Raw genomic sequence first — 56747 nt, forward strand, 5'->3', positions numbered from 1 at the left:
CTAATCTAGCGATGCGCCAGTGCGAGTACATGACCGTCAAATGATAAATGCGTCATTCGCGGACGCGCGGCGCAATGAGTTTTAATGGAAAGAGTTGAGATGAGAATTCTGATTGTTGAAGACGAGGCGAAAACGGGGGTGTATCTGCAAAAGGGCCTCAATGAAGCGGGTTTCGTTACCGACTGGGTGCGCAACGCCGGATGAACACGGCAAGCTGGGCTGCTCATGCGGCCGTGGTCGCCGTGCTGATGATCCTGCATTTATGAACCCGCATAGATGTTGCAGAAACTGACTGGCCCCACGCAGTGCGGGTTGCCGTGCGGCATCGGAAGCCCGTGAGGCGCAATTGACGATTGCTGCGATCCGTCAGGCACGCCGCCGTAGCTACTCTGCGAGGGTTGTGCCTTGACCTTGTGTTCAAAGCCTGGATGAATCGCTGGATAGGACGTATCTGTGATGTAGCCGAGCCCATTGGCCTGCGCTTCGATGAGTTGCTGCTTCACTTCAGCACGTGTCAGACCTTGAGCTTGAACCGCCGGGGAAAGGAGTAGCGCCGAGGTGAGGATTAGCGTGGTGATCGATTTCATGGTTGACTCCGATTGACTGAGGAATAGGCATGCATCTGCCCGATGCACTTCCCGATTGAACGATGGGGCGCTTGCACGCAGGGTGCTGCGAGGCGCAAACGAGCTGTCTTGCTGATTACTCGTAGTGGCGCTCGAACGCGGCAAAACGCGCCTTATTGCGTTCGACCGTGCGTTGGCTCGGCGGATAATCCGTGTCGTTCGTGGGGATGAGACCATCCCTCTGCGCCTGAAGGAGTTCCTGGCGGACTTCAGCGCGCGTCTTGCCGTGGGACCTGGGATTGACGTTCGGTGCCGCACCCGACGAAGCGATCGTGTGCAGGGTACCTGCGTGCCCTTGGGGTTGCTGGATGGGCTGGTGCTGTGAAGATGTTCCCGCCACGTCCGCATAAGCCAACGGAGCAAGGAAGGCCGTGAGCAGGCCAGCACCAAGCACGTTTCGAACTTTCATTTGAGCCTCCTTTAAGGTCGGTGTCGTGGTTGACTCCGAGTGACTTCAGTTTGGCTCGCAGATGAATCTCCAACGTGATCCAACAATGATGTTTTTGTCACAAAGGTGACATGTAGCTTTTCGTGTTCCCTCGCGCGATGCAGACATTCTCGAGCGGCCGCACAATGGGCATGTACGTCCGCGAACCTGTCACCTCGAATCGATACGCGTGATTTCCCCAAGTCAGATTGGATGCACGACGAGAAGCGCCTCAGCGCTTCTCATACTCACATCGCACTCACCATGGCAGTGAGTAGGTCTTCGTATTGGTAAAGCTCTTCATGGCTTCCTGCACACCTTCCTTGTAGCCAAGTCCCGAGTCCTTCACGCCGCCGAACGGTGTGAGTTCGAGCCGATACCCCGGCACTTCACGCACATTCACGCTGCCCACTTCCAGTTCGGTGATAAACCGCGTGATGTAGTCGAGGCGGTTTGTACAGACCGACGATGACAACGCGTAGTCCGTGCAGTTCGACATGCGAATCGCTTCGTCGATGTTGGCAAAGCGCATGATCGGCGACACCGGTCCGAACGTCTCGTACTTGACGAGCGGCGTGTCGGGCGTGACGCGGTCGACAACCGTCGGCGAGTAGAGCGCGCCGTCGCGGACGTTGCCCACAAGCAGACGGGCGCCGCGTGACAAGGCGTCGTTGACCTGGCGTTCGCAGAACTGCGCGGCCGCTTCGTCGATGACCGTTCCCATATCGACTGAACCATCCGCCGGATTGCCGTATTGCCAGGCGAGTGTCTTTTCCACGACGAGATCGGTGAAGCGGTCGGCGACCGACTCGTGTACGAGCATGCGCTTGATGGCGGTGCAGCGCTGGCCCGAGTTCTTATATGAGCCCGACACGGCGAGCGAACTGGCTTCGTCGAGATCGGCGTCCTCCATCACGATGATCGGGTCGTTGCCGCCTAGTTCGAGCACGGCGCGGCGGTAGCCCATCCGCGAGGCGATCGATTTGCCGATCGAAACGCCGCCGGTGAACGTGATGAGATCGATGGCGGGGTTCGTGATCAGCTCGTCGGCGATCACGCTCGGGTCGCCCGTTAACACCTGAAGCATCTGCACCGGCAAGCCCGCTTCATGAAGAATGTCCGCAAGCAGATAGCATGACAGCGGCACTTTCTCCGACGGTTTCACGACGATGCGATTGTTCGTGGCAATCGACGGCACGATCTTGTGCGCGACCTGATTCATCGGATGGTTGAACGGCGTAATCGCGGAGATCACGCCCAGCAGCGGATCGCGTTGCGTGTAGACGCGCCGTTTCTTTCCGTGAGGCGTGAGGTCACACGAGAAAATCTGGCCATCGTCTTTCAGTACTTCGCCTGCGCCGAACACCAGCACGTCCGCGACGCGGCCCGCTTCGTAGATCGAATCCTTCTTGCACAAGCCGGCTTCCGCCGTGATGAGGGCGGCGATTTCTTCGGTGCGTGCCCGCACGGCATCGGCTGCGCGACGCAGGATCGCGGCGCGCTCATAGCGGGTCAGCGCCGGACGATACGCACGCGCGAATTCGAACGCGCGGCGCACGTCCTCGAGCGTCGCTTTCGGCACCGTGCCGACGAGCGAGCCATCGTAAGGGTTGCGCACTTCGATCACTTCGTCGCGAAAGATCTTTTCGCCGCCGATGCGCAGCGCTTCATGACGCACCTGCCATTGAGCCTTCATTTCAGCAACAGCATTCATTTCTGATCCCCGGTCATTGAAGATGGTTGAGCGCGATATCGATGATGTCGAAGTTGCGCAGCCGTGCCCGCTCGCCGACCGACTTCGCGACGGGCTGGTTGAACAGGAGCGGCACGATCTGTTCAGCAAGACCACCATGTGAGCGCAGTGGCACGTCGAGGCCGGACAGATCGTGCTTGATGCGTCGCGTGCCGAGCACCACGTCTTGCGTTGAAATCACGATGAGGTCGCCCATGCGCGCAGGCGGAAGTTCGAAGCGCGCGCAGCCTTCAGCGCCCGTCAGCACCAGTTCGATGCCGGGCTCCGCTGCGAGCCGGCGGCGCATCGCTTCGAGGTCCGCTGAAGCGGGAAGATAGACCGTCGCGAACGATCCGAGCGCCCCGTGATGCACGACGTAGGGGTCCGTGATCGGCAGGATCACGCGGGCAGCGTCCTCGCCGAGCCACTCGTCGAAGCGCTCCTGCAGATAGATCACGTTGGGCTCGCCGTCGTCGTTGTGCTTCGCATTCATCCCGTGATCGGCGGTGACCGCGACGATCGCACCCAGCTCGTCGAGCCGCTGCAGATAGCCGTCCATCATCTGATAGAACGCGTTCGCGCCGGGGGTGCCGGGGGCGCACTTGTGCTGCACGTAGTCGGTGGTCGACAGGTACATCAGGTCGATGTCGCGAGTTTCGAGCAGGCGCACGCCGGCCGCGAACACGAACTCGGACAGCTCCGCGCTATAGACGCTCGGCACCGGCTGGCCGACCAGCTCGATCAGGTTGTCGATACCGTTCTCCTCGAGCGTCGCTTCGTCGGCTTTCTCCGCCGAGAAGCAGATGCCCTTCAGACCTTTGCCAAGCAGCCGGCGTAGTTTGTCTTTTGCCGTGACCACTGCAACGTTCGCCCCCTGTTCGGCGAAACCGGCGAGCACGGTAGGGGCGACCAGGTACTTCGGATCGTTCATCAGCACTTCGGTGCCGCTGTCGCGATCGAAAAAGTAGTTGCCGCTGATGCCATGCACAGCGGGCGGCACGCCCGTCACGATCGACAGATTGTTCGGGTTCGTGAAGCTCGGCACGACGCAGTCGCCCTTGAGCGAAGTGCCGGGACGCAGCAGCTTGCCAATAAAGGGCGCAACCCCTGCGGCGGCCGCCATCTCCAGATATTCATACGCGCAGCCATCCACGCAGACCACGACAACGGGTCTGCGCATCCAGTTGTAGCTGCGGCCGTTCACTTCAATGGAAACCGGTGTTTCGCTCATGACATGTCCTCTGGGCTAGGGTGAATCGGGTGATGGCAATGTGGCGTTGTGTGGCAAAGTGAGGCAATACTTGACATTAAAATTGATGCTTTGTAGATTGTCAACAACAGACAACAAATCACACGTTGTCGAAGGCAGTCGTCAGCGGTTGCTTAAGAAGGTCGCAACACGCAGTGGTCCCGTAGCACCGGTCGTTTTCGTCGCTGGCCGCGACGCCACTTTCTCAAGGGGTCTGGAAATGAAGGAACAGTCGGGGTTTCAAGGTTGCAAAGGTCGTCTGAACAGGGCGCTGCGTTGTCTGGTGGCCGCCACCGTCGCGCTCGGCGCCGTCCAGGTCGCTTACGCGAAGACGCAGTTGCTCGTCTATACGGCGCTCGAAGACGAAGCGATGAAGCCGTACAAGGACGCGTTCGAAAACGCCAATCCGGATATCGAAATCCGCTGGGTGCGCGATTCGACTGGTGCGGTCACCGCCAAGCTGCTCGCTGAAAAGAACAATCCGCGTGCCGACGTGGTGCTCGGGCTCGCGGCATCGAGCCTGACGCTGCTCGATCTGCAGGGCATGCTGATGCCCTATTCGCCGAAAGGCTTCGACAGTCTGACGCGCAAGTACAGCGACGCGAACACGCCACCGCACTGGGTCGGCATGGACGTGTGGGGCGCGACGGTCTGCTACAACCGCGTCGAAGCAGAGAAGCGCCATCTGCCTAAGCCGACTTCATGGGAAGACCTGACCAAGCCGGTCTACAAGGGCATGATCGTGATGCCGAGTCCGGTGTCGTCCGGCACCGGCTACCTCGATGTCACGTCATGGCTGCAAACCTTCGGCAAGGACAAGGGCTGGCAGTACATGGACGCGCTGGACAAGAACGTCGCGCAATACGTGCACTCGGGCTCGAAGCCCTGCACGCTGGCGGGCACCGGCGAATTTCCGATCGGTATCTCGTTCGAATTCCGCGGACACGAGTTGCAGGCGCAAGGCGCCCCCATCGACCTGATCTTCCCGAAAGAAGGGCTGGGCTGGGACATGGAAGCGACCGGCATCATGAAGACCACCAAGCAGCCGGAAGCTGCCAAAAAACTCGCGGACTTTATGGCCAGCAAGGAGGCCAATGAAATCACCGCGCAATGGTGGGCGATTGTTGCGTACCCCGGCGTCGCGAAGAAACTGTCGGGCATCCCCGACAACTATTCGGAACTGCTCGTGAAGAACGATTTCACATGGTCGGCCAAGAACCGCGACGCAATTCTCGAAGACTGGCAAAAGCGCTACGGCAACAAGGAGCAAAAGTAAGGCCGGGTTCAGCCAGGTCTTGACGAGCGCCGGGGCGCGCGCTGCGTGCCCCCGAACGATGCGGTGACGCCGCGCACGGCAGTGCGTCGCCGCCGCGCAGACATGCAAGCGGAAGCGGAGGAGCAGATGACAGCGTATTTGAGCGTAGAGCGGGTCTATAAGCGGTTCAACGACACGCCGGTCCTGGAGGACATCAATCTTGGCGTGAAGAAGGGCGAGATGCTCTGCTTCCTCGGCCCGTCGGGCTGTGGCAAGACCACTTTGCTGCGCATCATTGCCGGACTGGAAACCCAGAGCGCCGGCCAGATCACGCAGGACGGCCGCGATATTTCGCGGCTGCCGCCTCAGCTTCGCGATTACGGCATCGTGTTTCAGTCCTACGCCCTGTTTCCGAATCTGACCATCTTCGACAACGTGGCCTATGGTCTTGTGAATCGCAAGATGAAGCGTGCAGCGATCGCCGATCGGGTGAACGAACTGCTCGCACTGGTTGGCTTGCCGGATGCGCAGAAGAAGCATCCGAACCAGTTGTCGGGAGGCCAGCAGCAGCGCATCGCGCTGGCGCGTGCGCTTGCCACTTCGCCGGGCCTGCTTTTGCTCGACGAGCCGCTCTCGGCGCTGGATGCGCGCGTGCGTGTGCGGTTGCGCCAGGAAATCCGCCAGTTGCAGCAGCGCCTTGGCGTGACCACGATCATGGTGACGCACGATCAGGAAGAAGCGCTGTCGATGGCCGACCGGATTGTGGTGATGAATCAGGGTGTGATCGAGCAGATCGGGACGCCACACGAAATCTATCGCGAGCCGGCCTCGCCGTTCGTTGCTGATTTCATTGGCAAGGTCAATCTGATTCCGGCGGAGGTGGCGCGCGACGGCAGTCTCAAGGCGGGTTCCATTGCGCTGCGCTATGGATGCGGATCGGAGCGTGCGGTGCTGGGCTCGAAAGTGTCGGCGTTCGTGCGTCCGGAAGACATTCACCTCAGCGCGCCGGGCAGCGAGGCGGACAACCTGCTGCCCGCCTCGGTCGAAAAGCTGGAATTCCTCGGCGCGTTCTGCCGGGTCAGCTTCAAGGTGGATGGGCTCGGCGAGCAGGAGATCGTCGCCGACCTGTCGTTTCATGAAATGCATCGGGCTCGCCTGCAGCCGGGGTCGCGCTTCAATCTGGCCATCAACCGCGAACACGTATGCGTCTTCTCCGCCGCGAAGGAGCGACTTCAATGAGCGCCGTCCTGATCGAGCGCCGCAGCGGCGCGGAAAGTCACGCCGAGGTGCGGCAGAAGAGCCATTGGCATGACCGGATCGCGCAGTTGGCTCTCGTGCTGATGTCCGCGTTTCTCGGCATGTTTCTGTTGTTGCCGCTGGCGTTGGTCATCGGCAAATGCTTCGTCGATGCGGATGGCCACTTCGTTGGACTCGCCAATTTCAGCGGCTATCTGGTGGATTCCGGCGTGTGGACCTCGACGCTGCATTCGGTCACGGTCGCCTGCCTGGTGACGGCGATCGTGATACCGATGGCGTTCACGTTCGCGTACGCGTTGACCCGCTCGTGTATGCCGATGAAGAACGCCGTCCGCACCGTCGCGCTGCTTCCGCTGCTCGCGCCGACGCTGCTGTCCGCGGTATCGTTCATTTACTGGTTCTGCAACTCGGGCCTCCTGAAACCGTTGCTTCACGGTCATTCGATCTATGGGCTGCCGGGCATTGTCTGCAGTCTGGTGTACGCCGCGTTTCCGCATGTATTGATGATTCTCGTGACGGCGTTGTCGCTGTCCGACGGGCGCTTATACGAAGCGGCCGAAGCGATGGGCACACGCCGTGCGCGCAAATTCTTCACGATCACGCTGCCGGGCGCGAAGTATGGTCTGATCAGCGCGACGATGGTGTCGTTCACGATCTGCATCAACGACTTCGGTGTACCGGTTGTGATCGGCGGACCTTATTCGGTGCTCTCCACGGATATCTATAAGCTGATCATCGGCTTGCAGGACTTCAATCGGAGTGCCGTGGTCAGCCTGCTGCTGCTCTGTCCGGCGCTCGTTGCGTTCGCCGTCGACTTCTTCATTCGCCGCAAGCAGCAATCGCAACTTGGCGCGCGTTCGACGCCCTACCAGCCGAAGCCGGCGCGTGGATTCGATATGGCGATGCTCGGGTACTGCGCAATCATCTGCATGCTGCTGCTGGCGGTGGTCGGTATTTCGGTGTTCGCTTCGTTCGTGAAGTTCTGGCCGTATCAGATGAGCCTCGGCTTGCAGCACTACAAGATGGGACTGATCGGCGCCGGGATTTTCGACGCATACAAGAACAGCCTGAAAATGGCGGCGTGCGTGGCGATCGGCGGCACCATCATCGTGTTCGGCGGCGCGTATCTTGTCGAGAAGACGCGCGGGCCGCGCTGGTTACGCGGCTTTATCAATCTGTGCGCGATCCTGCCGATGGGCGTGCCGGGTCTCGTGCTCGGCATCAGCTACATCTTTCTCTTCAACTCACCCGTCAACCCTTTGAACGGCCTCTACGGCACGCTCGCACTGCTCGCGATCGTTACGGTAGTGCACTACTACTCGTCAAGCCACCTGACCGCGGTCACCGCGCTTCGTCAGATCGACAACGAGTTCGAAGCGGTCTCGGCCTCGCTGAAAGTACCTTTCTACAAGACGTTTTTGCGCGTCACCGTGCCTGTTTGCCTGCCGTCGATTCTGCAGATCGCGCGTTATCTGTTCGTCAACGGCATGACGACGGTGTCAGCGGTCGCCTTTCTCTATTCACCCGACACACAGCCCGCCTCCGTCGCCATTCTCAATCTCGACGACGCTGGACAAATCGGACCGGCCGCCGCGATGGCCACGCTGGTGCTCGTGACGGCTGCGTTCGCCTGTGTGCTGTTTGCCTGCGTATCGCACGGCGTATTGCGCAGAACCCAGGCATGGCGCACGTCGCGCCGTGGCTGAAACGCGTCTTCATCAAGATCTTTAAGGAGCTACTGTGACTCTGCCCGCCCAGCCCATTCTGCTCACCCCCGGACCGCTCACGACCTCCGAGCGCACGCGTCAGGCGATGCTGCGCGACTGGGGATCGTGGGACGGTGACTTCAACCAGATCACCGCCCGTGTCCGCCAGCAGACGCTGCGCATCGTGCATGGAGAAGGCACGCACGAATGCGTGCCGTTGCAAGGCAGCGGCACGTTCTCGGTAGAAGCCGCGATCGGCACGCTGGTGCCGCGTGACGGACATGTACTGATACCGAACAACGGCGCGTATTGCCAACGTATCGCGAAGATTTGCCGGGCGCTCGGCCGTCGTCACCAGACCCTCGACTATCCCGAAGACACGCAGGTCAACGCGGCGGATGTCGATCGTGCGCTAGCGGCCGATCCGGGCATCACGCACGTCGCGCTCGTGCATTGCGAAACCGGTGCTGGGGTGCTCAATCCACTGCATGAAATTGCCATGGTCGTCGCGAAGCACGGCCGCAGTCTGATCATCGACGCAATGAGCTCATTTGGCGCAATTGACATCGACGCGCGCCAAACGCCATTCGACGCCGTTGTGGCTGCCTCCGGGAAATGTCTGGAAGGCGTACCCGGCATGGGCTTCGTGATCATTCGCCGCAGCACGCTGGAGCGATGCGAGGGCAACAGCCCGTCACTCGCCATGGATCTGTACGACCAGTGGGCCTACATGAACCGCACGACGCAGTGGCGCTTCACGCCACCCACCCACGTCGTCGCGGCACTCGATCAGGCGATCGCGCAATATGTGGAGGAGGGCGGTCTCGAAGCGCGTGGTGCGCGCTATGCAAACAATTGCCGGACGCTGATCGAAGGCATGGCCGCGCTCGGTTTTCGCACCTTTCTCGACCCGTCGATTCAGGCGCCGATCATCGTCACGTTCCATGCGCCTGACGACCCCAACTACGACTTCAAGACGTTCTATCAGGAAGTCAAAAAGCGCGGCTACATCCTGTATCCGGGCAAGCTGACCCAGCTGGAAACATTTCGCGTCGGCTGCATCGGCCACTTTGGCGAATCAGGCATCCCCGGTGCAGTCGCCGCGATCGCCGATACGTTAAAGGCAATGGGAATCACGCAGGTATCGGCGAAAGCCATAGCCTGAGCATGCCCACGCGCGAAGGCTTCTTTCCGTTGGAGCGGGAAGAAGTCTTTCTTTTCGCCGCGTGGGGTTAAACCGTTTTATCAATGTGAGCAATTCATGCGTCCGTTCTGGATTGAACAAGCACTCTTCGCCGATGGTTCACTGGCGCCCGCACTGCAAGGCGCGACGACGGCCGATGTCTGCATCGTCGGTGGTGGCTTCACCGGTTTGTGGACCGCCATCCAGGCAAAGCAGAAGAAACCCGAACTCGACATCGTGATCATCGAGAGCGACCTGTGCGGCGCGGGCGCAAGCGGCCGCAACGGTGGTTGCCTGCTGACCTGGTCGACGAAGTTCTTCACGCTGCGGCGTTTGTTCGGCGAGGCTGAAGCGATCCGGTTGGTGAAAGCGTCCGAAGCCGCTGTTGGGCGGATTCGCGACTTCTGCGTCGAGCACCATGTCGATGCCGAGCTTCGGCTCGACGGCACGCTCTACACCGCGACATCGCGCGCGCAAATCGGCCTGCTCGACCCGGTGATCGCCGCGCTGAGCGAGCATGGCATTAATTCATATCAACATCTCGCGCCGGACGAAGTGGCGAGCCGTTCCGGTTCGGCGCGCAATCTCGGCGGCGTGTATTCGCCGGTCGCGGCAACGGTTCATCCCGGCAAGCTCGTGCGTGGTTTGCGGCGTGTCGCGCTTGAAATGGGCATTCGTATTTACGAACGCACGCCGATGCTCGAGTTCACTTCAGGCGAGTGCGTGAGCGTGCGCACGCCGGCTGGCAGCGTCACGGCGCCCAAACTGGTGCTCGCGATCAATGCATGGATGGCGAGCCGCTTCCGGCAGTTCGAACGCGCGCTTGCAGTCGTCTCCAGCGACATGATCGTCACTGAGAAATGCCCAGAGTTGCTGCAACAAATCGGTTTGAAAGATGGCGTGTCGGTGCTCGACTCACGCATCTTCGTTTACTACTATCGCAGTACGGCGGACGGCCGGCTGATGCTCGGCAAGGGCGGCAATACCTTCGCCTGGCGCGGCCGGATTGCACCGGTGTTCGATCAACGCTCGCCGTATGAAGCCAATCTGACGCGCAGCCTGCACGATTTCTTTCCGGCGTTGCGCGACGTGCCGGTGACGGCGAGCTGGAACGGTCCGTCGGATCGGTCGGTGACGGGCTTTCCGTTTTTCGGCAGGCTCGACGACGCACCGAACGTGCTCTATGGATTTGGCTATTCCGGTAACGGTGTTGGGCCGACCTATATGGGCGGCCAGATCCTGTCTTCGCTATTGCTCGAACTCGACAACGAATGGACGCGCAGTCCTTTGACGAAGGGGCCATTGGGTTATTTCCCGCCCGAACCGATCCGGTTCGTGGGCTCGATTACCGTGCGTGACGCGATTCGGCGCAAGGAGCGTGCGGAAGACGAAGATAGGCAGCCCTGGCTGGTCGACCGATTGCTCAGCAAGCTCGCCAATGCTGCGGGGAAGTCGGATAAAGCCTAGCGTGATGGCGGCCCCGGAGCGCTGAGCGCGGGGCCGCGTGCGCAGCCGTCAGATTTTGTTTCAGTTACCGCCCGTATTGCTTGCGGACGCGGCCCAGTGTTCGTGGGCGCGCCGCATTCTCGCGAGGCCATGCGCGACATGTTCGCGCACGAGCGCGACGGCGCTCTCCGCATCGCCCTTGGCGAGTGCGTTGACGATTTTTTCGTGTTCCGCAACCGACGTTGCCAGTGCGCTTTTCTCCGACTCGATTGCGGCCTGTCGGAGTAAGCCGAGTTGGCGGACGAGATGCCGATAGGTTTCGATCAGGTGCTGGTTGCCGACACCCGTCACCATCGCATCGTGCAACTGGACGTTCAATGCCGTGTAGCGCGTGAGATCGTGATCCTTCTTGGCGGCTTTCATCGACGTGATGATGCCTTTGAGCGTTGCAAGCGTTTCGGGTGTCATCCGATTGGCGAGTGCGCGGACGACCGATTCGTCCAGCATCGCGCGGACTTCATAAATTTCTTCGGCCTCGCGCAGCGACAGTGCACGCACCGTGACACCGCGATTCTTCTCCGTTTTCAGCAAACCCGCTTGTTCCAACGCACGGAACGCCTCTCGCAGTGGCCCGCGAGACACATTCAACCGCGTCGAGACTTCGACTTCGTTCAATTTCTCTCCCGGGGCGAATTCCCCCGAGACGATGCTGCGCTCGAGCATTTCCTGCACTAGCGTCGCAAGGGAATGCCGCTGCAGCAGTTCGATGGCGCTAGACGTGGTTGACGTGGTCATGATCGGCGATTAGAACAAAGGATGGGATAAGAGACCGTCTGCTTCTTCGAACATAGCGCGGCTAGTTGTCTATTGTCAACAATCGTCAACACCCGGAGAAATCCATGTCCACTCTCACAGCCGATAACGGCATCGTCACGGTGCCTACGCAACGCACGGTCGAACACGCCGCCGACAAACTCGCATCGCTGATCGAAGCGAAAAACATTGTCTTGTTCGCCCGCATCGATTTCGCGGCGGATGCGCAACGCGCGGGGCTTGCGATGCAACCGTCGCAGTTGCTTGTGTTCGGCAATCCGCGGGCTGGGACGCCGCTGATGCAAGCCGTGCCGATGGCGGCACTCGATCTGCCGCTCAAGGTGCTGGTGTGGCAGGACGCCGACGGCGGGGTGTGGCTCTCGTATAACGCAACGAGCTATCTACAAGCTCGGCATGGCGCGCCTGCCGAGTTGATGAAATCTATCGACGGCATCGGCGCGCTCGTGCAGGCAGCGGCCGCCGACTGAGCCGATCGAGAGGTCAAGCGCCTGTCGGCGACCGTGCAGCGAGGCAATTCCCGCTTGCGGCGCTTGACCTGCCCATTCGCTGCGAGATTCTGCTATCCGATCTGCTCGGACGTGCATGTCGCGTTTCAAAGCGGTCACGCCCGTCGGATCGACTGCGTCATTCGGCGCCGCGAACGATGCGCAGATCGCGCTCGACGCCGTCGCCCAAGGCTTCAAGCGCCTTCTTGTAGGCATCGCTTTCGTATGCGGCAACGGCCTGCTCGTAGGTCGGAAACTCGATTACGACAGTCCGTTCCTTCAAGCCTTGCTCACGAACCTCGTCGGCTAACCCACGCACGACGAATTTGCCGCCGGCGGCTGTCACAGCCGGCAGCGCCAACTGTGCGTACGCTGCCAGCTTCGACGGATCCTTCGTCGCACGGTATGCGGTTACCCAATATCCCTTGCTCATGTGAATCTCCTTGTTTTGCGGCGGAAAGTGATGGTTGCGTTGCAAGCAACGACGACCGGATTATGTCACTTCGAGAAATCTCGCGTTCATTTCGCGAGCGTGCGCGTCGGTTTCCGCCTATTCCATCAAGGCGCGATCAGGTATCAGTCGCCGGTATCGGAACCGGTGCGAAGTCGATGGCGTGGGACATCAGGAATCACGGCGACCATGTGTCCTTCGTGCAAGGCGCGGACGGTCGCGGTAAAAGTCTGGCGGTCCACAGCGGGTCGGATTCGGTCGTGATCGATAGCGACCACATCTCGATCAAGGATGGTTCGGACAACGTTGTGATCGTCGGGCGGCATGGCTCGGGCATCGGCGCGATGATTTACGGATTTGCGATACTGGTCGCCGGCACCGTCGGCTTGTGGCTGTGTTTGTGGTTGACGCGCATCACATGGCGCGGCTTGGTCCGCTACGTTCAGCGGCAACTCGATCTGATTACGGCTCGGCTCGACGAAGGGCAATCCGCCTGAACCACGGCGCAGGCTGACTGACGTCTCTATCCTCATGCGATGAAAAGGAAGCGGTCGTGAACATGCACTATTCAGGCGGTACGGCAGTCCAGGCACACCCGCAACATGCTTCCGGGCTGCGCTATCCAGACAGTCGTTTTGTCGGCGCGCAAAGCGTTCGCGGTTGGCTCGCGGAAGGGTTTCGTATCGCGCGTGCGAATCCGGTGCTGTGGCTCGTGGCGATCCTCGGTTGTGCGGATTTCGTGACGCCGCTGGTCTGTGCACTGATCGTTCTGTCGATGTACGGCAGCTATCGCGACATATTCATGGAGCGATAAGCGGCAGGCTGTTTCGGCGCAAAGCCAGCCAGTAGGACCTTCCCGCACGATACCCCCGGGTCAACCCGAATTGCCACGTGCACGCCTCACGCCTATCTTTCTACATCATACGTATGACATAGAGAGAAAATCGTGGCGACTTTGCACAGGCAGGTCCTGAATCAGATGGGCGAGCAGATTTGTTCAGGCAAATTCATGCCCGGCGACATTCTGCCCGCCGAGCCGGTGCTTGCCGAGCAGATGCAGGTGAGCCGCATCACCATCCGCGAGACGATGAAGTCGCTCTCCGCGAAGGGCATGCTGCAGGTGCGCCGCCGCTACGGCACAGTTGTGCTGCCGCGTGCGCAGTGGCAATTGTTCGACCCGGACGTGATCATGTGGCGCGCGCGGGCGGGCGCCGCCGAGCCAGGCCTCATCGAAGATCTGATGGAGCTGCGCCTGATCATCGAGCCGAACGCGGCCAGGCTCGCCGCGAAACGCGCGACTGATGAAGACCGCATCGCGGTCCGGCGCGCTTTCAAGGCAATGGAGCGCGCGGTCGCCGGCCACGCCGAGTACGTTCCCGCCGACCTCGCGTTTCACGGCGCGATCCTTACCGCCTGCCATAACCAGTTTGTCCAGCAGATGCAGAACGCGCTGTCGGCGATCCTGCGCACCAGTTTCGAACTCAGCTCTGAAATCGCAGGCGGGCCGGCCCGTTCGTTGCCGATGCACGAGGCACTGTGCGTCGCGATAGAGAAGGGCGACCCCGAGGCGGCTGAAGAGGCGGTGCTGACGCTCATCAAGCGCGCCGAGCAGGACTTCGAGGACCGCGCCGCGCTGAACCGGACCGCTAACGACCAACCTGCTTAGTAATTGCCGTAACCCATTTCATCGCGACCGTCGTCAGGATCGCGAGGGGCGCACTCGCGCCTCGTTTCTGAACATCGAGAGGATAAACGCATGACACAGCTATTCGATCTGAGCGGACGCACGGCGCTCGTTACCGGTTCGGCGCGCGGCATCGGCTTCGCGCTTGCCGAAGGACTGGCCGCCGCCGGCGCGAATGTCATTCTGAACGGCACGCGCGCCGACACGGTCGCCGAAGCGGCCGCCCGTCTGCGCGACAAGGGTTTCAACGCGCAAGGCCGCGCCTTCGATGTGACCGACGAGAGCGCTGTAGTCGAAGCATTCACGCAATGGGACAAGGACGGCGTGCAAGTCGATATCGTAATCAACAACGCCGGCATCCAGTTTCGCAAGCCACTCGTCGAACTCGAACTCAGCGACTGGCAGCGCGTGATCGACACCAATCTGACGAGCGCCTTCATCGTCGCGAAGCAGGCCGCACGCCGCATGATCGCGCGCGGCACGGGCGGCAAGATCATCAACATCGGCTCGCTCACGAGCGAAGCCGGACGCGCAACAGTCGGCGCCTATACGGCGGCGAAGGGCGGCATCAAGATGCTGACCCGCGCCATGAGCGCCGAGTGGGCGGCCTCGAACATTCAGGCGAACGCGATCGGGCCGGGCTACATCCTGACCGACATGAACAAGCCGCTAATCGAGAACGCCGCTTTCGACGCATGGGTCAAGAGCAGCAATCCTTCGCAACGCTGGGGCAAGCCGGAAGAACTCGTCGGCACGGCGGTGTATCTGGCTTCGCCGGCGTCGAGCTATGTGAACGGCCAGATCATCTACGTCGACGGCGGCTGGCTGGCCGTTCTTTAAATGCAGGTCCGCGCGAGTAGAGCAAAACAAACCGCCACTCGCGCCAGATAGTTCGTATGCCGTACAGATCCGGAGACATCATGGAAAGCGTCAAACCCGTGGCAACCCAAAGATGGTGGTATCTGATGCCCATCATCTTCATCACGTATAGCCTCGCTTATCTCGACCGCGCGAACTACGGCTTCGCCGCCGCGGCGGGAATCGACAGGGATCTCGGTATCTCGCACGGGACTTCGTCGCTGATCGGCTCGTTGTTCTTTCTGGGTTACTGCCTGTTTCAGGTGCCCGGTGCGATCTACGCCCAACGCAACAGCGTGAAGAAGCTGATTTTCTTCAGCCTGATTCTATGGGGATTGTGCGCGGCGGCGACCGGCATGGTCAGCAATATTCCGATGCTGATGGTGCTGCGCTTCGTGCTCGGCGTGGTGGAGGCCGCCGTGATGCCGTCGATGCTGATGTATATCAGCCGCTGGTTCACGCGCAGCGAACGCTCGCGCGCTAATACGTTCCTGATTCTCGGCAACCCGGTCACGGTGCTGTGGATGTCGGTGGTGTCCGGTTATCTGGTGCATAGCTTCGGCTGGCGCGAGATGTTCATTCTCGAAGGCATGCCCGCGCTCGCATGGGCGGTGGTCTGGTGGTTCACCGTGAAGGATCGCCCGGCCGACGCGCCCTGGATGAGCGACGCTGAAAAGACCGAACTCGAAGCGCGTCTGACGGCCGAGCAGGCCCACATCGCGCCGGTACGCAATTACAAGGCGGCGTTCTGTTCGTCGATCGTGGTCAAGTTCTGCTCGATTCACGCGTTATGGAGCATCGGCGTGTATGGTTTCATCATGTGGCTGCCGTCAATTCTCAAGGGCGCTTCGACGATCGATATCGTTTCGGTAGGCTGGCTCGCGGCCGTTCCGTATCTCGCTGCGATCATCCTGATGCTGCTCGCGTCGTGGCTCTCGGACAGGACGCGCAATCGCAAGTTGTTCGTGTGGCCGCTGCTGCTCGTCGGGACCATTGCGTTCGTCGCTTCTTATCTGGTCGGCGGCTCGCATTTCTGGATCTCGTTCGCGCTGTTGGTGGTTGCGGGCGCAACGATGTACGCGCCGTATGGCCCGTTCTTTGCGCTGGTGCCGGAACTGATTCCGAGCAACGTGCTGGGTGGCGCGATCGGGCTCATCAACGCGTGCGGTGCCTTGGGTGCGTTCGCCGGATCGTGGGTGGTAGGTTATCTGAACGGCGCGACTGGCAGCCCGGCGGCTTCATACATCTTCATGGCGACCGGCCTGCTGGCCTCGGTGATCCTGATGATGACCGTGCCCGCGAATGCTGACGAGCATGCCAAGCGTAGCGCTGCTCTCTCGTTGCATCGCACGTAACGCACGGGGATAGGCCCGCATCACTGCGGGTTTCCCGACCCGTTGGCATCACGTTTTGACGAGGCAAGGTTCTACCCGGCTTCGTTTGATTGATTCGATTTTGGCAGACAGAACATGGCAACGCTGATTACCGATGTAAAGGTCATCCTGACCGCGCCGGAAGGCATCAACCTGATCGTCGTGAAGATCGAGACCAACCAGGCTGGTTTATATGGTCTCGGATGCGCGACGTTCGCCTATCGGCACGTGGCGGTGAAGTGCCTTATCGAGGAATATTTGCGGCCGCTGCTGATCGGCCGTGACGCCGAGGCGATCGAGGAACTGTGGCAATTGATGCATCAGAACGCGTACTGGCGTAATGGGCCGATCGAGAACAACGCGATTTCAGGTGTGGATATGGCGCTGTGGGACATCAAGGGCAAGATGGCGAACATGCCGCTCTATCAGTTGTTTGGCGGCAAGTGCCGCGAAGGCGTGCCGATTTATCGCCATGCGGACGGCCGCGATCTGAACGAGTTGTGCGAGAACATTCAGAAGTATCGCGAGCAGGGCGTCACGCACATTCGCTGCCAAAGCGGCGGGTATGGCGGGGGTGGCTTCGGCAAGGCGCCCGCGAGCGCGCCCGAAGGCGCTGCGGATGGCGTGTATCTGGACAGCAGGAAGTACATGCGGGAGACACTCAAACTGTTCGACGGCATTCGCAGCAAGATCGGTTTCGACGTCGCGTTGTGCCATGACGTGCATGAACGCCTGAAGCCGGTGGAAGCGATCCGCTTTGCGTGCGAACTGGAACAGTACGAACTGTTCTTTCTCGAAGACGCGATTGCGCTCGAGGAGGGCGAATGGATGCGTCAGCTACGCGCCAAAACAACCACGCCGTTGGCACAGGGCGAACTGTTCAACAACCCGTACGAATGGCGGTTTCTGATCACCGAGCGCCTGATCGACTTCATCCGCGTTCATCTCAGCCAGATCGGCGGCATCACCGCGGGCCGCAAGTTGCAGATATTTGCCGAGCAGTTCGGAGTGAGGACCGCATGGCACGGCCCGGGCGATATGTCGCCGCTGGCGCATGCAGCGAACATTCATATCGATCTCGCCGCGCGCAATTTCGGCGTGCAGGAATGGTCGGGAACCGAGCCGCCGAATTTCGTGATTCAGGAACTCAAGGGGCCGCGAGAAGCCCTGCTGGATGTGTTCCCCGGCTTGCCCGAGTTCAGGAACGGCTACGTTTATGCCAACGACAAACCGGGCCTCGGCGTCGATCTTGATGAAACCGAGGCCGCGAAGTATCCGTGCGAAAACACCGTGACGACGTGGACGCAAACGCGCCTGAAGGACGGCACGCTGCAGACGCCATGATGGAATAGCGCTAGCCCGCCATATGCACCTGGAGCAAGGACGGCAGGCTCGCGCTGAGCTCGGACATACCGAGCAGCAACAATGCACCACATAGCAATAGAAGCAGCGGGTTGATTCGAGTGCTGAGCAGCGTCCCGACTGAAACGAGGGCAATCGCCTGGGCAGGAAGCCCGCCGTCGAGCGACTTCAGTAGAACCCATCCGGCAGCGAGAATCATCCCGGAAGCAACCGGCCGCAGCCCACGCTCGAGCGCCAGTTGCCACGCCGCGCCCTGATAACGTGTCCAGATGTGGGTCACACCGTAGATCAGAATGCCGGTCGGCAGGAGCAATGCCAGCGTGGCCACCACAGCGCCCCAGAACCCGGCAATCTGCCAGCCGATCAAGGTGGCCAGCAGCGAGCCCGGGCCAGGCGCCATGCGCGAGATCGCAAAGTCGACCCCGAACTGGGCATGCGTCATCCATCCATGCACGTCGACAACCTGCCGTTGGATATCGGCGATGATGGCCTGGCCACCGCCTATCGTCACCAGTGACAGGGGTGCGAAAACGGCAGTGAGCTGCAGAAGAACACGATTCGACATGGTTAGGCTTTGCGTAGTTTGATGTATTCGACAAGCACGCTTAGACCGCCCGCGCCGATCACCACCCACACCAGCGGCAGGCGCAGTATGCCGACGGCGACGAAGGTGCCCGCGAGGAAGAGCAGAGGGAGGAGTCTGCGCGGCACCCGGAGTGCGGTCGTCACGCCCATCGACAATGACAGGCCAGTGGCCGCTGCTGCCGCGCCCGCAAGCAGGACGTGAGCGATCGGAAAATGCAGCAGACGAACGAAAACCGTGCCCAGAATAATAATCAGGATGGCGGGCGGGACAATGATGCCGGTAACCGCCAGCAGCGCGCCGCGCCAGCCGAGCAGACGGTGGCCGATCCATATCGCCATGTTCTTGACGTTGATACCCGGCAGCGCCTGCGAAAGGGCGAGGCCGTTCAAAAAGTCTTCTTCACTGATCCAGTCGCGATCTTGGACGAATTCCCGCAGCAGCCAGCCGCTCAGGCCACCACCGAAGCTGGTGAGCCCAATACGGCTGAAGATAAGGAAAAGCCCGGTGAGGGTGGGCGGTCGACTCGTGTTGGCTATTTGTTGGGACATCGAATCTTCCAGTCAGATTGACGGTTGACGGGCGAAATGGGGGCAAGGCTGATGCGTGCCCGATTCCATACGCCTTGAAAAATTATATCAATCGCTGACCTTTCTCTGGACCACATCTCGTATGGCTAATGCCGTGCGCGAAATGCTGTCGGCACTGTCCTGTGGTCGCTGGAGCGTCTAATCGGGCGCGATTGCACCGATAACCAGAGGTGATCGCTGTATCGAAACAATTCATTAGTCATCTATCGCCGGCGTTCAGATAATGTGTCCACAAAACAGAGTGCCGCGTACGAGTCTGCCCGCATCCTGAGCGAGACGGACATCGAGGCGGAAATCCGGAGGAGACAATGTTCCATCGACCGAAAGTCAGTCGGGCGATTCTCGCGATCATGTGCGCGATGTCGTTCATCATGTATCTCGACCGCGTCAACCTCTCTGCCGCCGCCGGTCTGATCCGCGATGACCTGCATCTCTCCAATACCCAGGTAGGCCTCGTATTCGCAGCGTTTGCCTACACTTATGCGATCTGTCAGGTCATCGGCGGCTGGGTTAGCGACCGCTTCGGCGCGAAATTCACGCTGATCACCTGTGCAAGTATCTGGATCGTCGCTACGGTCGCGACCGGTCTCGCGGGCGGTATCGTGTCGCTGTTCTGCGCGCGGATGTTGCTTGGCGTCGGTGAGGGCGCGGCCTTGCCGGCGCAAGCGCGGGCGCTGACCAACTGGTTTCCTTCCAGCAAGCGCGGCTTCGTGCAAGGGCTCACGCATTCTTTCTCCCGCCTCGGCAATGCTATTACGCCACCGTTTGTCGCTTTGCTCGTGGCGTTCTCGTCGTGGCGCGCGTCATTCCTCGTGGTCGGCGCGTTGACGCTGGTGTGGGTGGTGGTCTACGCATGGTATTTCACCGACAACCCACGTAAGCATCGTCATATGACCGCGCAAGAGGAGGCCGAATTGCCGCCGGCGGGCAAGGTGGTCATCGAAAAGACGCGCGAGCCGACGCCATGGCGGCGTCTGCTCAAGCGCATCGGGCCGACCATGCTCGTGTACTTCTGCTATGGCTGGACCGGTTGGCTCTTCTTCACCTGGCTGCCGACTTTCTTCATGCACGGCCGGGGCCTCGACCTGAAAAGCTCGGCGATGTTTTCTGCGGGCGTGTTTCTTTCCGGCGTGGTCGGCAATACAGCGGGCGGCGTGATAAGCGATCGTATCCTGAAGCGGACCCAAAACGTTGTCGCAGCACGGCGCAACGTGATCATCTGTGCGTTTCTCGGCGCGCTCGTATTCCTTGCGCCGGTGATGGTCGTGAAGTCGTTGCCGGTCATGGCGGCGTGTATGAGTCTTTCGTTCTTCTTCCTCGAAATGACCATTGGGCCCATCTGGGCCGTGCCGATGGACATCACGCCGAAGCATGTCGGCGTGGCGAGTGGCCTGGTGAATGCAGGCTCTGCGGTGGCGGGCATTTTCACGCCAATCGTATTCGGTCTCGTGGTGGATCGCACCGGTAGCTGGACGCTGCCGTTTGCCGGTTCGCTCGTGCTGCTCGCGGTCGGCATTGTCGCGACGTTCTTCATGCGGCCGGATATCCCGCTCGATGCGGCAATCTCGCCGGCCGATGCGGCAAACAGCAGCGATCTGAAGTTGGCCGAACGTCCGGGCCACTGAATCACGCGACTGCGGCAAGCCTCTAAAGCACCGGCACCGGCACCGGCACCGGCACCTCAACACGGCTCACGCTGCCGCGCGGATCGAATCGATCACGAGTTGCGTGGCCGGCGTGATGCGGCGATTCTTTCGCAGGATCAACCCGTACGGCGCCAGCCGCCCACGCAGCGGTGTGGACACCGCAGCGATGGCGTTGAGGTCCACGTAGTACTGCGCCACCGAATGGGGCAGTACGGCGAGCATGTCCGAATCGCGCAGCAGCGACAACGTGGTCAGAATCGACGACGTTTCGACCGTGCTGACCGGTGCCGGCACACGCGACTCGCGAAAGGTCTGGTCGATGACCTGCCGCATCGGGCTCGGATGCGGCTGAACGATCCACGGATACCGCGCCAGCTCCGCCAGCTTCGGCCGAACCGTTGCGTGCGCAACCGGATGATCCGGCCGCACGACGATCGACAAGGCCTCTTCCGCCAGGGTCTCGAAGCTCAGATCGAGCGCTGGAAAGCCATCCGGAATTCGCCCAATCACGATATCCAGCTGGTCTTGCTGCAAGGCCTGCACGAGCACGTCGCTGGTGTCGATCGTCACCGTCATCTGCAGGCGTGGATGGGCGTCTTTCAACGTCACGATGGTATGCGTCAGCAGATCGGGCGACGGCGCCATCACCGCCCCGATGCGCACCTTGCCGATGTCGCCGGCCTCGATGCCCGCCAGTTCCTCGCGCAATTCGTCGAGATCCTCGAACACCACGCGCGCATAGCGCATAACGGCCTCGCCGAAAATCGTCGGCTTCATGCCGCGCGCGTGCCGCACGAACAGCGAAACGCCGATCGTGTCCTCGAGTTCCTGCAGTGCTTTGGTGGCGGCGGGCTGGGTCATGGCCAGGTCGTCGGCGGCGCGCCGTAACGACTCGGTCTCAGAGAGCGCGACCATCAGTTGCAGATGGCGCAGACGCAGACGTTTGCGAATGGTGGAAGCGGGCGCGATCATGTGAGCGATAACTCCAGGGAATCAACCGATTCGATTTATTCAGTGGTCAGTTATTGCATAGTTTCGCACACTACAGGGTATCGAACGACACGGGAGACACCCTCAATCATGAAGATCAAGCACATCCGCACGCGCGTCTTTGAATGGAAAGGCAAGGTCGTGCCGCCGCAAGCGCATTTCTGCACGAACGCGGTGGACATTCTTTACGAGCGTGGCGATGCGATGGGCTCGTTCCGGTTCCACGGCTGGCTGGTGGTGGAAATCGAATGCGACGACGGCACCGTCGGTATCGGTAACTGCGCGCTGGCGCCGCGCGTGGCCAAACAGATCATCGACGACTATCTCGCGCCGATCGCGATCGGTGAGGACCCGTTCGACAACGAGTACATCTGGCAGAAAATGTATCGCCGCACGCTTGCATGGGGCCGCAAGGGCATCGGCATGGCGGCGATCTCCGCGGTGGATATCGCGCTGTGGGACATCATGGGCAAAGCCGTGAAGAAGCCGGTGTTCAAGCTGCTTGGTGGCCGCACGAAAGAGAAGATCTGGTGCTACGCCTCGAAGCTTTACAACAACGACGATCGCAATGCGTTTCTCGGCGAGGCCAAGGGTTACCTGGACGAAGGCTTCACGGCGATGAAGATGCGCTTCGGCTACGGTCCCAAAGACGGGCCGAAGGGCATGGCAAAAAATATCGAGCAGGTGCGGCTGTTGCGTGAGCTGGTCGGCGACGAAGTCGATATCATGCTCGAATGCTATATGGGCTGGACGCTGGAATACGCGCGACGGATGCTGCCGCGCCTTGCCGAATTCAATCCGCGCTGGATCGAAGAACCTGTGATCGGCGACGACGTCGAGGGTTATCAGGAACTGAAGAAGATGAACATCATGCCGGTGTCCGGCGGCGAACACGAATTTACGAGCTACGGTTTCAAGGATCTGCTCGAACGTCGCGCGCTCGACGTGATCCAGTACGACACGAACCGGGTCGGCGGCATTACCGCGGCCCGCAAGATCAACGCGATGGCGGAAGCGTGGTCGGTGCCGGTGATTCCCCATGCGGGGCAGATGCACAATTATCATCTGACGATGTCGAGCACCGCGAGTCCGATGTCCGAATTCTTTCCGGTGTTCGACGTCGAGGTCGGCAACGAATTGTTTTACTACATCTTCGAAGGCGAGCCGCGCCCTGAGAACGGCTTCCTGCAATTGTCGGACGAGACGCCCGGACTTGGCATCACCTTGAGCGACAAGCATCTCGACGACTTCAATATCATCGAATAGACGCGTCACTGGACGAGACACCATGAACCCACGTATTGCAGTCCTTCTCGGCGATCCCGCCGGCATCGGTCCCGAACTGATCGGGCGTTTGCTCGCGAAAGCCGAGAATCGCGCGCGCGCCGAACTGCTGATCATCGGCGACCGGCGCGAACTGGAAACCGGTATGGAGATCGCGGGGCAGTGCTTCGAGTACGAGGTGGTCGATAACGCCGACGCGGCGTTTCGCCAGCCGGGCGTGCCTTCGCTGATCGATTTCCGCCTGGCCGGCGACGCACCGTACGAGCGCGCTACTGCCACCGAGCGCGGCGGCCGCTACAGTCTGGATGCGTTCAGACAGGCGCTTGCACTGACGCAGAAGAACACCACGCAGGGCATGCTGTTTGCGCCGGTGAACAAAACGTCGCTGCATTTGGCCGGGATGGAAACCGGCGACGAAATGGAATGGTTCGCGAAGCAACTCGGCTATACGGGCAGCTTCTGCGAGTTCAATGTGCTCGACGAATTGTGGACCTCACGCGTCACCTCGCACATGGCGTTGAAGGACGTCAGCGAGAAGTTATCCGAAGCGCGGATCGTGGGCGCGGTGCAACTGATCCACGATGGTTTGAAGCGTGCGGGCAATCCGAAGCCGCGTATCGCGGTGTGCGGTTTCAATCCGCATAACGGCGACAACGGCGCATTCGGCCGCGAGGAAATCGACGTGATCGCACCCGCCGTGGAGGTGGCCCGCGAGCATGGTTACGATGCCCAGGGGCCATTCCCCGCCGATACGATTTTCGTGCGGGCGCGTGACCAGAAAGCGTTCGACGGTGTTGTCACGATGTACCACGATCAAGGCCAGATCGCGATGAAGCTGATGGGCTTCTGGCGCGGCGTGACCGTGCACGGTGGTTTGCCGGTGCCGATCGCGACACCGGCGCATGGCACGGCGTTCGACATCCACGGCCAGGGTAAGGCTGATGTCGGCGCGACGCAGAAGGCCTTCGACATCGTCACGCAGATGGCAATGGATCGACTGCGGTGACTTTAAGCTTGTCGCAACGCACGGGATGCATCCTGGTTAAGCACCTCGGTTGAAGTCATTCTGCTCAAAGATGTCCACGACCCAATCGACAAACGCTTCGGTCGCCCCGCTCGCGTGCCGGCCGTTCGGATAAACCATGGAAATGGGCACGGGCGAACATCTTGCGCTCGCTAGCACTTCTTTCAGGCGTCCCGTTTTCAGGTACGGGAAGGCTACGAACTCTGACAACTGGATCAGTCCCAACCCTTCCAGGCCGCATTGCAAATAGGCTTCTGTTTCGTTGACAGCGAAGCGGCTTGACATGGTCATCGCGAGATTTTCGCCCGCCACGTTGAAGCGCCAGTCAAGCGGTCTGCCGGTCGCGTTCGATATGTAGTTGATCGCGCGGTGGGCACTCAGCGCAGTGACGCTAACGGGTTCTCCGTACTCCTTGAGATAGCGCGGCGACGCGCAGGTAATCCAGTTCAGTTGCCCCACCCGGCGTGCAACCAGGTTCGAGTCCGCCAGTTCTCCGGTACGGATGACGCAATCGATACCGTCGTAAATCAGGTCGGCGGGCCGATCGCTCAGGCCGAGCACGAGTTCGATGCCGGGGAAGCGCTGCTCGAATTCCCGTAGCCTCGGCAACACGATCGCCCGGCCGATTACCCCCGGCATGTCCGCTCGTACGCGCCCGCGTCGGTCAGACTGAGGGTGCGTGTACTGCGTCTGAGCAGAGGCGTGCCTAGATGGCCCTCCAGGGTCTTGATCGTCGTCGTGACCGATGAGCGCGGCATTGACAGGGTCTCCGCTGCCTTGCTGAAGCTCTGAGCTTCGACGACCCGCACGAAGGTTGTCATCGCATGAAGTTTGTCCATGAGCAAGGCACCTATCCGGTTCACGTATTGCCGTCCGCAGGCGGCCTGGAGAGGGCATCCATCTTACATGGATCGCTCACTTGTCGCGTTCGATCAGGCTTGTTCTGACACGCCATTCGGGCGTGACCGTTCGCTATGCCCGCGTTCTGATTTCCGGCAGAGCGAACAATGCCATGCGTCGGCGCAACTAGACTTCAACTCATCCGGCTGACTTCCACATCAAACCACTGAGAAGCATTGCGCCGGGACCTGCGGGTCGCGCTAGCGAACGCTTCTGACAATGTTTCTCAAGCTTCGAAAAGGTCTTACCTATGTCGCACGATCATTCCATTCTCGTCCTCGGCGCCGGCGAACTCGGCATAGCCGTACTGCGCAGTCTCGCGCGACGCGCTGTATCGGAACCGGGCGTTTCGCTCTCGGTTCTGCTGCGTTCGTCGACTATTGATTCGAGCGAGCCGGCTAAGCAGAAGGATATTGCCGAACTGCGGTCGCTCAACATCGCGTTGCTTCCAGGCGACCTGGCGGGCCAATCAGAAGCGTCGTTCGCCGACGTATTCCGACGCTTCGACACGGTGATCTCGTGCACGGGGTTTGTCGGCGGCAAGGGCGTGCAACTCAAGATCGCGCGCGCTGTGCTTGCGGCCGGCGTTAAACGTTATTTCCCCTGGCAATTCGGCGTGGATTACGACGTCATCGGCCGGGGTAGCGCGCAGGATCTGTTCGACGAGCAACTCGATGTGCGGGATCTGTTGCGCTCACAAGATCAAATGGAATGGGTGATCGTGTCGACGGGCATGTTCACCAGCTTCCTGTTCGAACCGTCTTTCGGCGTGGTGGACCTGGAACTGAATACGGTGCACGCACTGGGAGGCTGGGACAACGCCGTGACCGTGACCACGGCCGGCGACATCGGCCGCTTGACGACGGAGATTGTGTTCGCCGCGCCGCGCATTGCCGGTCAGATCGTCTACGTTGCGGGCGACACGGTGACCTATCGTCAACTGGCAGATGCGGTGGACGCAACGCTGGGCCTGAAGGTCCGGCGCGTGGAATGGAGTGTGCCGCAATTGACGGGCGAACTCGCCCAGGAGCCCGGAAATGCCATCAGGAAGTATCGGGTCGTATTCGCGGAAGGAACGGGGGTGGCGTGGAACAAGGATCAAACCTTCAACGCCCAGTGTGGCATCGCAGTCTGCGGGTTGGAGGACTGGATGCGTGAAAACCTGCTGACGGAGGCGAATGCTTTGCTTCAGTAGACCCGCTATCGGCGCCGCGTTCGACACGTTTCGACGATCCAGCTGCCGTGTTTCGTTTGATCGGGGAGAAGACGGGTGGCCGGGCGGCAATGCTCCGCCCCCAATTGCGCAGGGCATTTTTAACCAAGACGACCTCCCATGAGACTGGGTATGCTAGGCGTAATCAGTCATTTCATGCGGGGATTTCAAGGTGGCGCACTATCTTTGCCATGAGCAGCCGGACCTACTCGAGTTCGAAACGAGCGTGATCGCCGCGCGGCCCGGCGCGGTCGTGCTGGGCCGCTCGGCCTTGCACCCGGGCGGCGGAGGTCAGGTGTCGGACGCGGCGACGCTGACGCATGCGCACGGCGTTGTCCGCATCAGCGGCGTCGAGGCTGAAGGCGGCATGCTCTGGCATCTGCTCGATGAGCCGCTCGAACTGAACGGCGACGTCCACGTGGCCGTCGACGCGGCCCGGCGTGCCACCGTCGCGCAGCTTCACACGGCCACGCATATTCTCAACGCCCTCGTGTATCAGCGCTTTGCCGGCGCGCTCGTGACCGGCGCGCAGATCAATGCCGACGGCACCGCTCGCATGGACTTCGATTTGCCCGAAGCGGATAACGATGCGCTGCGCCTACTGGAGGAACCTGCCAACGAGGTGATCCGCAGCGCCATGGACGTGCGCACCTACTACGTCAGCGCAGCGGAGGCGAAATCGACGCAGGGCCTGATCCGCAGTCTCTCGGTGGCGCCGCCACCGACCTCCGACGGCACGGTGCGGATCGTCGAAATCGGCGACCTGGACCGGCAGGCGTGCGGCGGCACGCATTTGACCAATACAGCGCAATCGAGGCCGATCCGCATCGTGAAGATCGAGAACAAGGGCCGCCGCAATCGCCGTGTCAGAATAGAACTGGTTTGAAGGGCATTGCGGGAGAACGACCCGTGGACACATCGGATAAAGGCGGGCCAGAGGTGGTGTGCTGGCGAGACGGCGCGCTCGACGGCGCCTGTCTTGCGAGTGCCCGCTACGGCGAGCACAAATTCAACCGGCATCTGCACGACGAGCTCGTCATTGTCATGACGGAATCTGGTGCGGGGCAGTGTCATACGCGCGCCGGCAGCGAGGTCGCCGGACCCGGCAGCGTGCTCGTGTTCGGACCCGGCGAGTATCACAGCGGCGAGGTGTGGGAAGGGCGCGAATGGAATTACCGCGCCATCTATCTCGACATGGAGGGTCTCGGTGCGCTGGGTGCGGTGTTTTCGCCCGACTCGCGTCCTGACAAACCGCTTCTGATTCCGCCCGGGCTCTACCAGGACGCACACCTTGCCGGTCTGCTGGTCAAGGCGCATGCGAGTCTCGACGAACACGGCTCGGTCTCGCTGATGGAGCGGCAGGCCAACTGGTGGGCTGCGATGGGGATGCTGGTCGGGCGATATGGGCAATCGCGGCACGAACTCGGCGAAGTGCGCCGCGAAGCCCGCAAGATTGCGCAAGTGCGTGAGTACGTTGCCGCCAACTATGCGCGCGATATCCCGGTCGACGAACTGGCGGAACTGGTGGGGCTGAGCCGCTATTACCTCACGCGTGCCTTCTGCAAGGAGTTTGGGCTGCCGCCGCACGCCTATGCAACGCAGGTGCGGCTACTCGCGGCCAAACGGATGCTCGCGGCGGGGCATAGCGCGGCGACGGCCGCTGCGGCCGTCGGTTTCTACGATCAAAGCCATCTCAACCGGCTTTTCAAGCGGGCATATGGGTTCACGCCGGGTACATATGCGGCGCTGAAGCCTGGGCATTAGGCAGCGCGTTGCTCCGCACGTTGCGCACGTTCAAGGAGCGTTGCAGCGTTCAGATATTCCGCCATGAGGCACACGTTTCCTGCAGAAACACGAAGCGCTGTAACGCCCTAAGGTTCACTTACGTCTCGCCTCCGTGTCGGTCGACGGCTGATGGAATAGGGTGTAGATCGCATCGAGGAGCCAGGCAATGCCCGGGTCCGCCGAAAATTGCGAGTGCGAATGGACCTGAATTTCGATTGGCGGCAAGGAGAACGGCAGGGGAAGGATGCGAAAAGCCTTGTTGCGGTTAAAGCGCTGCGCAATGCTCCTCGGGAAAATGACAGCGAGATCGGTATGTTGAACGATCTCGGGCGCCACGACAAAATGAGGCAGTCGCAAGACGATATCCCGCCGCAGATTCAGTTCTTCCAGCCATTGCTCGACCATCCTGTGCCCGGTTGCGTTTGTGCTCGCGTAGACGTAGCGCAAGCCCGCGAGGTCTTCCTTGGTCGGCTTCTGTTTGCGTAGCGGGTGGCCTGCCCGCACCACGCAGACATGTTCGTCGACGAACAGGGTCCTGCTCACGCACCCCGGATCGAGGCCCGGTACGTAGCCGAGCGCCAGATCGATCTTGCCGCTGCGCATGGCGGCGCTTACCGCGTCGACGGGAAAGTTCGCGATCTCGATGCGGATGCCGCGCGCGTTCTGGTCGAGCATGCTGAGAAGCGGCGGCAGAAAATAGAACTCCGACATGTCCGACATGGAAACGTGGAATGTACGTTGCGCGGTGGCGGGGTCGAACTTCGCGAGTTGCTGGACCGCCACGTTGATGATGCCGAACGCTTGCGTGAGGGGCCCGTGCAAGTGCAAAGCGGCGTCGGTTGGGACCATGCCGGTGGGCGTTCGAACGAACAGCGGGTCGTCGAACAAGATACGCAAACGGCGCAGCGCATGGCTGACCGCCGGTTGCGTCAGGCCGAGTCGCTCGCCCGCGGCGGTCAGGCTGCGCAGATCGGAGATGGCCAGAAACACGCGCAGCAGATTCAAATCCGTAATGCCGGGGTGCGACTTGGTCATGACGTTCGGATCGCGGCAATGAGGGGCGTTTATATCGGATTCAGATTACCGTAAATGCTGCGCATAGGGAAATGCGGGGTGGGGCCGCTATACGGCGGAAATGCGTTGAAATCCGCCTTCATGTGGGCACGGATCGGCGACGCCAGCGCCGCGGCGAGCGCGTCGGGATTATCGAAGACGACCTTGTTACGCTGCATGGCGGTGGCGCGCGGAATAGTCAGGCCGGACCGGAAGTCGAGTCGCGTGTAGATTTCCAGCTCGCGAATGCCGGGCAGTTGCGCCATGAGCGGCGGATGATGGGTGATGTAGTGCGTCAGCCACGCGTTGAAATCTTCCGCTTCGCCTTCGTAGCTGACGAGGTAGGTGCATCGCTCAGCGCGATGATCTGTGTGATCTGTGCCGCCTGGATTCGGTGTGGTGAATGACCGGACTGCCATGACTTGCTGCGCGAACGTGAGATCGACTTCGGCAGCGTTGGTTGTGCGGTCCACGACCCGCTGCATCGCGCCGTTGGTTTGCAGGGCGGTTTCGAGCAAGCCGAGATCGTCGAAATACCATTGCAATGCGCAGCAGGGGCTCGAAGCATGGGGCTTCGACAGCGGGTCGCTATCCGGCGACGCCGCAGGCAGATGGATCACGAAACGCGTCAGCCCTGGTATGTCACGCGATGCCGCTGCGAGCCATGATGGGTCGATAGGCAAGCGCATTTCGGCTGCGTCGTCGCAGTGGGCGAGAAGAAAGAAGCAGACCTCCACGCTTACCTCCCGGTATGCGCGTGGGCGGACGGCGTGACCGCTGCCGGCCGCGTCAGGCGATGGAACTGCCGCCCGAAATAGATGAGCCCGTCACCATCGGATCGCAGTGTAATGTGCCGGATCTGCGCGAACATCACGGAGTGCGAGCCGACCGTTTTGATGTCGACAATTTCGCCTTCCAGACTGGCAATCGCATCCGAGAGAACGGGCACCGAAGCCTGTCCGCTCGCCCATGCATGTCGTCCGAACCGCTCGTCCATCGAACCCGCTGTCATGCCGGCGAAATCGCGCGCGAGATCCTGATACTCGGCGGCGAGCACATTGATGCACACGTTGCGGTTGCGGTGCAGAACGTCGTGGACGTAGCTGGCCTGGTTGATACAGACGAGCATCGTCGGCGGCGCGTCCGTTACCGAGCACACGGCGCTTGCGGTGATGCCGCAGCGGCCGTCTGGCCCGTCCGTGGTGATGACGTTGACGGCGGCGGGCAGGCACGCCATGGCGTCGCGGAAACGCTTTCTGGTGTCTTCGATCGTCACGTTCTCTGCCTCGTGGTGGTGGAGTGCTGATTGCATCGGGGGCATCATGTGCATCAGGGATAAGGCGTGACCGGCGGCACGCCGGCGAACAGCGCGCCGGATGCGTCGTAGGTCCCTTCGCCAAGAAACGCGTGCTGGGTCACGACGATCGAATCACGCACCAGACGCTGCAGACGGTTCTCGCGATAGATCGCGGCGATGCCCGCCATCTGGTAAGCCTGCATGACGACCTCGGCGCAGATCTGCGCGGCGTGTGTCGCGCTGAGGCGCAACAGGTTGGCCTGTTCCTGCGTGACGGGGTCGCCGGCGATGATCGTTTGCCAGGCGGTGGCTGCGGCTTCGTAGAAAAACGCGCGGGCGCTGCGCCAGTTGGCCTCGGCTTTCGCCAGACCTGAGCGGTAATAACCGCGGTCCGCGAGACGCGGCGCGCCTGTGGTAGTTTTGGTTGAGCCGGACATGCCGGTCAGCAGATCGAGCGCGGCGCGCGCGAGGCCGATATTGACGGCGGCATGCACTTGCGCCTGATAGGCGACGGCGGGATAGCGGTAGAGCGGTTCATCGATCAATGGCTGGCCGCCGCGTACAAACGTCCATTGCGCATCGACGAATTTGTCGTGCAAGCGCAAGTCGTGGCTGCCGGTGCCCTGCATACCGACGACGTTCCAGTTCTCGACAATCTCGACCTCATGCGCGGGAAAGACCGCGGTGAACGGCTTGCCGGCGCCTGCATCGCCGGAATTGGCAGGCGTGCCGCCGATCCCGACACCGATCCAGTCCGCGCCCTTGCAGCCGCTGGCAAAGCGCCATTGGCCACTGACCGTGAAGCCGCCGGCGACCCGGGTGGCCGGTTGCAGCGGATAGAGGCCGCCGGAGAAAACCTGGTCCGGGCCGGTGGCGTAAATGTGCTGCTGCGTCTCGATCGGCAGCGCGGCGAGATACGTGTTCGCCGAGCCGAACGCGGCGACCCAGGCGGTTGAGCCGTCGGCGATCGCAATGCGCTCGAGGATGCGCAGGAATTGCGGCGGCGGCAGCGCGTCGCCGCCGAAACGCTGCGGCGTGCTCGCGCGGAAAATCCCGGCGCGTTTCATCTTCGCGACCATGTCGCGCGGAACATGCGACACTTGATCGAATTCGTCCCGGCGACGCTCGATCTCGCCGATCAGCGCGTCAAGCGTAATCGGACCTGCGTACTCAGGATAAGGATCCGCGTGATCGATCGCGCGAGGTTCGTAGGCGTACGTCGAAAGAGTGCTTGTCTGAAGGCTTTGCATGATGACAACGTAGGGAAATGAATGAGGGGGTCGGGCTGACGTGGTGCCGGCTGGGCGTCAGGCGTTGTCTTGCTCTTTACGTTGCGCCTCGAGCCGCAGCGCTTTGGGGAAGGTCTCGGGCGCGAGACACGTCGCGAGCACGGTGATCAAGCCAAGCACGACGAGGTAAATGGCGACTGGCGTGGCGCTGCGGTAATGGGCGAGCAACGCGGTAGCCACCATCGGCGAGAGGCCGCCGCCAAGTACCGACGAAATCTCGCGGCCGATACCCAGTCCCGAGAAGCGCAGATGGACCGGCAGCAATTCACTGATGAAGGCGGGCTGTGCGCCTTCGAGAATGCCGAGTGTGATGCTGTTGGCGAGTACGAGGGCCGCAATAACTTTCCACAGCACGCCGGAGCCGAGCAACGTGAAGTACGGATACGCGACCAGCACCATGGCGATTGCGCCGGCGAGATAGACGGGTTTGCGGCCGATTTTGTCGGTGAGGCGTCCCATCAACAGCGAAACGGGGATCATCAGCAGCATCGACAAGGTCAGGCCGCCGAGCACCCAGCTTGATTTGATGCCGAGGAACTGGCTATAGGCGATCGAGAACGCGAAGAAGATGTAGGACGCGGCGCCCTCGCCGAAGCGCAGGCCGAACACCGTCAGCACTTCGCGTGGACATTGAAGCAGCACCTCGACGATCGGCATGCGGCTGTCGCGGCGCGTGGCCTTCACTTCGGCGAACTCCGCACTTTCGTCCACGGAGCGGCGCATCCATAGCCCGAGCGCGACCAGCACGGCGCTGCAGAGGAATGGCACACGCCAGCCCCAGTTGTGGAAGTCGGAGGGCGACAGCGTCTGCACGAGCAGGAAGGCAGCGGTCGACAGCACGAAGCCGAACGCCGCCCCGCACGGACTCCATGCCGCCAGCGCGCCGCGTTTCGAAGCGGGCGCGTTTTCGTGAATCAGCAGGATGCTGCCGCTCCATTCTCCGCCTGCGGCCAGCCCTTGCAGGATGCGCAACAGCACGAGCAGGACCGGTGCTGCGATGCCGATCTGCTGGTAGGTCGGCAGAAGACCCATGCCGACGGTAGCGGTGCCCATCACCAGTAGCGTCAGCATCATGACGGTCTTGCGGCCGTAGCGGTCGCCGATATGGCCGCACAGCACGCCACCGATGGGCCGCGCGATGAAGCCCACGGTAAAGCCGCCGAACGCCGCGATCGTGCCCGTCAGCGGATCGCTGCCGACTGGAAAGAACAGCTTGCCGAACACCAGCGCGGCGGCGGTTCCATAGAGAAAAAAGTCATACCATTCGAGGATCTGGCCGAGCACCGCTGTCGTCACCGCGCGACGAACCTTGCTGGTTGGCCGAAGAGCGGGCAGGGGCGTGAGAGCGGCGGTCGCGTCAGAGTTCATGGCATGTGGAAGGTCACGATGTTGAGGGTTCCGCGTCCCGGCCATGCTGATCGGCGGGAGCGGCGATACGAATCCGGCAGGCATGGCCGAACCATAGAGCCGCGAGAAAACCCGGTCAAATTAGGGACAAAAATGGGCGTCATGAATGGGATGCATGACGAGGGAAGGAGGCGGCGTGTACTGGGCGTGCAGCTACGAACCCCTGCACTGTGGGTCAATCATGAGGATAACTGAGGGAGATTGTCGGGCGTGCGACCAGGTGCTCGCAGCGCACGCGCGCCATGAGTCGTCGCAACACCATGCTGACTTGACGCTTACGCCTCGCATTAAGCGAGGCGTAAGCGTCAGGCGGATATCACGGAAAGTGCGGGAGCGTGTTAATCCAGACCACCCTGGCACAGGTACTTGATCGACATGTAATCGTCGAGCCCGTACTTTGATCCCTCGCGGCCATAGCCCGATTCCTTCACGCCGCCGAACGGCGCCGCTTCGCTCGACACGGCGCCTTCGTTGATGCCGATCACGCCCGCTTCGAGCTGGCTGGCAACGCGATTGATGCGCCGTACGTCCTGCGTGTAGAAGTAGGCAGCGAGGCCGAACGGCGTGTCGTTAGCGACGCGGATCGCTTCGGCTTCGTCATCGAAGCGGAATAGCGGCGCCACCGGCCCAAACGTTTCCTCGCAGCAAACGAGCATGTCGTCCCGCGCATCGGTTAGCACGGTCGGTGCATAGTAGTTCGGGCCGAGCTCCGTCAAACGCTTGCCACCTGTCAGCACTTTCGCGCCGTGTTTGACGGCGTCTTCGACGTGACGGGCAATCTTGTCGATGGCGCGCTCATTGATCATCGGGCCGATCTGAGCGTCCGGATCGGTTGCGGGCGCAACCTTCAAGGCGGCGACGCGTTTCGCGAGCAGATCGGCGAAGCGCGCGTAGACGCCGGACTGCACATAGACGCGGTTCGGGCACACGCACGTCTGCCCGCCATTGCGGAACTTGGAGGCCATCAAGCCGGTGACCGCCGCGTCGAGATCGGCGTCGTCGAATACGATGAAGGGCGCATTGCCGCCCAATTCCAGTGATAGCTTCTTCAGCGTTCCAGCCGATTCGCGGGCGAGATGCTTGCCGACCGGCGTCGATCCGGTGAAGGTGATCTTGCGTACGCGTGCGTCGGCGAGCCAGTCCGCGACCGCCGCAATCCCCTGTTCACGCGAAGCCGACAGCATGTTCAGCACGCCGTCCGGCAAGCCGGCTTCCTGGGCGAGCGCTGCCAGCGCGAGCGCGGTCAGCGGCGTGTCTTCGGCGGGCTTGGCGACTACCGTGCATCCGGCCGCGAGCGCGGGCGCGATCTTGCGCGCGATCATCGCCAGCGGGAAATTCCACGGCGTGATCGCCGCGATCACGCCGACCGGTTCCTTCACCGCGCTCATGCGTTTGCCGCGTTGTTGCTGTGGGATCAGATCGCCGTAGATGCGTGTCGCCTCGTCGGCGAACCATGCGACGTACGAGGCACCGTAGGCGACTTCGCCGCGGCTTTCCCCGAGCGGCTTGCCTTGTTCCATCGACATCAGCTTTGCGAGGTCTTCAGTATTGGCGACGATCAGCGCATGCCAGCGACGCAGAACCTCTGCGCGTTCGCGCGGCAGCTTGTCGCGCCACGCGGGGAAGGCGCGGGCCGCAGCGTCGGTGGCGGCGCGAGCGTCCGATGCGCCGCTGTTCGCGACTTCGACGATCAATTCGCCGGTGGCCGGGTTGGTGACTGGAAAGCGGGCGGCGTCGGCGGCGTCGATCCACTTGCCGTCGATCAGATTCTGCGGACGAATCAGTTCATTGCGAGTCAATGCGAGAGACATCGGGTTGCTCCTTCAGATTGATGCTTCGATGCTACGCGCGCATGGCAGTCGACGAAATCGCCAATCGAGGCTTTTGCGGCGCGTGGAGCGTTTTTTTTCAGGCCGCGCAGCATTTTCTGCTGATTGTGGGGTGAAGGTGCTGTGTCGGGCCTGGCGACGGCCGCGTTGCGCGGCCTGCCGCACGCGCATTCTCGCGCCTCAATTCATGCGCCGCGGTCCCGTCGACGCCCGCACAATGAGTTGCGGCGGCGGTCCAAGTACCATCGACGGCTGCTGTTCAGGCGTCTGAATCAAGCGGATCAGACTCTCGATCGACAACTGCGCCACGGCTGGCGTCTGGATCGCGACGGTCGTCAACGCGGGGTGCACCTGGTGCGCCAGTTGAATGTCCGTAATGCCGATGACCGACACATCGTTCGGCACCGCACGGCCAAGCGTGATCAACGCCTGTGCCGCGCCAATCGCCAGCAGATCGTTGGTCGCGAAAATCGCGGTGAGGTGAGGGCGGCTCGCCATCAACTGCATGCAGGCAGCGTAGCCTGCGTCGATCGAGTCGCGGATCTGCAGCACCGCCGCGGCGTCTGCTTCGATCCCGGCCTCACGCATCACCGCGCGAAATCCGTTGGAGCGCGCATCCTGCAAGCCGCCGCAACCATCGCCGATCAGCAGGCCGATCTCGCGGTGACCCAGTTCGAGCAGATGCCTCGCGGCAAGCGCACCGGCGTGTGCGAAATCCACGGCGATGCAGGGCAGCGCGGGCGGCGTCTCCGGGTGTTCCCACATCGCCAGCAAGATCGGCGCGCTGTGCGTGGCCGACGCGCACAACTCGTTGAACTTGATGTCCGTGTTCATCACGAGGACACCGTCCGCGAGCGTGCCGGCGATCTGGTTCAGATACGCACGGCCGACCTCCGCATCGTCGTCAGTATTGCAAACCATCAGGAAGTACCCCGCTTTGCGCGCTGCTCGCTCCGCAGCCGACACGAATTCGGGGTAGAACGGGTTCGCAATGTTCGACAACATTAAGGCCAAAGTCGACGAGCGGCCCTCCGCCAGTGCGCGCGCGTTCAGATTGGGCCGGTAGCCGAGATCGGCGATCGCTTTCAGCACGCGTTCGGCAGTCTCCGGGCGGACCTTTTCGCGGTTGCGCAGGACATTGGAAACGGTCGCGGCAGTAACGTGCGCGCGCTTCGCGACTTCGGACAGGGTGACCATTTTCTGTTTATCCCATATTCAGGGAATGCGATTCAAATGTTGCAAGCAACGGGCGACGTTGATAAGTTTCTGCAAAACACAACTGAGACACCCACCATGACTTTTTCCTTCGAACTCGAATTTAAGCGATTAAATGCCTGCTGCACAAGAGCCGGCCGTTTATTTTTCACAGAAATTTAAGCGGTTAAATCCAGGAGGCAGCAGCATGGCTACGATTCGTCTTACGAACGTGCAGAAGTCGTACGGTGACCATCCGCCGGTGATCCGGCGCGTGAATCTCGAGATAGCGCAGCACGAGTTCTGCGTTTTTCTGGGGCCCTCGGGTTGCGGCAAGTCGACCCTGCTGAGAATGATCGCCGGTCTCGAAGACCTGAGCGAAGGCGAATTGCACATTGGCGGCCGCCTCGTGAACGATGTGCCCGCTGCCGGGCGCGGCGTGGCGATGGTGTTCCAGAGCTACGCGCTGTTTCCGCACATGACCGTGTTCGACAACATGGCGTTCGGTCTGAAACTCGCGAAGCAACCCAAGGACGTCGTCGACCGGAAGGTGCGCGAAGCCGCGCGCATCCTGCAACTGGACGCCTTCCTCGATCGCTATCCGAAAGCACTCTCGGGCGGGCAGCGGCAACGTGTTGCGATCGGCCGGGCAATTGTGCGCGAACCTGGCGTGTTCCTGTTCGACGAGCCGCTGTCGAATCTCGACGCTGCGTTGCGCGGCCAGACGCGCGTCGAAATCGCCCGTCTGCACCAGCGCTTTGCAAACGCGAGCGTGGTCTATGTGACCCACGATCAGGTCGAGGCGATGACGCTTGCCGACAGAATCGTGCTGCTGCACGCCGGAGCAGACGCGGAGCGCTTCGGCAGCATCGCGCAGACAGGCGCGCCGCTCGAGTTGTATCACCATCCGAAGTCGCGCTTTGTGGCGGGTTTCATCGGTTCGCCGCGGATGAATTTTATCGACGCGGTGGTCGATTCGGTCGATGCGGGCAAGGTGGCCGTCACATTGACGAAAAGCGGCGACCGGCTCACGGCGAATGTCGATGGCCGACGATTGCAGCGTGGCCAGCCTGTCACGCTCGGCGTGCGCCCGGAACATCTGCGCCTCGATGGCGACGAGCAGTTCATTCAGGGTGTGACGGTGCTGTCGGAACGGCTCGGCGAGCACAGCTATATCCATGCGGATCACGCGACCGGCACGCTCATCGCTAAAGCCGCGGGCGATACGCCGATCGGTTCGGGCGAGCGCATCTGCATTCACGTTCCACCTTCCGCATGTCATCTGTTCGATGCGGAAGGCGTTGCACTGCGACGCAGCACGTTCGAGCCCGAGCGAGTTGCGGCTTAATGCGCCTCGGGCATCCAAAGCGCCACCGGATTCACAAAACCCTATTCCGCCACAGAGCGGGTACATCGTCTGGCAGCGACTCGCTGTCAGCCAACAAGGTAGTCAAGGAGACATAAGATGATTTCTCTTCGCCTTCGCCGTCTGGCACACGCGTCGATTGCGGCCGCTCTGGTCGCAGGCGCAATTTGTTCCACCGCGGCCGACGCGGCTACGCTAACCGTCAACGTGTCGGCGCGCGGTAATCAGCGCTCGACGTGGCAAGACGCGTTCGACAAGTTCAAGAAAGCCAATCCCGACGTCGATCTCAAGGTGACCTACATCACAGAGGAAGCGTACAAGGTGCAGATGGGTGGGTGGCTCGCCACCGATCCGCCTGATGTCGTGTCGTGGCACGACGGCGAGCGGATGGCGTATTACGCGCAACGTGGCCTGCTCGAAGACCTGTCGTCTGACTGGAGCAAGAACGGCTGGTCGCAGCAGTATGCATCGGTGAAGGACGCCTCGACGTATAAGGGCAAGCAGTACGCCGCGCCGCTCGGTTACGACGCTTATGGCTTCTTCTATCGCAAGGATCTGTTCGAGAAGGCCGGTATCAAGGGCGAGCCGCAAACATGGGATGAATTCCTCGACGCCTGCAAGAAGCTGAAAGCAAGTGGTGTCGCACCGATCGCCGTCGCGGCACGCGATAGCTGGACGCTTGCTGCATGGTTCGACTATCTCGACCTGCGCATCAACGGCAATGCGTTCCACCAGCAGTTGATGGCCGGCGAAATCCCGTACACCGATCCGCGCGTCAAAAAGGTCTACGCCGCGTGGAAAACGCTGATCGACGATCACTACTTCATCGACAACGCACTCTCCTACGACCTCGATTCGATTGCACCGTTTCTCGTGAACGGCAAGGCCTCGATGATGCTGATGGGCACGTTCTTCTCGGCGAGCATTCCCGCGTCTCTCCGGCCGCAGACTGGCTTCTTCCGCTTCCCGGTGATCGACGCGAATGTGCCGATGGCCGAAGACGGTCCGGTCAACGTGCTGCTGATTCCGGCGAAGGCGAAGAACAAGGCCGATGCCCGCAGGCTGCTGGCCTTCATGGAACAACCGCAGATCAACGCCGATCTCGCCAAGGGCTGGGGAACGCTGCCGTCGAACAGTCTGGCGACCGAACCTGACGATCCGATTTCGAAGGTCGGCTTCCAGACGCTCGCGAACACCAAGGGCGGCATCGCGCAGTTCTACGATCGCGACATGCAGAAGGAAATGGCCGACGAAGGCATGAAAGCGATGCAGCAGTTCTACAGCGATCCGACGCAACTCGACGCCGTGCTCGTTCGCCTCGAAGCGACCCGCAAGCGCATCTACAAGAAGTAAGCCCCGGAGCGCCAGCCGTATAGCAACAGCTGGCGCTCGCCTTCGATCTCCGACGAGGCCCAAACATGTCTTATTCCGCAGCGCGCCGCCTACCCGCGGCGCGGCACCGGCACGTCTCTACGACGCGCCGTCATCAGCACCGTGCGGCGCTTATCTTCCTTCTGCCGGGCTGTGTGTTGTTTTGCCTGTGCGTGGTCTATCCGATTATCAGCAGCATTTCGCTCAGCTTTTACAACTGGGATGGAATGACGCCGAAGACGTTCGCGGGCTTCGATAACTACATCGAGCTGTTTCATGCGGACACGTTCTACACGGCGCTCAAGAACAATCTGATCTGGCTCGCGCTGTTCCTGTTGGCGCCGCCGCTCGGCCTGCTGTTCGCGTTATATCTGAACCAGCATATCAGTGGCATGCGGGTCGTGAAGTCGCTGTTTTTCGCGCCGTTCGTGCTCTCGGGCGTAGTGGTGGGTCTCGTGTTCAGCTGGTTTTACGATCCGGGTTTCGGCTTGCTGAGGCTGATCGTCGGCCACGGTATTCCCGTGCTCGGCGATCCGCACACCGTCACCTTCGGCATCATCTTCGCCGCGCTGTGGCCGCAAACGCCGTTCTGCATGGTGCTGTATCTCACCGGGCTGACAGGCATCAATCCAGAAGTGGTCGAGGCGGCGCGCATGGAGGGCGCGAAAGGCGTGCGCCTGCTATGGCACGTGATCCTTCCGCAATTGCGACCCGCGACGTTCATGGCCGTCGTGCTGACCGTGATCGGTGCGCTGCGCAGCTTCGACCTGATCGCGGTGATGAGCGGCGGCGGTCCATTCGATAGCTCAACCGTGCTCGCCTATTACATGTACGACCAGGCGATCAAGTACTACCGCGAAGGCTATTCCGCGGCGATTGCCGTCGTGCTGTTCGCCATCATGCTCGTCTACATCGTGTTCCATCTGCGCCGCATGCTGCGCGAAGAACGCTGATTTCCAGGAGTCACGTGTCATGTACCCGCTTCCCGTCGAACGCTGGAAACCGCTCAATCGCGCGCTGTACAAAGCGTCGTTGCCGCTCGCGCTGCTGATATGGCTACTGCCGATGCTGGCCGTGCTCGTCACCTCGATCCGCTCTTCGGACGAGTTGTCGCAAGGCGACTACTGGGGCTGGCCCACGCATTTCGCGTTTATCGAAAACTACGGCACGGCGCTTACGCAAACGCCGATGCTCCATTACTTCGCCAATAGCGTGCTGATTACGGTGCCGTCGGTGTTCGGCGCGATCGTGCTGGCGTCGATGGCAGGTTTTGCTTTGGCCACCTACCGGTTCCCGGGCAATACCGCTGTGCTGTTCGCCTTTGTAGCCGGCAACTTCGTACCGATCCAGATTCTGATGATCCCGGTGCGCGACATGGCGCTGAAAGTGGGCCTTTTCAATAGCGTGTGGGCGCTGGTGATTTTTCATGTGTCGTTTCAGACCGGCTTTTGTACGCTGTTTCTGCGCAACTTCATCAAGCAGTTGCCGTTCGAGATGATCGAGGCGGCACGCGTAGAAGGGGCGAGCGAATGGACGATCTACTGGCGCATCGTGCTGCCGCTGATCCGGCCCGCGCTCGCCGCGCTCGGCATCCTCGTATTCACGTTTGTCTGGAACGACTACTTCTGGGCGCTGTGCCTCACGCAAGGCGATGAGGCCGCACCGATCACGGTGGGCGTCGCCGCGCTCAAAGGCCAATGGACGACGGCGTGGAATCTTGTCGCCGCAGGTTCGGTGCTTGCCGCATTGCCCTCCGTGCTGATGTTCTTCCTGATGCAGAAGCATTTCGTCGCCGGCCTGACTTTCGGTGCAAGCAAGGGCTGATCGCCCGTTTGCCCTCATCTATCAAAGAGACTCTCTCATGCAACTTGGTGTTTGCTATTACCCCGAACAATGGCCGCGTTCGATGTGGGCCGACGATGCAAAACGTATGGTCGAACTCGGCATTACGCATGTGCGGATCGCGGAATTCGCGTGGAGCCGGATGGAGCCGCGCGCCGGCGAATACGCGTGGGACTGGCTCGACGAAGCGGTCGAGACGCTGGCGGCAGCGGGGCTGAAACTCGTACTGGGTACACCGACCGCGTCGCCGCCGAAGTGGCTGATCGACGCGCACCCGGACGTGTTGCCGGTCCGCGCGGACAGCGTGCGCTGGAATTTCGGCTCGCGTCGTCACTACGATATCTCCAGCGAGCGTTATCGGCGCGAGTGTGTGCGTATCGTCGCGGCAATGGCGGAGCGCTACGGTCGGCATCCGTCTATCGTGGCGTGGCAGACCGATAACGAACTCGGCTGCCATGAGACCGTGCCGAGCTACTCTTCCGCCGCATTGACGCGCTTTCAGACGTGGCTGCAGCATCGTTATGAGAGCGTCGACGCGTTGAACGACGCATGGGGCAACGTGTTCTGGAGCATGGAGTACCCGTCATTCGAGGCGATCGGCCTGCCTAACCTGACGCCCACGGACGCCAATCCGATCCATCTGCTCGACTTCCGCCGCTTCATGTCGGATGAGGTGGCCAGCTTCCATCGCGAGCAGATCGACGTGCTGCGTCAGCATGCACCCGAGGCGGATCTGCTGCATAACTTCATGGGCTTCTTCACGACCTTCGATCACTACCGATTCGCCGAAGACAACGCGCTCGACGTGGCTGCATGGGACAGCTATCCGATCGCGCGCACCGAATCGATCGCGCTGCCTGAAGAGCAGAAGGCGCGCTACGCACGTACTGCGCATCCCGACGTCTCCGCGTTCGATCACGACCGCTATCGCGCGATCGGCGCCGGCCGTTTCTGGGTGATGGAGCAGCAGGCAGGGCCGGTGAACTGGGCACCGTGGAATCCGGTGCCGGCGAAGGGCATGGTCAGGCTATGGGCTTATGAAGCGTTCGCGCACGGCGCGGAACTGGTGTCGTATTTCCGTTGGCGTCAGTGTCCCTATGCGCAGGAGCAGATGCATTCCGGGCTCAATCTGCCGAATAACGAACTGTCACCGGGTGGCCTCGAAGTGCAGCAGGCGGCGCGCGAGATTGCTTCGTCCGCTGCGCTGTCTGGGCTCGGCGCGCCCGAGCGCGCAGTCACCGCGATCGTCTTCGATTACGAGACGCAGTGGATGTTCGAGATTCAACGTCATGGCAAAACTTTCGATTACCAGACGCTGGTCTTCGACTACTACGAAGCGCTGCGTGAACTCGGCCTCGACGTCGACATCGTGTCGAGCAACGCTGATCTTTCGCCATACCGGTTGGTGGTGGTGCCGAGCATTGCCGTGATCGACGACACGCTCGTTGACCAGATCGAGCGGAGTTCGGCGCAATGGGTCTTCGGTCCGCGGAGCGGATCGAAGACCACGACCTTTGCCATTCCGTCGAACTTGCCGCCCGGAGCGTTGCAACGCGTTCTGCCGATGCAGGTACTCGAAGTCGAAACGTTGCGCCCGACGCTCACGCCAGCGCTTTCGATAGGAGGCATGCAAGGTGTCGCGATGCATTGGCGCGAGCACGTTCGCGCCAATGACGGGACGACAGTCGACGCGCAATTCGACGACACGTGGCCAGCGATCCTCATCCACGGGCGGGTTCGCTATGTGGCGGGTTGGTTATCACACGCGTTGCATCGCGCGGTTCTGCAGCAAGCGGCGAAACAGGCGGGCATCGAGACGCAACTGCTCGCCGAGGGCCTGCGCATTCGCCGACGCGGCGATCTGACCTTCGCGTTCAACTTCGGCCCGGAGCAAGTGCAGGCGCCCGCTCCGATCAATGCGATTTTTGTGCTGGGACATCCACAGTTGAAAACCGGCGATGTCTGCGCATGGAAGGATGCGTAGTCCCTCGCGTCAATGGGCTTGGTCAAGCCGGAAGAGGACGTTATCGAGGGCATAACTTCAAGTGCTTCAGCCCGGGAAATCCTTGCGGACAGCAGGCGCTACTGCGTGGGTGCCTGCGATTTCTGCTGCTTCGCGCAGTCTGATGTGAACGCCATGCTGGCCTGATCAGGCGTCATGTGTGGCGCATCGGGGCTATAGATCTTCTCGATGATGCCGGAGACGGCCTGCCGGTCCGACTCGTTGTTGTAGTACTTGGCCGCTTGAGCAAGTGCTTGCTCTTTGGTTTTCTTGTGAGCGCGCCACGATGCCACCTGGCCGGCAATATCGCCAATCGCAAAGCACTGATTGTTGACTGTTTGTGCAACGGCTTCAACCGCCGGCTGGGCGAGGCACACTGCGAGCACGGCTGATACGACTACACGTTTCATTACCAAATCCTGTTGTTATGCGCACCGTCAAGAAGGCGCACCTGATTCTCCCACTACTCGGTCGCTACGCTGGATCACGGAATCAACCAAAGCGCCGCCGCATAGATCACGAGCGATACGGCAAACGTGATTGCCGTGTAGCCCATGACACGCTGGATGCGAATGCCCGCGATCGCAACCACGGGCACGGCCCAGAAAGGCTGCAGCATGTTCGAGACGTTTTCGGCCATGGCGACACCCATGGCGGTGCGCGGAACCGAAGCATGCAGGCTGAGGGCGGCGGGAAGAACGAAAGGTCCCTGAACAGCCCAGTGTCCGCCTGCGCTGGGAATGAGCAGCGTGATGATAAGCGAACTGAAGTAACTCAGCACTGGAAGCGTCACCGGGGTCGCAATGGCCACAAACGTCTTGGCGATCGTCGACGCCAACCCGGTCCCGGTCATGATGCCCATGATGCCGCCGTACATCGGATATTGAAGCAGCATCGATCCGGTCTGCCGCGCGGCGCGGCGAATCGCATCGGCATAAGCGATCGGTGTGCGTTGAAGCGCGAGCCCGACCAGCAGGAAGATCAGGATCGTCGTGTTGATGTCCAGCTCGAAGCCCTTGCTATACCACGTCATCGCGAGATAGCCGACGCCCAGCGCCAGCAGGAACAGCGTGCCGAGCATGGACTGTTCTGCGCGGGCAGCGAACGACGAGGTCTTTGAGTCCCGCGCATGCGGGTCGGCCTGTGCAGCTGCTGCAAGCTCGGGTTGCGTTTCACTGAATGCGACCACATCGTCCTGCTTCGGGTGCATCCAGATGAAGATCGCCGTCATGACGACAACGACCAGTACGGTCGGGATGAAGACGAACGGTGCGAACACAGTCTGACTCAATGGAATCACCTGCCCGGTGGCTTTCTCAACGAGATTCAATGCGTTGCCATGCGACGCCTGCGACAACGCGATCGAGCTGGACAAACCGCTATTGCAGACCGACCACGCCGAGTAGCTCCCTGCTACGAGCCAGGCGAAATCCACCTTCACACGCTTGGCGATTTCGCGCGACAGGAGTGCACCGACAACCAGGCCCAGTCCCCAGTTGAGCCACGCGGCCACCGCGACGATCGGGAAGACCAACAGCGCTGCGCGGGTCGGCGTGTGCACGTTGGCAGCCATCGCCCGCAAGCCGCGCTGGACGAGGGGGGCGTCCGCGATCGCATAGCCAGTCGCGAGAATCAGGATCATCTGCAACGCGAAGCCGAGAATGTTGAACGTGCCACCGTACCAGGCGGTCAGGATCACCGGCAGCGAAGCATGCGGCGCGAAAGCCACCGCCAGCAAGGCCACCACCAGGGTCAAGCCGATTGCAAGGACAAACGGGTCCGGCATGACCTGCTCAAACACATAGACAAGACCCGCAACGACATTTCCACGGCGCGCGCTGTGACCTGTATCGGCCGGGTTGGTGTCTCTCTTGTCCATGGTTTCTAGCCCTCTGGTCGCAAGCTGCTGTTGCAAAACGTCCCGGTGCCGCGCTTGACGCCTGCGGCCACATTCAGCTCAATGCCCAAACGACTCCGTTTTCGCGCCAGCCGCCGTCGCCACGTGCGGCCGTGCCATCTGCTTGATCAGCAAGGCCACGCACGAAATCAGACCCGCCACTGCGATCATCGCGAAGATGCCACCAAACGTGAAGTGACGGCGCGTCAGTTCGGCCACGAGGAACGAACCTGCGATCCCGCCGAAGCGGCCGATCCCCAGCATCCACGCCACGCCTGTACCACGACCTTGGGTCGGGTAGAACGCGGCGGCGAGCGCCGGCATCGACGACTGCGCGGTATTCATCAGCACGCCCGCGACGAACACGATGAACACCAGCGCGCCGACATTGCCGACCGCCTGGCCGATGAAGTACACGCTCACCGCGGTCAGCGCATAGCAGGCCGCGATAATGCGGTTCGCGTTGAAGCGGTCCATCAGCACCCCGCACAGCACGGCGCCCACGCCACCGAGCGGGAACAGCGCGGAAATCAGCGTCGCGCGTTGTGGCGTGAGTCCGGCGTCCTTCAGCAGAATCGGCATCCAGTTGATCGACGCGTAGAAAATCACGAGGCCCATGAAGTACGCGATCCACAGCATCACCGAGCCGATGATGTACGAACGCGACAACACCACGCTCATGCCCTTGCCGCCGGTTTGCGGCGCGGTTTCAGTCATGACGAAGCTGCCGGCCTGCGCCGCTTCGCTCGAAATGCGCGCCAGCGCTGCCCGGATCCGCTCGACCGGCTGGCTGTTGGCCACCATGTAGCGGACCGATTCAGGCATCTTCAGCACCAGTACGATCAGCAGCAACAGCGGTGTGATGCCGCCGAGCAGCAGCACGCTGCGCCAGCCGAAGTGCGGGATCATCCACGCAGCAAGAAATCCGCCGAAGGCCGCGCCCAGCGGAAAGCCGCAGAACATCAGATTGATCAGGGTCGCGCGGCGGCGGTCCGGGCAGTACTCGCCCATCATCGTCACGGCGTTCGGCATGGCCGCGCCGAGGCCGACGCCGGTGATGAAGCGCAGCACGGTCAGGTGTTCGATGCTGTTCGAGAACGCCGAGGCGAAGCAGGCCACGCCGAACAGCAGCACCGAGCCGAGCAGCATCGAGCGCCGTCCGAGCCGGTCGGACAGCGGCCCTGAGCCGAGCGCGCCGCACGCGAGGCCGAACAGCGCCGCGCTGAGCACCGGCGCAAGCGCCGGTCGGGTGATGCCCCATTCGGCGATCAGCGACGGTGCAATGAAGCCGATCGCGGCGGTGTCAAAACCGTCCAGCAGGACGATGACGAAACACATGAAAAAGATGAGCCACTGGAACGGCGAGAAGGGATGGTCGTTGATAAACGTTTGAACGTTCACGGCGGTGCTGCGGCTCATGATGGTCTCCTGACTGCAAATACGAAAAGGCTCGTCGTAACGAGCCTTTCTTTCTTTTTACGATCGTACGCCGTTTAGAAACGGTGCACGATGCCTGCACGCATAGATGCCGGTGCGCTTCGACAAGGCATCGTACCCGGACAGTTTGACCTGCTGGTACGGCATCGAACTTGCCAATTGTGTTCGTATATAGAACTACGATTCTTTATGTGAACATGCTGAACTGTAAGTAGTTTGACAAAAGCGGGCAACGCGGGATAACCCGACTGTCGTGTTTCAGACCGTGCTCAGAAGATCACATAAACTTTTCGCATCGTTTCCTCGACTTCCCAAAGCCCTTCTGTATTGGCTTCGAAAAAGAGCGTGTCGCCGCTTGCAAAATGGACGGTCTCTTCGTTATCGGGCGTGAAGCGGCCGCGCCCCGCGAGGAAGTGCATCACCTCGGCCTGCTTGACCGACCGGCGGTACGTGCCCGCCGTGCACTCGAAAATACCGGTGTCGACGGATTCGCTGCCTTTGATGACGCGTTGCACACCCGACACCTGAAGCGGCGTCGTGCCGGGCAGCCCTGCCGTGCCCCAGTCTTCCAGATTCTGCAGACTCACGCTTTGCTTGATGCTTTGAACCTTCATCTTCTCGTTACCTTTTGAATGTGCATGAGCCGATTCAGCGGCCATTCGTGTTCGTCTCTGCGCTGGCGTTCGTCACGGCTTGTTCGATCTTGCCCAGCCGCACAACGGTGACGCCCGGGCGCAACTGCCGCAGCGACGGCATCACCAGCATGCAGTTGTCGTAAGGCGTGGTCACTGCTTCGCCGTTCGACCAGCCGATGACCGCGCCGGCATCCGGAAAGATCTCCAGGCCGGTGTAGGGCGCCGCGAAACGAAAGTCCATACTGGTCGCGACCACCGGCTGTGTGACGCGGACGATGTGCTGAATGGGCGGCAGCGGTGCCAGCCAGCCGTCCGGCAGATCGGCTTCGTCGATCACGCCGGACAGCAGCAGGAAGCGTGCGGTCGTGTCGCGCGCCACGGCGACCGCGCCTCGTTCCCAGTGCTGTCCGCATTCGATCAGCAACGCGTTCTTCGCGCTATCCGCCGTGCCGAAGCCTTCGTAATCGCGCATGCGGCGGCCTTCGGGATGGCCCTCGTCGCAGATCACCGTGGCGGGTGTGCCGAGACGCACCGCAAGGTCGATACCTTTCTGCAGCGGTCCGGCTACGATCAGGGGCTTGCACTTCTCATGCATCGAATGCAGATCGAGCAGCGCGTCGACCGTGTCGATCACCGGGCGCATGTCACGTGCGCGGGCCAATTCGCTCGACGTGCGCGACGTATCGTCGAGCGTCGCGGCGGTCCACACGCGATTGAAGTCCTGATCGACGAAACGGGCCGCGTCGGGCTTCGCAGGATCGAAGCGTTGATACGCAGCGACGTTCGCAAACGCGAGCGTGAGGCGTCCGCGACGCGGCCTCAAAGCGCGTCGCAGCAGTTCGTCGACGACGATCGCCCCGCACACTTCGTTGCCGTGCGTGAGCGCGTTGATCATCACATGGGGTCCCGGCACGCCCGAGTCGAAAGTATGAACGTAGGCGATGCCGGAGGGCGATTGTTCGTGAACCGAAATATCGGGGAATTCGACTTCGATGGGATAGGCTTCCGTGCTCATTCGAAAGTGTCCTCGCAGAGGGTTGGGATCGAGAGGTTCAGGCAAGTTTAGCCGCGATCGCCTGGCCGACTTCGGTGGTGTTCGCCTTGCCGCCGAGGTCGCCGGTATGCGGACCTTCGATCAGCGTCGCTTCGATCGCGGCGAGAATCGCGTCGTGCGCCTCGCGTTCCGTTCCTTCGTGATTGCCGAGGAAGTCGAGCATCATGGCGGCCGACCAGATCATCGCGATCGGATTGGCGATGTTTTTGCCGGCGATGTCGGGCGCCGAGCCGTGCACCGGCTCGAACAGCGACGGAAACTTGCGGTCCGGGTTCAGATTGCCCGATGGCGCGAGGCCGATCGTGCCCGTGCAGGCAGGACCGAGATCGGAGAGGATGTCGCCGAACAGATTGGTCGCGACCACCACGTCGAAGCGATCCGGGTTCAACACGAAGCGCGCGCAGAGAATGTCGATGTGCTGCTTGTCCCACGTCACATCTGGATACTGCGCCGCGATGCCCGCCGCGCATTTGTCCCACCACGGCATGCTGATCGCGATGCCGTTGCTCTTCGTCGCCACGGTGATCTTCTTGCGTTCGCGCCGTTGCGCGAGATCGAACGCGAACTTCAGCACGCGTTCGCTGCCGTGCCGCGTGAACACGGATTCCTGCAGCACGAACTCACGCTCGGTGCCTTCGAACATCACGCCGCCCACCGACGAATATTCGCCCTCGGTGTTCTCGCGCACGATCCAGAAATCAATGTCGCCCGCCTTGCGGCCCGCGAGCGGCGACGGCACACCGGCGAACAGCCGGGCAGGGCGCAGGTTGATGTACTGATCGAATTCACGCCGGAACTTCAGCAGCGAGCCCCACAGCGAGATATGGTCGGGCACCGTGTCGGGCCAGCCGACCGCGCCGAACAGAATCGCGTCGGCGGATTGCAGTTGGGCTTTCCAGTCGTCCGGCATCATCTTGCCGTGTTTGGCGTAGTAATCGCAGCTGGCCCATTCGATGTGCTGATACTCCAGTTCGATGCCGAAGCGCTTCTTTACCGTGTCCAGCACGCGAATGGCTTCCGGCATCACTTCGACACCGATACCGTCGCCGGGTATGACCGCAATCCGATATTTCTTCGACATGTTTCTGCTCCTCCGTTGGGGCGTTCGATGTTTCGATAGCGCTTATTTTATTCCTGCCATTTAAGCTTAAAATGCTCGCTTTAGTTAAGTCACTATGCACGATTCGTGTACAAACTGATGTGCAATTAAGCGACCTATGAATGCCATCCCCTCACCCGATCTCGGCGATTTGCGCGTGTTTTGCGAAGTGGCGCGCAAATCGAGTTTCAGCGCGGCGGCCGAGTCGCTGTCGGTGTCCGCGGCGTACGTCAGCAAACGCATCAATGTGCTCGAGACTACGCTCGGTACGCGTTTATTGCATCGCTCCACGCGACGCGTCGCGATTACGGAAGCCGGTGAGCGCGTCTACACCTGGGCCGAAAAAATTCTCGACGACGTCGACCAACTGGTGGAAGACGTCTCCACCACGCGCCGCATTCCCGGCGGCAAGCTGCGCATTTCCAGCAGCTTCGGCTTTGGCCGCCGTTTCGTCGCGCCCGCGTTGGCCAGGTTTTCAGAGCGATACCCGCAACTGAGCGTGCGCCTCGATCTGTTCGACCGTCTCGTCGACGTAGGCGGCGAAGGCTTCGACCTCGATGTCCGGATCGGCGACGAGATCGCACCGCATCTGATTGCCAAACGGCTCGCGTCGAATCATCGCGTGCTGTGTGCGTCGCCCGGCTATCTCGCCCGGCACGGCACGCCGCGGCAAGTCGCCGATCTGTCGTCGCATGCGTGCCTCGCGATCAAGGAGCGCGACCATCCATTCGGTCTGTGGCGTTTGACGGTGCGCGGCGTTGCGGAGTCGATCAAGGTCACGGGGCCGTTGTCGACCAATCACGGTGAAGTGGCGGTGCAATGGGCCTTGGCGGGACGCGGCATCGTGCTGCGGTCGATGTGGGATGTGCGGCCGCTGCTCGACAGCGGCCAGTTGCAGCAGGTTCTGCCGGATGTCACGCAACCGGCGAACCTGTGGGCGGTGTACCCGGCGCGGCTCGCGCAGTCGGCGAAGGTGCGGGTGTGCGTCGACTTTCTGAGCGAGGAATTCGCCGAGTGGAGTCCGCCGGCTGATGCACCGGCGACTCCAAAGACCTAATTGTGATTTTGCGAGAACAACGTTTCGAGCGGATAGTGACTCTTCACGAACGGCGACTTGATGATCACGTAGCTGAAGTACTTCTCGATGCCAATATCACGTTCCAGCAGTCCCTCGACGATGCTCTGATAATGGCTCACGCTACGCGTGACGAACTTCAGCAAATAGTCATAGCCGCCGCTCGCCAGATGGCACTCGACAATCTCGTCGACATCCTTGATCGCATTCACGAACTTGATGAAGTCTTCCCGCCGATGATCGGCGAGCGTGACTTCGGTGAACACGATCTGCACGTCGCCGAGCTTTTCGAGCTGGATCTGCGCACCGTAGCCGATGATGTAGCCGGCTTTCTCCAGACGCTTGACGCGAATCAGGCAAGGACTGGGCGAAAGGCCGACCGCGTCGGCAAGCTCGACGTTGGTTATGCGGCCTTTCTTCTGCAACTGTGAAAGTATGCGCAGGTCAATCCGGTCCAGCTTGCAGTCGCTGCTCATCGTAACGTTATCGCTCCGGCGATGGGTGAAGGAGGCTCGAAGGGTTCTCTACTCTAGCACGCGGTGGCATGAATTTTGACCTTCAGCGCGGCCCGAACATCGGCTTGTCCGAGAACGTCGTCGAGGGTTTTTTCGAGGCGCTCGAACATCAGATCGAACTCCGCCTCCGTGTATGACAGCGCCGGCGCAAAACCAAGAATATTGTCGCCGAACGCGCGGAAAATCAGGCGGTTTTCATAAGCCGCAGCAGCGATCCGTTCGGACAGTTTCAGCGATGGATCGAAACCTGCCTTGCTGTCTTTGTCCGATACCAGTTCAAGCGCGCCGAGCAGGCCACGATGGCGTGAGTCGCCCACTAGCGGATGCGCGAGCAGCGCGTCGAGGCCGCGGGCGAAACGCGGGCCACGGGCCACGCCGTTCGCAAGCAGGCCGCCTTCGTGATACAGGCGCAGTACTTCGAGACCGATCGCCGCGCTGACCGGATGCGCCGAATACGTATGGCCGTGGCCGACGACTGCTTCGGCGTCGCCATCGGCAATGCCTTGATAGATTTCGTCTGACATCAGCACGGCGCCCATCGGTGCATAGCCGGCGGTCAAGCCCTTTGCCACCGTCATCAGATCCGGTTCGACGTTTTCGCCCTGACACGCGAACAGCGGACCCGTGCGCCCGAAGCCGGTGATGACTTCATCGGCGACGAACAGAATGCCGAGCTTACGGCAACTTTCGCGCATCGCTTTCAACCAGCCGACCGGCGGTACGATCACACCGCCCGAACCCTGAATCGGTTCGCAGAAGAAGGCCGCGACGTTGTCCGCACCGAGTTCGGCCACCTTTGTTTCGAGCGCGGTCACCGAGGCGGCGATCAACGCGGCGTCGTCGGCGAAATCATTGCGATATGCATACGGCGACGGCAGATGATGCTGGTTCGGCAGCGGCAGATCGAAATTGCGGTGAAACGCGGGCAAGGCAGTGAGGCCCGCGCCCATCGTCGACGAACCGTGGTAGCCGCGTTGCAGCGCGATGATGTGTTTCTTCGACGGCCGCCCGGTCGCGTTGAAATAGTGCGTGATGAAACGGATGGCCGAATCGACTGCATCGGAACCACCGAGCGTGAAATACACATGGTGCAGCGAAGCGGGCGACACCTCGACCAGCTTTTGCGCCAGTTCGATCGCGGGCGCCGAGCCGAAATGGAAATAGCCGGTCGCGTAGGGCAGCTTTTTCATCTGCTCGGTGGCGACCTCGACAATGCTTTGCTGGCCGTAGCCGACATTGACGCACCACAGACCGGAGAAGGCGTCGAGTAGTTCGTTGCCGGCCGCGTCGCGCAGGAACGCGCCGCTGGCGGACTCGAGGACGGTGACGCCGCGGGCCTCGTGCGCGCGGTAGTTGATGACCGGGTGAATCAGATGTTTGCGGTCGGCTTCGATGAGCGAATGGATCGGCATGATGGGTTCTCGTCGCGGGAAAGGGCTGTTGACCGTTCCATACTACTGACCCAGGGCGATCGCCTGCTCACCTAAACAATTGCCTGAAAAGCGCGTCCGACGCGTTTTGATGCATGGCCTTAGCATTTTCTGCTGCGGACGCTGAAAAGCCCTGGCGGATCGCCGTTTCAGCGAGCGCCGCGTTCAATATCCCTGGGCGCGGTCAATCTGACCGAGCATCGGCAGGCCTTTGCGATGGCGGCGCAGATTCTCGAGCACCACGTCGACGGCGCTCTCGGGCCGCGTCGCGCTGGCGATATGGGGCGTGATGCGCACACGTGGATGCGTCCACAACGGATGACCGGCGGGCAGCGGCTCAGGGTCGGTGACGTCGAGAATGGCGTTGTGCAACTGGCCGCTGTCCAGTGCCGCCAGCAGGTCATGCTGATTCAGATGCGGACCGCGCCCCGTTTGAATCAGCGACGCACCGAGCGGCAACTTCGCGAACAACTCGGCATCGAGCAGGCCGCGTGTGGCGGGTGTGAGTGGCAACAGGCAGATCAGGATGTCGGTGCGGGCGAGAAACTCATCCAAGGCGCCTTCGCCTGCATAGCAATCGACGCCCTCGATCTCACGCGGCGAACGGCTCCAGCCCGCGCAGGCGAAGCCGAATAATCGCAGCTTCTCCAGCACCGCGGTGCCCAGCACGCCGAGCCCCAGCACGCCGATGCGGCGAGCGCTGGCCGGCTTGAGCGGCAGTTCACGCCAGACCTGCTGTTGTTGCTGAAGTCCATAGTCGAACAGATCGCGATGAATGGTCAGCACGGCTTGCGTGACGTATTCGACCATGCCTTCAACGATGCCCGGTTCGATCATCCTCACCACCGGCACATGAGCCGGCACGCCTGACAGATCGAACTGGTCGATGCCCGCACCGACGGAGAACACGACTTCGAGGTTAGGGAAGGTACGCGTGGGATCTTCCGGCGGTTGCCAGGCGGCAAGGTAGCGGACCGCAGCCGGGTCGCCGAGATCGGGCCAGATGTGGAACGGCAGGTCGGGTGCTTTCTGCGCGAAGAGTTTCGCCCATTGCGCGCCGCGCGCCGGGTCGGCTTTATAAAGGAAGGCCATGGTGGATCAGAAGATCGCCTGGTTGATGATGCCGTATTGCAGATAGGGCTCGTTCTTGCCCGCCGCGCTGCTGGCGTTCGCGAGATCCGCCGGCGTGGCATGCCGAACCATTTTGACTACTGTATCCACGCGCGGCAGCCCCAGTTGGGTCAGCCATTCGGTCAGTCCGCTCTCGCCTGGCGTGTCGATACGCACGAACACGCCTTCGTTAAGTGCCAGCCAGTGGCTGATCAACGCCTTGGCGCGGCGTGAGTCCTCCGACGCGGGCGCGACGACCGGCCCAATCGCAAAGCCGCGCCCGAAGCGGCGAAACAGCGCGAAGCCGATCAGCTCGCCATCGCGATCGAGCGCGATGGCATCAGCGGCGCTCAAGAGTGCGGGCAAGACTTCGCTGCGGTCCAGGCCGCTTGCCCGCGATGCCAGTTCGACCAGCCGGGCCGTATCGCTCGAACCGAGCGGGCGCAGGCGTTCCCCTGGCGGCAATGAAACGAGGGGCGGCTGGAATGCCGCGCCCTGATGCTGGTCGAGCGTGCCGACCGCCTGAAAGCCGAGCTTTTCATACAAAGGCTGACCGGCGGTCGTGGCGTGCAGAAACGTAACCCGGCCGCCGAGTTCTTCCAGCACCAGTTCCATCAGCTTTCTGCCGATGCCGCGCCCTTGCTGCTCGGGGGAGACGATCACCATCCCGAGCGAGGCCCGGTCGGCGCCGTATTTCCAGCACAACGCCGTGCCGATCACACCGCTCGCATCTTCCGCGACGAAACCCACACCCAGAAGCGCCACGAATCGCCAGTCGTCCGCACGATGCGGCCATTTGAGTTCGACTGTCAGCGCATGCGCGGCGGCGATGTCGTCGTGGGTGAAACGTCTAGTGGTAATCGAATCGGACACGCCGTACTCCCAGGATGGCTGAAGGCTTACGCCGTCACTTTGTCATCCGGTGCGCGGTGTGACTAGGACGATCTTTTTATCCGGGCCGTTCGAAAGGGCCGTATCGCAAATCGATGCAAAACGCTCAGTTTGACCGCTCATTACAGGCGCGTTCTGCTGCGCGGGGATTTTTGTCGGCGACATATGCCACGCCCGCGGCTCTACGATTTTGTCATGGCGGCGGCGTTGTCAAAACGCACCGCTCGGGACTAACAGCCAGTCACACAGGAAACTTTTCTCATGGACAGCTTCAATCCGGACGACGTCGCGATTCGCAGCGGGCATTTCATCGGCGGTGAGTATGTGGACAGCGACGTGCGTAGCGGCGGGCGCCGCATCGAGGTGGCGCGCCCTTCGGACGGCGTGATCTACGCCTCCGTACCGCTCGCCGACGCCGAAATGGTGGACCGCGCGGTGGAGAACGCGTGGCAGGCTTTCAGAACGAGTGGCTGGGCGCGCATGGCCCCGCGTGAGCGCGCCAAAATCCTGCGTTGTTTCGCCGAGCTGATCGAAGCCGATGCGCCGTTTTTAGGCCGGCTGGAGGCGCTCGGCTCGACCCGTCCGATTGCTCAGGCAATTGGCTGGGACGTGCCGTTCACTGCCGAGGGCATCCGTTTCTATGCGGAGTTTGCCGACAAGGTCGGTGGCGACGTGGCGGCGACCGATCATGACCATCTCGGCATGACGATCGCCGAACCGTATGGCGTGATTGGCGCAATCGCGCCATGGAATTTCCCCCTCGTGATGGCGTCGTGGAAGATTGCCCCAGCGCTGGCTGCGGGTAACGCGGTGGTGCTGAAGCCGTCCGAGATGACGCCGTTCTCGGTGTTGCGACTCGCCGAACTGGCCGTGCAGGCGGGCGTGCCGGCCGGCATCTTCAACGTGGTCCAAGGCGACGGCCGTGTCACCGGCGAAGAACTGGTGCGTCATCCGAAGATCAGCAAGGTCACCTTCACGGGCTCCACGCGCACGGGGGCCGCGATCATGGCCGCTTGTGCCAATAGCGGCACCAAGCCGGTTACGCTGGAACTGGGCGGCAAGAGCCCGCAAATCGTGTTTGCCGACGCCCCGCGTCTCGACGATGTGGCGCGCCGGATCGCCGGCTCCATCACCGGTAACGCGGGCCAGGTATGCGTGGCCGGCTCGCGCCTGCTGGTCGAGCGAAGCTTGGCGGAGCCGCTGGCCGAGCGCATCGGCAAGATCTTCGCCGAGGTGAAACCCGGCGCGACATGGGCCGTCGGCACCACCTTGTCGCCGATCATCTCCGTGCCACAGGCAGCGCGCATCGAAGGGATCGTCGGGCGCACGCTGGAGGCGGGCGCGACGCTGCGCTATGGCGGTGTGCGGGCTGACGGCGGGGCCGTTGGTGCGTCGGGTGGCGCGTTCTATGCGCCGACGCTGCTCACGGACGTCACCGCCCACTCTGAAGCCGTGCGCGAAGAAGTCTTCGGCCCCGTGCTGACGTTGCAAACCTTCGATACCGAAGAAGAAGCGCTCGCGCTCGCGCAGCATCCCGACTATGGCCTCGCTGCCGGCGTGCATACCGCTGACTTGGGCCGCGCGCTGCGCTTCGTGCGCGGCCTCGAAGCGGGGACGGTCTGGGTCAACCGCTACGGCCGCACCTCCGACTTCATGATCCCCACCGGCGGCTTCAAGCGTTCCGGCATCGGCAAGGACCTCGGCCGCCAGGCCTACGAGGCAAACCTGCGTTTCAAGAGTGTGTTGATCGACCTGCGGCCTTGATTCCCGCAACACCAATACGGACGGGGCTTCCAGCCCGTCCACCGCAGACTGTGCTGCGTAACGGCCTCAAAACGCATGGTTTGTGTCATCAGCAGCGCCCGAATCAGGAACATCTATGTTTTTGCGCTGATTAAATCTTTAACAGGAATGAGCTTTTCTGTCGACCGGAGTTAGTGCTTCAGCACTTACTCCGGTCCCATGCAACGCTGTTTTCGCCACTGAACCCAATATGGGTTCACCATCACGATAGGACTGCACCATGATCGAATTCGAACCGAAATACATCACCTTCGACTGTTACGGCACGCTCACGAAGTTCCGCATGGCCGACACGACCCGCGAAATGTTCGGTCACGTGCTGCAAGGCGACGACATGGAGAAGCTCATCGCGTTTTACGCCGGCTATCGTCGCGACGAAGTGCTCGGTGCATGGAAGCCGTATCGTGACGTGGTCGTCAACGCGTTGCGCCGCGCCTGCAAGCGCATGAATGTCGAGTTCAACGAAATGGAAGCCGAGAAGATCTACACGGCGGTGCCGACCTGGGGTCCGCATCCGGACGTGCCGGAAGGCCTCTCGCGTCTGGCGAAGAAGTACAAGCTGGTGATTCTGTCGAACGCGTCGAACAACCAGATCCAGAGCAACGTCGACAAGCTCGGCGCGCCGTTCCACGCGGTCTTTACCGCCGAGCAGGCACAGTCGTACAAGCCGCGCATGCAAGGCTTCGAATACATGTTCGACCAGCTGAACTGCAATCCGGAAGACGTGCTGCACGTGTCGTCGAGCCTGCGTTACGACCTGATGACCGCACACGACCTGGGCATCAAGCACAAGGCTTTCGTCAACCGCGGCCATGAACCGTCGACGCCGTACTACCAGTACTACGAAGTCAACGACATCCCGCATCTGGCCGCGGAACTCGGTCTGTAAGCGTCGTTTGCCCCATTGCCCATCTCAAGGACAGACCGGATGAAGCTCGATTCCTATTGGCTCGACACCGCACCGCCGCTCGTTTCGGCGTGTGAAGGTCCGGTCGAAGGCCAGGCCGATGTCGTCGTGATCGGCGGCGGCTTCACCGGGCTGTCGGCGGCGCAGGCGTTGGGCAAGCGTGGCGCCGCGGTGACGGTGCTCGACGCGGGGCGCATCGGTGGCGGTGCGTCCGGGCGCAATGGTGGGCAGGTCAATACCGGCGTCGCGCAGGACTTCGTCGCGCTGGTCGCGCAAATGGGTGTGGAGCGGGCCAGTGCCT

At 61.5% G+C, this 56747-nt stretch carries 55 protein-coding genes and 1 pseudogene (1 of these 56 only partly in view); 28 read left to right on the top strand and 28 right to left on the bottom strand.

What is annotated here, in order from left to right; genetic code table 11:
* Positions 1-99: 99 nt before the first annotated feature.
* Positions 100-195 (top strand): annotated as a pseudogene (locus KHO31_RS21720) (DNA-binding response regulator); the annotation flags it as partial.
* 65 nt (positions 196-260) lie between these two features.
* Here KHO31_RS21720 and KHO31_RS21725 read toward each other — a convergent pair.
* The 4 genes from KHO31_RS21725 to phnA form a co-directional block, all read right to left on the bottom strand.
* Complete coding sequence (locus KHO31_RS21725; RefSeq protein WP_211624139.1) at positions 261-587, bottom strand: DUF4148 domain-containing protein; 327 nt, start codon at positions 585-587, stop codon at positions 261-263.
* 115 nt (positions 588-702) lie between these two features.
* Positions 703-1035: a DUF4148 domain-containing protein gene (locus KHO31_RS21730; RefSeq protein WP_201073815.1), complete on the bottom strand. Its 333-nt coding sequence runs from the start codon at positions 1033-1035 to the stop codon at positions 703-705.
* A gap of 277 nt (positions 1036-1312) precedes the next feature.
* Positions 1313-2767, bottom strand: a complete 1455-nt coding sequence (gene phnY / locus KHO31_RS21735) for a phosphonoacetaldehyde dehydrogenase (protein WP_211624141.1) — start codon at positions 2765-2767, stop codon at positions 1313-1315.
* A gap of 13 nt (positions 2768-2780) precedes the next feature.
* Positions 2781-4016 (bottom strand): phosphonoacetate hydrolase, encoded by a 1236-nt coding sequence (gene phnA / locus KHO31_RS21740; protein ID WP_201073811.1) that lies wholly within the window; start codon positions 4014-4016, stop codon positions 2781-2783.
* Positions 4017-4254: 238 nt separating this feature from the next.
* On the opposite strand from phnA, the gene KHO31_RS21745 reads away from it, so the two are divergent.
* The 5 genes from KHO31_RS21745 (at position 4255) to KHO31_RS21765 (ending at position 10902) form a co-directional block, all read left to right on the top strand.
* The gene (locus tag KHO31_RS21745) at positions 4255-5310 is read left to right on the top strand and encodes a putative 2-aminoethylphosphonate ABC transporter substrate-binding protein (protein ID WP_201073809.1); all 1056 of its coding nucleotides are present in this window, start codon (positions 4255-4257) and stop codon (positions 5308-5310) included.
* A gap of 126 nt (positions 5311-5436) precedes the next feature.
* Positions 5437-6528, top strand: coding sequence for a putative 2-aminoethylphosphonate ABC transporter ATP-binding protein (locus tag KHO31_RS21750; RefSeq protein ID WP_201073807.1), 1092 nt, complete (start codon positions 5437-5439; stop codon positions 6526-6528).
* The gene (locus tag KHO31_RS21755) at positions 6525-8252 is read left to right on the top strand and encodes a putative 2-aminoethylphosphonate ABC transporter permease subunit (protein WP_211624143.1); all 1728 of its coding nucleotides are present in this window, start codon (positions 6525-6527) and stop codon (positions 8250-8252) included. Before KHO31_RS21750 ends, KHO31_RS21755 begins: the two co-directional genes overlap by 4 nt.
* Before the next feature lie 34 nt (positions 8253-8286).
* Positions 8287-9417 carry a 2-aminoethylphosphonate--pyruvate transaminase gene (locus tag KHO31_RS21760; RefSeq protein ID WP_201139064.1) on the top strand — a complete coding sequence of 377 codons (1131 nt, stop codon included), beginning with the start codon at positions 8287-8289 and terminating at the stop codon, positions 9415-9417.
* Positions 9418-9513: 96 nt separating this feature from the next.
* Positions 9514-10902, top strand: coding sequence for an FAD-dependent oxidoreductase (locus KHO31_RS21765; protein ID WP_211624144.1), 1389 nt, complete (start codon positions 9514-9516; stop codon positions 10900-10902).
* A gap of 60 nt (positions 10903-10962) precedes the next feature.
* Here the strand turns inward: KHO31_RS21765 and KHO31_RS21770 are convergent, their stop codons facing one another.
* Entirely contained in the window at positions 10963-11676 is a 714-nt protein-coding gene (locus tag KHO31_RS21770) for a phosphonate utilization associated transcriptional regulator (RefSeq protein ID WP_201073803.1), read from the bottom strand.
* 104 nt (positions 11677-11780) lie between these two features.
* Here KHO31_RS21770 and KHO31_RS21775 point away from each other — a divergent pair, with 104 nt between their 5' ends.
* A complete protein-coding gene (locus tag KHO31_RS21775) occupies positions 11781-12182 on the top strand; it encodes a DUF302 domain-containing protein (RefSeq protein WP_201073800.1) in 402 nt (133 codons plus the stop codon).
* Between the two features lie 157 nt (positions 12183-12339).
* Here the strand turns inward: KHO31_RS21775 and KHO31_RS21780 are convergent, their stop codons facing one another.
* A complete protein-coding gene (locus KHO31_RS21780) occupies positions 12340-12633 on the bottom strand; it encodes a DUF1330 domain-containing protein (protein WP_201073798.1) in 294 nt (97 codons plus the stop codon).
* A gap of 62 nt (positions 12634-12695) precedes the next feature.
* Between KHO31_RS21780 and KHO31_RS21785 the strand changes: the two genes are divergently transcribed.
* From KHO31_RS21785 to KHO31_RS21810, 6 genes are all read left to right on the top strand, one after another.
* Positions 12696-13148 carry a hypothetical protein gene (locus tag KHO31_RS21785; RefSeq protein ID WP_211624146.1) on the top strand — a complete coding sequence of 151 codons (453 nt, stop codon included), beginning with the start codon at positions 12696-12698 and terminating at the stop codon, positions 13146-13148.
* A gap of 56 nt (positions 13149-13204) precedes the next feature.
* Complete coding sequence (locus KHO31_RS21790; RefSeq protein ID WP_201073794.1) at positions 13205-13465, top strand: hypothetical protein; 261 nt, start codon at positions 13205-13207, stop codon at positions 13463-13465.
* A 132-nt stretch (positions 13466-13597) separates the two neighbouring features.
* On the top strand, positions 13598-14317 hold the full coding sequence (locus tag KHO31_RS21795) for a FadR/GntR family transcriptional regulator (RefSeq protein ID WP_201073792.1): 720 nt from the start codon (positions 13598-13600) through the stop codon (positions 14315-14317).
* A gap of 90 nt (positions 14318-14407) precedes the next feature.
* Positions 14408-15175 carry an SDR family oxidoreductase gene (locus KHO31_RS21800; protein WP_201073790.1) on the top strand — a complete coding sequence of 256 codons (768 nt, stop codon included), beginning with the start codon at positions 14408-14410 and terminating at the stop codon, positions 15173-15175.
* Positions 15176-15255: 80 nt separating this feature from the next.
* Complete coding sequence (locus KHO31_RS21805; RefSeq protein ID WP_211624148.1) at positions 15256-16548, top strand: MFS transporter; 1293 nt, start codon at positions 15256-15258, stop codon at positions 16546-16548.
* 114 nt (positions 16549-16662) lie between these two features.
* Complete coding sequence (locus KHO31_RS21810; RefSeq protein WP_201073787.1) at positions 16663-17910, top strand: enolase C-terminal domain-like protein; 1248 nt, start codon at positions 16663-16665, stop codon at positions 17908-17910.
* 10 nt (positions 17911-17920) lie between these two features.
* On the opposite strand, the gene KHO31_RS21815 is transcribed toward KHO31_RS21810, so the two are convergent.
* A complete protein-coding gene (locus KHO31_RS21815) occupies positions 17921-18493 on the bottom strand; it encodes a chromate transporter (RefSeq protein ID WP_201073786.1) in 573 nt (190 codons plus the stop codon).
* 2 nt (positions 18494-18495) lie between these two features.
* Positions 18496-19062: a chromate transporter gene (locus KHO31_RS21820; protein WP_201073785.1), complete on the bottom strand. Its 567-nt coding sequence runs from the start codon at positions 19060-19062 to the stop codon at positions 18496-18498.
* Between the two features lie 347 nt (positions 19063-19409).
* Here KHO31_RS21820 and KHO31_RS21825 point away from each other — a divergent pair, with 347 nt between their 5' ends.
* Complete coding sequence (locus KHO31_RS21825) at positions 19410-20726, top strand: MFS transporter (RefSeq protein WP_201073784.1); 1317 nt, start codon at positions 19410-19412, stop codon at positions 20724-20726.
* A 66-nt stretch (positions 20727-20792) separates the two neighbouring features.
* On the opposite strand, the gene KHO31_RS21830 is transcribed toward KHO31_RS21825, so the two are convergent.
* Complete coding sequence (locus KHO31_RS21830) at positions 20793-21719, bottom strand: LysR family transcriptional regulator (protein WP_211624149.1); 927 nt, start codon at positions 21717-21719, stop codon at positions 20793-20795.
* A 108-nt stretch (positions 21720-21827) separates the two neighbouring features.
* Between KHO31_RS21830 and KHO31_RS21835 the strand changes: the two genes are divergently transcribed.
* The gene (locus KHO31_RS21835) at positions 21828-23003 is read left to right on the top strand and encodes an L-rhamnonate dehydratase (protein WP_201139059.1); all 1176 of its coding nucleotides are present in this window, start codon (positions 21828-21830) and stop codon (positions 23001-23003) included.
* 22 nt (positions 23004-23025) lie between these two features.
* A complete protein-coding gene (locus KHO31_RS21840) occupies positions 23026-24027 on the top strand; it encodes a 4-hydroxythreonine-4-phosphate dehydrogenase PdxA (protein WP_201073780.1) in 1002 nt (333 codons plus the stop codon).
* A 36-nt stretch (positions 24028-24063) separates the two neighbouring features.
* Here KHO31_RS21840 and KHO31_RS21845 read toward each other — a convergent pair whose 3' ends face one another.
* Positions 24064-24684, bottom strand: coding sequence for a LysR substrate-binding domain-containing protein (locus KHO31_RS21845; protein ID WP_236071386.1), 621 nt, complete (start codon positions 24682-24684; stop codon positions 24064-24066).
* On the bottom strand, positions 24672-24884 hold the full coding sequence (locus KHO31_RS39375; RefSeq protein ID WP_236071388.1) for a helix-turn-helix domain-containing protein: 213 nt from the start codon (positions 24882-24884) through the stop codon (positions 24672-24674). The genes KHO31_RS21845 and KHO31_RS39375 overlap by 13 nt, the downstream gene beginning before the upstream one ends.
* A gap of 311 nt (positions 24885-25195) precedes the next feature.
* Here KHO31_RS39375 and KHO31_RS21850 point away from each other — a divergent pair, with 311 nt between their 5' ends.
* From KHO31_RS21850 to KHO31_RS21860, 3 genes are all read left to right on the top strand, one after another.
* Positions 25196-26140, top strand: a complete 945-nt coding sequence (locus KHO31_RS21850) for an aromatic alcohol reductase (protein WP_201107850.1) — start codon at positions 25196-25198, stop codon at positions 26138-26140.
* 190 nt (positions 26141-26330) lie between these two features.
* Positions 26331-27044: an alanyl-tRNA editing protein gene (locus KHO31_RS21855; RefSeq protein ID WP_201085254.1), complete on the top strand. Its 714-nt coding sequence runs from the start codon at positions 26331-26333 to the stop codon at positions 27042-27044.
* 23 nt (positions 27045-27067) lie between these two features.
* Positions 27068-27922, top strand: coding sequence for an AraC family transcriptional regulator (locus tag KHO31_RS21860; protein WP_201085255.1), 855 nt, complete (start codon positions 27068-27070; stop codon positions 27920-27922).
* A 114-nt stretch (positions 27923-28036) separates the two neighbouring features.
* On the opposite strand, the gene KHO31_RS21865 is transcribed toward KHO31_RS21860, so the two are convergent.
* From KHO31_RS21865 to KHO31_RS21895, 7 genes are all read right to left on the bottom strand, one after another.
* On the bottom strand, positions 28037-28978 hold the full coding sequence (locus KHO31_RS21865) for a LysR family transcriptional regulator (protein ID WP_211624161.1): 942 nt from the start codon (positions 28976-28978) through the stop codon (positions 28037-28039).
* Between the two features lie 29 nt (positions 28979-29007).
* Positions 29008-29733 (bottom strand): EthD family reductase, encoded by a 726-nt coding sequence (locus KHO31_RS21870; RefSeq protein ID WP_236072365.1) that lies wholly within the window; start codon positions 29731-29733, stop codon positions 29008-29010.
* 2 nt (positions 29734-29735) lie between these two features.
* Positions 29736-30308, bottom strand: a complete 573-nt coding sequence (gene hpaC / locus KHO31_RS21875; protein WP_201085257.1) for a 4-hydroxyphenylacetate 3-monooxygenase, reductase component — start codon at positions 30306-30308, stop codon at positions 29736-29738.
* A 17-nt stretch (positions 30309-30325) separates the two neighbouring features.
* A complete protein-coding gene (locus KHO31_RS21880; RefSeq protein ID WP_201085258.1) occupies positions 30326-31543 on the bottom strand; it encodes an acyl-CoA dehydrogenase family protein in 1218 nt (405 codons plus the stop codon).
* Between the two features lie 57 nt (positions 31544-31600).
* Positions 31601-32950 carry an MFS transporter gene (locus tag KHO31_RS21885; RefSeq protein WP_201073764.1) on the bottom strand — a complete coding sequence of 450 codons (1350 nt, stop codon included), beginning with the start codon at positions 32948-32950 and terminating at the stop codon, positions 31601-31603.
* A gap of 377 nt (positions 32951-33327) precedes the next feature.
* On the bottom strand, positions 33328-34800 hold the full coding sequence (locus KHO31_RS21890) for an NAD-dependent succinate-semialdehyde dehydrogenase (RefSeq protein WP_211624163.1): 1473 nt from the start codon (positions 34798-34800) through the stop codon (positions 33328-33330).
* Positions 34801-34998: 198 nt separating this feature from the next.
* Entirely contained in the window at positions 34999-36015 is a 1017-nt protein-coding gene (locus tag KHO31_RS21895) for a LacI family DNA-binding transcriptional regulator (RefSeq protein ID WP_201073762.1), read from the bottom strand.
* A 205-nt stretch (positions 36016-36220) separates the two neighbouring features.
* Between KHO31_RS21895 and KHO31_RS21900 the strand changes: the two genes are divergently transcribed.
* The 5 genes from KHO31_RS21900 (at position 36221) to KHO31_RS21920 (ending at position 42575) form a co-directional block, all read left to right on the top strand.
* Complete coding sequence (locus KHO31_RS21900; RefSeq protein ID WP_211624165.1) at positions 36221-37360, top strand: ABC transporter ATP-binding protein; 1140 nt, start codon at positions 36221-36223, stop codon at positions 37358-37360.
* A 117-nt stretch (positions 37361-37477) separates the two neighbouring features.
* Positions 37478-38731, top strand: coding sequence for an ABC transporter substrate-binding protein (locus tag KHO31_RS21905; RefSeq protein WP_201107853.1), 1254 nt, complete (start codon positions 37478-37480; stop codon positions 38729-38731).
* A 65-nt stretch (positions 38732-38796) separates the two neighbouring features.
* Positions 38797-39702 carry a carbohydrate ABC transporter permease gene (locus KHO31_RS21910; RefSeq protein ID WP_201107854.1) on the top strand — a complete coding sequence of 302 codons (906 nt, stop codon included), beginning with the start codon at positions 38797-38799 and terminating at the stop codon, positions 39700-39702.
* A 19-nt stretch (positions 39703-39721) separates the two neighbouring features.
* Complete coding sequence (locus tag KHO31_RS21915) at positions 39722-40573, top strand: carbohydrate ABC transporter permease (protein WP_201073757.1); 852 nt, start codon at positions 39722-39724, stop codon at positions 40571-40573.
* Between the two features lie 37 nt (positions 40574-40610).
* Entirely contained in the window at positions 40611-42575 is a 1965-nt protein-coding gene (locus KHO31_RS21920; protein WP_211624167.1) for a beta-galactosidase, read from the top strand.
* A 98-nt stretch (positions 42576-42673) separates the two neighbouring features.
* On the opposite strand, the gene KHO31_RS21925 is transcribed toward KHO31_RS21920, so the two are convergent.
* The 6 genes from KHO31_RS21925 to KHO31_RS21950 all read right to left on the bottom strand — a co-directional run bounded on the left by KHO31_RS21925 (position 42674) and on the right by KHO31_RS21950 (position 48697).
* Positions 42674-43003, bottom strand: coding sequence for a hypothetical protein (locus KHO31_RS21925; RefSeq protein WP_201073753.1), 330 nt, complete (start codon positions 43001-43003; stop codon positions 42674-42676).
* 74 nt (positions 43004-43077) lie between these two features.
* Positions 43078-44472, bottom strand: coding sequence for a short-chain fatty acid transporter (locus KHO31_RS21930; RefSeq protein WP_201073752.1), 1395 nt, complete (start codon positions 44470-44472; stop codon positions 43078-43080).
* 78 nt (positions 44473-44550) lie between these two features.
* Complete coding sequence (locus KHO31_RS21935) at positions 44551-45909, bottom strand: MFS transporter (RefSeq protein WP_201073751.1); 1359 nt, start codon at positions 45907-45909, stop codon at positions 44551-44553.
* Positions 45910-46196: 287 nt separating this feature from the next.
* Positions 46197-46541 carry a cupin domain-containing protein gene (locus KHO31_RS21940; protein ID WP_201073750.1) on the bottom strand — a complete coding sequence of 115 codons (345 nt, stop codon included), beginning with the start codon at positions 46539-46541 and terminating at the stop codon, positions 46197-46199.
* A gap of 34 nt (positions 46542-46575) precedes the next feature.
* Entirely contained in the window at positions 46576-47577 is a 1002-nt protein-coding gene (locus KHO31_RS21945; RefSeq protein ID WP_211624169.1) for a M14 family metallopeptidase, read from the bottom strand.
* Between the two features lie 37 nt (positions 47578-47614).
* Positions 47615-48697, bottom strand: a complete 1083-nt coding sequence (locus tag KHO31_RS21950; RefSeq protein WP_201073748.1) for a tartrate dehydrogenase — start codon at positions 48695-48697, stop codon at positions 47615-47617.
* Positions 48698-48833: 136 nt separating this feature from the next.
* Here KHO31_RS21950 and KHO31_RS21955 point away from each other — a divergent pair, with 136 nt between their 5' ends.
* Positions 48834-49772 (top strand): LysR substrate-binding domain-containing protein, encoded by a 939-nt coding sequence (locus KHO31_RS21955; protein ID WP_201073747.1) that lies wholly within the window; start codon positions 48834-48836, stop codon positions 49770-49772.
* Here the strand turns inward: KHO31_RS21955 and KHO31_RS21960 are convergent.
* The 4 genes from KHO31_RS21960 to KHO31_RS21975 all read right to left on the bottom strand — a co-directional run bounded on the left by KHO31_RS21960 (position 49769) and on the right by KHO31_RS21975 (position 53718).
* Entirely contained in the window at positions 49769-50266 is a 498-nt protein-coding gene (locus KHO31_RS21960) for an Lrp/AsnC family transcriptional regulator (RefSeq protein ID WP_064265480.1), read from the bottom strand. The genes KHO31_RS21955 and KHO31_RS21960 overlap by 4 nt on opposite strands.
* Before the next feature lie 53 nt (positions 50267-50319).
* Positions 50320-51717: an aspartate aminotransferase family protein gene (locus tag KHO31_RS21965; protein ID WP_211624171.1), complete on the bottom strand. Its 1398-nt coding sequence runs from the start codon at positions 51715-51717 to the stop codon at positions 50320-50322.
* Positions 51718-51900: 183 nt separating this feature from the next.
* Positions 51901-52827 carry a 2-hydroxyacid dehydrogenase gene (locus KHO31_RS21970; RefSeq protein WP_201085265.1) on the bottom strand — a complete coding sequence of 309 codons (927 nt, stop codon included), beginning with the start codon at positions 52825-52827 and terminating at the stop codon, positions 51901-51903.
* A 6-nt stretch (positions 52828-52833) separates the two neighbouring features.
* Positions 52834-53718: a GNAT family N-acetyltransferase gene (locus KHO31_RS21975; RefSeq protein WP_201085266.1), complete on the bottom strand. Its 885-nt coding sequence runs from the start codon at positions 53716-53718 to the stop codon at positions 52834-52836.
* A gap of 279 nt (positions 53719-53997) precedes the next feature.
* On the opposite strand from KHO31_RS21975, the gene KHO31_RS21980 reads away from it, so the two are divergent.
* From KHO31_RS21980 to KHO31_RS21990, 3 genes are all read left to right on the top strand, one after another.
* Positions 53998-55500 (top strand): aldehyde dehydrogenase family protein, encoded by a 1503-nt coding sequence (locus tag KHO31_RS21980; RefSeq protein WP_201073742.1) that lies wholly within the window; start codon positions 53998-54000, stop codon positions 55498-55500.
* A 259-nt stretch (positions 55501-55759) separates the two neighbouring features.
* Complete coding sequence (locus KHO31_RS21985; protein WP_201073741.1) at positions 55760-56428, top strand: haloacid dehalogenase type II; 669 nt, start codon at positions 55760-55762, stop codon at positions 56426-56428.
* 39 nt (positions 56429-56467) lie between these two features.
* Positions 56468-56747, top strand: the beginning of a protein-coding gene (locus KHO31_RS21990) for an NAD(P)/FAD-dependent oxidoreductase (RefSeq protein ID WP_201073740.1). 995 nt of this gene lie beyond the right edge of the window; only the first 280 of its 1275 coding nucleotides appear in the window; the start codon lies at positions 56468-56470; its stop codon lies beyond the right edge, outside the window.

It is taken from the genome of Paraburkholderia domus (assembly GCF_905220705.1).
Taxonomy (GTDB): domain Bacteria; phylum Pseudomonadota; class Gammaproteobacteria; order Burkholderiales; family Burkholderiaceae; genus Paraburkholderia; species Paraburkholderia domus.

Excerpts from the sequence above, each read along its gene's own strand:
- KHO31_RS21725 (WP_211624139.1), bottom strand. The coding sequence starts at position 587 with ATGAAATCGATCACCACGCTAATCCTCACCTCGGCGCTACTCCTTTCC.
- KHO31_RS21730 (WP_201073815.1), bottom strand. The coding sequence starts at position 1,035 with ATGAAAGTTCGAAACGTGCTTGGTGCTGGCCTGCTCACGGCCTTCCTT.
- phnY (WP_211624141.1), bottom strand. The coding sequence starts at position 2,767 with ATGAATGCTGTTGCTGAAATGAAGGCTCAATGGCAGGTGCGTCATGAA.
- phnA (WP_201073811.1), bottom strand. The coding sequence starts at position 4,016 with ATGAGCGAAACACCGGTTTCCATTGAAGTGAACGGCCGCAGCTACAAC.
- KHO31_RS21745 (WP_201073809.1), top strand. The coding sequence starts at position 4,255 with ATGAAGGAACAGTCGGGGTTTCAAGGTTGCAAAGGTCGTCTGAACAGG.
- KHO31_RS21750 (WP_201073807.1), top strand. The coding sequence starts at position 5,437 with ATGACAGCGTATTTGAGCGTAGAGCGGGTCTATAAGCGGTTCAACGAC.
- KHO31_RS21755 (WP_211624143.1), top strand. The coding sequence starts at position 6,525 with ATGAGCGCCGTCCTGATCGAGCGCCGCAGCGGCGCGGAAAGTCACGCC.
- KHO31_RS21765 (WP_211624144.1), top strand. The coding sequence starts at position 9,514 with ATGCGTCCGTTCTGGATTGAACAAGCACTCTTCGCCGATGGTTCACTG.
- KHO31_RS21770 (WP_201073803.1), bottom strand. The coding sequence starts at position 11,676 with ATGACCACGTCAACCACGTCTAGCGCCATCGAACTGCTGCAGCGGCAT.
- KHO31_RS21775 (WP_201073800.1), top strand. The coding sequence starts at position 11,781 with ATGTCCACTCTCACAGCCGATAACGGCATCGTCACGGTGCCTACGCAA.
- KHO31_RS21780 (WP_201073798.1), bottom strand. The coding sequence starts at position 12,633 with ATGAGCAAGGGATATTGGGTAACCGCATACCGTGCGACGAAGGATCCG.
- KHO31_RS21785 (WP_211624146.1), top strand. The coding sequence starts at position 12,696 with ATGTCACTTCGAGAAATCTCGCGTTCATTTCGCGAGCGTGCGCGTCGG.
- KHO31_RS21800 (WP_201073790.1), top strand. The coding sequence starts at position 14,408 with ATGACACAGCTATTCGATCTGAGCGGACGCACGGCGCTCGTTACCGGT.
- KHO31_RS21805 (WP_211624148.1), top strand. The coding sequence starts at position 15,256 with ATGGAAAGCGTCAAACCCGTGGCAACCCAAAGATGGTGGTATCTGATG.
- KHO31_RS21810 (WP_201073787.1), top strand. The coding sequence starts at position 16,663 with ATGGCAACGCTGATTACCGATGTAAAGGTCATCCTGACCGCGCCGGAA.
- KHO31_RS21815 (WP_201073786.1), bottom strand. The coding sequence starts at position 18,493 with ATGTCGAATCGTGTTCTTCTGCAGCTCACTGCCGTTTTCGCACCCCTG.
- KHO31_RS21820 (WP_201073785.1), bottom strand. The coding sequence starts at position 19,062 with ATGTCCCAACAAATAGCCAACACGAGTCGACCGCCCACCCTCACCGGG.
- KHO31_RS21825 (WP_201073784.1), top strand. The coding sequence starts at position 19,410 with ATGTTCCATCGACCGAAAGTCAGTCGGGCGATTCTCGCGATCATGTGC.
- KHO31_RS21830 (WP_211624149.1), bottom strand. The coding sequence starts at position 21,719 with ATGATCGCGCCCGCTTCCACCATTCGCAAACGTCTGCGTCTGCGCCAT.
- KHO31_RS21835 (WP_201139059.1), top strand. The coding sequence starts at position 21,828 with ATGAAGATCAAGCACATCCGCACGCGCGTCTTTGAATGGAAAGGCAAG.
- KHO31_RS21840 (WP_201073780.1), top strand. The coding sequence starts at position 23,026 with ATGAACCCACGTATTGCAGTCCTTCTCGGCGATCCCGCCGGCATCGGT.
- KHO31_RS21845 (WP_236071386.1), bottom strand. The coding sequence starts at position 24,684 with ATGCCGGGGGTAATCGGCCGGGCGATCGTGTTGCCGAGGCTACGGGAA.
- KHO31_RS39375 (WP_236071388.1), bottom strand. The coding sequence starts at position 24,884 with ATGGACAAACTTCATGCGATGACAACCTTCGTGCGGGTCGTCGAAGCT.
- KHO31_RS21850 (WP_201107850.1), top strand. The coding sequence starts at position 25,196 with ATGTCGCACGATCATTCCATTCTCGTCCTCGGCGCCGGCGAACTCGGC.
- KHO31_RS21865 (WP_211624161.1), bottom strand. The coding sequence starts at position 28,978 with ATGACCAAGTCGCACCCCGGCATTACGGATTTGAATCTGCTGCGCGTG.
- hpaC (WP_201085257.1), bottom strand. The coding sequence starts at position 30,308 with ATGCAATCAGCACTCCACCACCACGAGGCAGAGAACGTGACGATCGAA.
- KHO31_RS21880 (WP_201085258.1), bottom strand. The coding sequence starts at position 31,543 with ATGCAAAGCCTTCAGACAAGCACTCTTTCGACGTACGCCTACGAACCT.
- KHO31_RS21885 (WP_201073764.1), bottom strand. The coding sequence starts at position 32,950 with ATGAACTCTGACGCGACCGCCGCTCTCACGCCCCTGCCCGCTCTTCGG.
- KHO31_RS21890 (WP_211624163.1), bottom strand. The coding sequence starts at position 34,800 with ATGTCTCTCGCATTGACTCGCAATGAACTGATTCGTCCGCAGAATCTG.
- KHO31_RS21895 (WP_201073762.1), bottom strand. The coding sequence starts at position 36,015 with ATGGTCACCCTGTCCGAAGTCGCGAAGCGCGCGCACGTTACTGCCGCG.
- KHO31_RS21900 (WP_211624165.1), top strand. The coding sequence starts at position 36,221 with ATGGCTACGATTCGTCTTACGAACGTGCAGAAGTCGTACGGTGACCAT.
- KHO31_RS21905 (WP_201107853.1), top strand. The coding sequence starts at position 37,478 with ATGATTTCTCTTCGCCTTCGCCGTCTGGCACACGCGTCGATTGCGGCC.
- KHO31_RS21910 (WP_201107854.1), top strand. The coding sequence starts at position 38,797 with ATGTCTTATTCCGCAGCGCGCCGCCTACCCGCGGCGCGGCACCGGCAC.
- KHO31_RS21915 (WP_201073757.1), top strand. The coding sequence starts at position 39,722 with ATGTACCCGCTTCCCGTCGAACGCTGGAAACCGCTCAATCGCGCGCTG.
- KHO31_RS21920 (WP_211624167.1), top strand. The coding sequence starts at position 40,611 with ATGCAACTTGGTGTTTGCTATTACCCCGAACAATGGCCGCGTTCGATG.
- KHO31_RS21925 (WP_201073753.1), bottom strand. The coding sequence starts at position 43,003 with ATGAAACGTGTAGTCGTATCAGCCGTGCTCGCAGTGTGCCTCGCCCAG.
- KHO31_RS21930 (WP_201073752.1), bottom strand. The coding sequence starts at position 44,472 with ATGGACAAGAGAGACACCAACCCGGCCGATACAGGTCACAGCGCGCGC.
- KHO31_RS21935 (WP_201073751.1), bottom strand. The coding sequence starts at position 45,909 with ATGAGCCGCAGCACCGCCGTGAACGTTCAAACGTTTATCAACGACCAT.
- KHO31_RS21940 (WP_201073750.1), bottom strand. The coding sequence starts at position 46,541 with ATGAAGGTTCAAAGCATCAAGCAAAGCGTGAGTCTGCAGAATCTGGAA.
- KHO31_RS21945 (WP_211624169.1), bottom strand. The coding sequence starts at position 47,577 with ATGAGCACGGAAGCCTATCCCATCGAAGTCGAATTCCCCGATATTTCG.
- KHO31_RS21950 (WP_201073748.1), bottom strand. The coding sequence starts at position 48,697 with ATGTCGAAGAAATATCGGATTGCGGTCATACCCGGCGACGGTATCGGT.
- KHO31_RS21955 (WP_201073747.1), top strand. The coding sequence starts at position 48,834 with ATGAATGCCATCCCCTCACCCGATCTCGGCGATTTGCGCGTGTTTTGC.
- KHO31_RS21960 (WP_064265480.1), bottom strand. The coding sequence starts at position 50,266 with ATGAGCAGCGACTGCAAGCTGGACCGGATTGACCTGCGCATACTTTCA.
- KHO31_RS21965 (WP_211624171.1), bottom strand. The coding sequence starts at position 51,717 with ATGCCGATCCATTCGCTCATCGAAGCCGACCGCAAACATCTGATTCAC.
- KHO31_RS21970 (WP_201085265.1), bottom strand. The coding sequence starts at position 52,827 with ATGGCCTTCCTTTATAAAGCCGACCCGGCGCGCGGCGCGCAATGGGCG.
- KHO31_RS21980 (WP_201073742.1), top strand. The coding sequence starts at position 53,998 with ATGGACAGCTTCAATCCGGACGACGTCGCGATTCGCAGCGGGCATTTC.
- KHO31_RS21985 (WP_201073741.1), top strand. The coding sequence starts at position 55,760 with ATGATCGAATTCGAACCGAAATACATCACCTTCGACTGTTACGGCACG.